Source organism: Deinococcus metalli (assembly GCF_014201805.1).
GTDB lineage: Bacteria > Deinococcota > Deinococci > Deinococcales > Deinococcaceae > Deinococcus > Deinococcus metalli.
The window spans coordinates 1-54,986 of record NZ_JACHFK010000003.1; the positions used below are offsets into that span (position 1 = coordinate 1).

At 70.5% G+C, this 54,986-nt stretch carries 56 protein-coding genes and 2 tRNA genes (1 of these 58 running past the window's edge); 28 read left to right on the forward strand and 30 right to left on the reverse strand.

Going from position 1 to position 54,986, the window contains the following annotated elements:
- The 3 genes from HNQ07_RS07000 to HNQ07_RS07010 form a co-directional block, all read left to right on the forward strand.
- Positions 1 to 489, forward strand: a 489-nt coding sequence (locus tag HNQ07_RS07000; RefSeq protein ID WP_446333882.1) for a Mu transposase domain-containing protein, incomplete at its 5' end; no start/stop codon positions are given.
- Complete coding sequence (gene istB / locus HNQ07_RS07005) at positions 486 to 1,286, forward strand: IS21-like element helper ATPase IstB (protein ID WP_184110254.1); 801 nt, start codon at positions 486 to 488, stop codon at positions 1,284 to 1,286. The genes HNQ07_RS07000 and istB, both read left to right, overlap by 4 nt.
- Before the next feature lie 5 nt (positions 1,287 to 1,291).
- Positions 1,292 to 1,403: transfer RNA gene (locus tag HNQ07_RS07010), tRNA-Phe, on the forward strand.
- A gap of 632 nt (positions 1,404 to 2,035) precedes the next feature.
- Here the strand turns inward: HNQ07_RS07010 and HNQ07_RS07015 are convergent.
- The 4 genes from HNQ07_RS07015 to lon form a co-directional block, all read right to left on the reverse strand.
- Positions 2,036 to 2,110: transfer RNA gene (locus HNQ07_RS07015), tRNA-Asn, on the reverse strand.
- Positions 2,111 to 2,201: 91 nt separating this feature from the next.
- Positions 2,202 to 2,729 (reverse strand): YqgE/AlgH family protein, encoded by a 528-nt coding sequence (locus HNQ07_RS07020; protein WP_184110255.1) that lies wholly within the window; start codon positions 2,727 to 2,729, stop codon positions 2,202 to 2,204.
- A 183-nt stretch (positions 2,730 to 2,912) separates the two neighbouring features.
- Positions 2,913 to 3,806, reverse strand: coding sequence for a hypothetical protein (locus tag HNQ07_RS07025; RefSeq protein ID WP_184110256.1), 894 nt, complete (start codon positions 3,804 to 3,806; stop codon positions 2,913 to 2,915).
- An 85-nt stretch (positions 3,807 to 3,891) separates the two neighbouring features.
- On the reverse strand, positions 3,892 to 6,345 hold the full coding sequence (lon, locus tag HNQ07_RS07030) for an endopeptidase La (RefSeq protein ID WP_184110257.1): 2,454 nt from the start codon (positions 6,343 to 6,345) through the stop codon (positions 3,892 to 3,894).
- Between the two features lie 256 nt (positions 6,346 to 6,601).
- Between lon and HNQ07_RS07035 the strand changes: the two genes are divergently transcribed.
- Positions 6,602 to 7,726 carry an alpha/beta hydrolase gene (locus HNQ07_RS07035; protein WP_184110258.1) on the forward strand — a complete coding sequence of 375 codons (1,125 nt, stop codon included), beginning with the start codon at positions 6,602 to 6,604 and terminating at the stop codon, positions 7,724 to 7,726.
- Here the strand turns inward: HNQ07_RS07035 and HNQ07_RS07040 are convergent.
- The gene (locus tag HNQ07_RS07040; RefSeq protein WP_229831907.1) at positions 7,671 to 8,900 is read right to left on the reverse strand and encodes a cytochrome P450; all 1,230 of its coding nucleotides are present in this window, start codon (positions 8,898 to 8,900) and stop codon (positions 7,671 to 7,673) included. The two genes, HNQ07_RS07035 and HNQ07_RS07040, sit on opposite strands and share 56 nt — an antisense overlap.
- A 61-nt stretch (positions 8,901 to 8,961) precedes the next feature.
- Between HNQ07_RS07040 and HNQ07_RS07045 the strand changes: the two genes are divergently transcribed.
- The gene (locus HNQ07_RS07045) at positions 8,962 to 9,609 is read left to right on the forward strand and encodes an ArsR/SmtB family transcription factor (protein WP_184110259.1); all 648 of its coding nucleotides are present in this window, start codon (positions 8,962 to 8,964) and stop codon (positions 9,607 to 9,609) included.
- 349 nt (positions 9,610 to 9,958) lie between these two features.
- On the opposite strand, the gene hemW is transcribed toward HNQ07_RS07045, so the two are convergent.
- The 7 genes from hemW to HNQ07_RS07080 all read right to left on the reverse strand — a co-directional run bounded on the left by hemW (position 9,959) and on the right by HNQ07_RS07080 (position 17,350).
- Complete coding sequence (gene hemW, locus HNQ07_RS07050; protein WP_184110260.1) at positions 9,959 to 11,119, reverse strand: radical SAM family heme chaperone HemW; 1,161 nt, start codon at positions 11,117 to 11,119, stop codon at positions 9,959 to 9,961.
- 63 nt (positions 11,120 to 11,182) lie between these two features.
- A complete protein-coding gene (locus HNQ07_RS07055) occupies positions 11,183 to 12,487 on the reverse strand; it encodes a thymidine phosphorylase (RefSeq protein WP_184110261.1) in 1,305 nt (434 codons plus the stop codon).
- A 49-nt stretch (positions 12,488 to 12,536) separates the two neighbouring features.
- The gene (locus HNQ07_RS07060; protein WP_184110262.1) at positions 12,537 to 13,067 is read right to left on the reverse strand and encodes an AAA family ATPase; all 531 of its coding nucleotides are present in this window, start codon (positions 13,065 to 13,067) and stop codon (positions 12,537 to 12,539) included.
- On the reverse strand, positions 13,060 to 13,539 hold the full coding sequence (locus HNQ07_RS07065) for a (4Fe-4S)-binding protein (RefSeq protein WP_184110263.1): 480 nt from the start codon (positions 13,537 to 13,539) through the stop codon (positions 13,060 to 13,062). Before HNQ07_RS07065 ends, HNQ07_RS07060 begins: the two co-directional genes overlap by 8 nt.
- 53 nt (positions 13,540 to 13,592) lie before the next feature.
- Positions 13,593 to 14,231, reverse strand: a complete 639-nt coding sequence (locus HNQ07_RS07070; protein ID WP_184110264.1) for a hypothetical protein — start codon at positions 14,229 to 14,231, stop codon at positions 13,593 to 13,595.
- A 5-nt stretch (positions 14,232 to 14,236) separates the two neighbouring features.
- On the reverse strand, positions 14,237 to 16,264 hold the full coding sequence (locus tag HNQ07_RS07075; protein WP_184110265.1) for an outer membrane protein assembly factor BamB family protein: 2,028 nt from the start codon (positions 16,262 to 16,264) through the stop codon (positions 14,237 to 14,239).
- Between the two features lie 108 nt (positions 16,265 to 16,372).
- The gene (locus HNQ07_RS07080) at positions 16,373 to 17,350 is read right to left on the reverse strand and encodes a helix-turn-helix transcriptional regulator (protein ID WP_184110266.1); all 978 of its coding nucleotides are present in this window, start codon (positions 17,348 to 17,350) and stop codon (positions 16,373 to 16,375) included.
- Positions 17,351 to 17,452: 102 nt separating this feature from the next.
- Between HNQ07_RS07080 and HNQ07_RS07085 the strand changes: the two genes are divergently transcribed.
- The 11 genes from HNQ07_RS07085 (at position 17,453) to zapE (ending at position 23,610) form a co-directional block, all read left to right on the forward strand.
- Positions 17,453 to 17,932 (forward strand): DinB family protein, encoded by a 480-nt coding sequence (locus HNQ07_RS07085; RefSeq protein ID WP_184110267.1) that lies wholly within the window; start codon positions 17,453 to 17,455, stop codon positions 17,930 to 17,932.
- A 5-nt stretch (positions 17,933 to 17,937) separates the two neighbouring features.
- Positions 17,938 to 18,411 carry a DinB family protein gene (locus HNQ07_RS07090; RefSeq protein ID WP_184110268.1) on the forward strand — a complete coding sequence of 158 codons (474 nt, stop codon included), beginning with the start codon at positions 17,938 to 17,940 and terminating at the stop codon, positions 18,409 to 18,411.
- Entirely contained in the window at positions 18,408 to 18,821 is a 414-nt protein-coding gene (locus HNQ07_RS07095; RefSeq protein WP_184110269.1) for a DUF6157 family protein, read from the forward strand. Before HNQ07_RS07090 ends, HNQ07_RS07095 begins: the two co-directional genes overlap by 4 nt.
- Positions 18,818 to 19,216, forward strand: coding sequence for a DUF3224 domain-containing protein (locus HNQ07_RS07100; RefSeq protein WP_184110270.1), 399 nt, complete (start codon positions 18,818 to 18,820; stop codon positions 19,214 to 19,216). Before HNQ07_RS07095 ends, HNQ07_RS07100 begins: the two co-directional genes overlap by 4 nt.
- On the forward strand, positions 19,213 to 19,722 hold the full coding sequence (locus HNQ07_RS07105; protein WP_184110271.1) for a DinB family protein: 510 nt from the start codon (positions 19,213 to 19,215) through the stop codon (positions 19,720 to 19,722). The genes HNQ07_RS07100 and HNQ07_RS07105 overlap by 4 nt, the downstream gene beginning before the upstream one ends.
- A gap of 31 nt (positions 19,723 to 19,753) precedes the next feature.
- Entirely contained in the window at positions 19,754 to 20,275 is a 522-nt protein-coding gene (locus HNQ07_RS07110; protein ID WP_184110272.1) for a DinB family protein, read from the forward strand.
- A gap of 151 nt (positions 20,276 to 20,426) precedes the next feature.
- Positions 20,427 to 20,825 carry a low affinity iron permease family protein gene (locus tag HNQ07_RS07115; RefSeq protein ID WP_184110273.1) on the forward strand — a complete coding sequence of 133 codons (399 nt, stop codon included), beginning with the start codon at positions 20,427 to 20,429 and terminating at the stop codon, positions 20,823 to 20,825.
- Positions 20,826 to 20,854: 29 nt separating this feature from the next.
- Positions 20,855 to 21,262, forward strand: coding sequence for an ACT domain-containing protein (locus HNQ07_RS07120; protein ID WP_184110274.1), 408 nt, complete (start codon positions 20,855 to 20,857; stop codon positions 21,260 to 21,262).
- Positions 21,259 to 21,855 carry a histidine phosphatase family protein gene (locus HNQ07_RS07125; protein WP_184110275.1) on the forward strand — a complete coding sequence of 199 codons (597 nt, stop codon included), beginning with the start codon at positions 21,259 to 21,261 and terminating at the stop codon, positions 21,853 to 21,855. Before HNQ07_RS07120 ends, HNQ07_RS07125 begins: the two co-directional genes overlap by 4 nt.
- A 40-nt stretch (positions 21,856 to 21,895) precedes the next feature.
- Entirely contained in the window at positions 21,896 to 22,594 is a 699-nt protein-coding gene (locus HNQ07_RS07130) for a S4 domain-containing protein (protein WP_184110276.1), read from the forward strand.
- An 8-nt stretch (positions 22,595 to 22,602) separates the two neighbouring features.
- A complete protein-coding gene (zapE, locus tag HNQ07_RS07135; protein ID WP_184110277.1) occupies positions 22,603 to 23,610 on the forward strand; it encodes a cell division protein ZapE in 1,008 nt (335 codons plus the stop codon).
- Positions 23,611 to 23,894: 284 nt separating this feature from the next.
- Here zapE and dnaG read toward each other — a convergent pair whose 3' ends face one another.
- Entirely contained in the window at positions 23,895 to 25,616 is a 1,722-nt protein-coding gene (gene dnaG / locus HNQ07_RS07140; RefSeq protein WP_229831911.1) for a DNA primase, read from the reverse strand.
- Between the two features lie 254 nt (positions 25,617 to 25,870).
- On the opposite strand from dnaG, the gene HNQ07_RS07145 reads away from it, so the two are divergent.
- A complete protein-coding gene (locus HNQ07_RS07145; RefSeq protein ID WP_184110278.1) occupies positions 25,871 to 26,302 on the forward strand; it encodes a hypothetical protein in 432 nt (143 codons plus the stop codon).
- Positions 26,303 to 26,333: 31 nt separating this feature from the next.
- Here HNQ07_RS07145 and HNQ07_RS07150 read toward each other — a convergent pair whose 3' ends face one another.
- Positions 26,334 to 26,657: a hypothetical protein gene (locus HNQ07_RS07150; RefSeq protein ID WP_184110279.1), complete on the reverse strand. Its 324-nt coding sequence runs from the start codon at positions 26,655 to 26,657 to the stop codon at positions 26,334 to 26,336.
- Between the two features lie 154 nt (positions 26,658 to 26,811).
- Between HNQ07_RS07150 and HNQ07_RS07155 the strand changes: the two genes are divergently transcribed.
- Positions 26,812 to 27,375, forward strand: coding sequence for a type 1 glutamine amidotransferase domain-containing protein (locus tag HNQ07_RS07155; protein ID WP_184110280.1), 564 nt, complete (start codon positions 26,812 to 26,814; stop codon positions 27,373 to 27,375).
- Positions 27,376 to 27,501: 126 nt separating this feature from the next.
- Positions 27,502 to 27,825: a cupin domain-containing protein gene (locus HNQ07_RS07160; protein ID WP_184110281.1), complete on the forward strand. Its 324-nt coding sequence runs from the start codon at positions 27,502 to 27,504 to the stop codon at positions 27,823 to 27,825.
- A gap of 58 nt (positions 27,826 to 27,883) precedes the next feature.
- Here the strand turns inward: HNQ07_RS07160 and HNQ07_RS07165 are convergent, their stop codons facing one another.
- The gene (locus HNQ07_RS07165; protein WP_184110282.1) at positions 27,884 to 28,261 is read right to left on the reverse strand and encodes a nuclear transport factor 2 family protein; all 378 of its coding nucleotides are present in this window, start codon (positions 28,259 to 28,261) and stop codon (positions 27,884 to 27,886) included.
- Between the two features lie 514 nt (positions 28,262 to 28,775).
- Here HNQ07_RS07165 and HNQ07_RS07170 point away from each other — a divergent pair.
- Positions 28,776 to 29,096, forward strand: coding sequence for a hypothetical protein (locus HNQ07_RS07170; RefSeq protein WP_184110283.1), 321 nt, complete (start codon positions 28,776 to 28,778; stop codon positions 29,094 to 29,096).
- Positions 29,097 to 29,532: 436 nt separating this feature from the next.
- Here HNQ07_RS07170 and gcvP read toward each other — a convergent pair whose 3' ends face one another.
- From gcvP to gcvT, 3 genes are all read right to left on the reverse strand, one after another.
- On the reverse strand, positions 29,533 to 32,412 hold the full coding sequence (gcvP, locus tag HNQ07_RS07175) for an aminomethyl-transferring glycine dehydrogenase (RefSeq protein WP_184110284.1): 2,880 nt from the start codon (positions 32,410 to 32,412) through the stop codon (positions 29,533 to 29,535).
- Between the two features lie 104 nt (positions 32,413 to 32,516).
- The gene (gene gcvH / locus HNQ07_RS07180; protein WP_184110285.1) at positions 32,517 to 32,876 is read right to left on the reverse strand and encodes a glycine cleavage system protein GcvH; all 360 of its coding nucleotides are present in this window, start codon (positions 32,874 to 32,876) and stop codon (positions 32,517 to 32,519) included.
- Between the two features lie 108 nt (positions 32,877 to 32,984).
- Positions 32,985 to 34,055, reverse strand: coding sequence for a glycine cleavage system aminomethyltransferase GcvT (gcvT, locus tag HNQ07_RS07185; protein WP_444542453.1), 1,071 nt, complete (start codon positions 34,053 to 34,055; stop codon positions 32,985 to 32,987).
- A 147-nt stretch (positions 34,056 to 34,202) separates the two neighbouring features.
- Between gcvT and HNQ07_RS07190 the strand changes: the two genes are divergently transcribed.
- The 3 genes from HNQ07_RS07190 (at position 34,203) to HNQ07_RS07200 (ending at position 36,396) form a co-directional block, all read left to right on the forward strand.
- Positions 34,203 to 34,739: a 2'-5' RNA ligase family protein gene (locus tag HNQ07_RS07190; RefSeq protein ID WP_184110286.1), complete on the forward strand. Its 537-nt coding sequence runs from the start codon at positions 34,203 to 34,205 to the stop codon at positions 34,737 to 34,739.
- Positions 34,740 to 34,749: 10 nt separating this feature from the next.
- The gene (locus HNQ07_RS07195; RefSeq protein ID WP_184110287.1) at positions 34,750 to 35,373 is read left to right on the forward strand and encodes an NUDIX hydrolase; all 624 of its coding nucleotides are present in this window, start codon (positions 34,750 to 34,752) and stop codon (positions 35,371 to 35,373) included.
- 390 nt (positions 35,374 to 35,763) lie between these two features.
- Complete coding sequence (locus HNQ07_RS07200) at positions 35,764 to 36,396, forward strand: SDR family NAD(P)-dependent oxidoreductase (protein ID WP_184110288.1); 633 nt, start codon at positions 35,764 to 35,766, stop codon at positions 36,394 to 36,396.
- Positions 36,397 to 36,400: 4 nt separating this feature from the next.
- Here the strand turns inward: HNQ07_RS07200 and HNQ07_RS07205 are convergent, their stop codons facing one another.
- On the reverse strand, positions 36,401 to 36,961 hold the full coding sequence (locus HNQ07_RS07205) for a 5-formyltetrahydrofolate cyclo-ligase (RefSeq protein ID WP_184110289.1): 561 nt from the start codon (positions 36,959 to 36,961) through the stop codon (positions 36,401 to 36,403).
- Between the two features lie 115 nt (positions 36,962 to 37,076).
- Between HNQ07_RS07205 and HNQ07_RS07210 the strand changes: the two genes are divergently transcribed.
- Positions 37,077 to 37,871, forward strand: coding sequence for an SDR family NAD(P)-dependent oxidoreductase (locus tag HNQ07_RS07210; RefSeq protein WP_184110290.1), 795 nt, complete (start codon positions 37,077 to 37,079; stop codon positions 37,869 to 37,871).
- Between the two features lie 47 nt (positions 37,872 to 37,918).
- On the opposite strand, the gene HNQ07_RS07215 is transcribed toward HNQ07_RS07210, so the two are convergent.
- The 10 genes from HNQ07_RS07215 to HNQ07_RS07260 all read right to left on the reverse strand — a co-directional run bounded on the left by HNQ07_RS07215 (position 37,919) and on the right by HNQ07_RS07260 (position 48,561).
- Complete coding sequence (locus HNQ07_RS07215) at positions 37,919 to 38,743, reverse strand: phosphodiesterase (RefSeq protein ID WP_184110291.1); 825 nt, start codon at positions 38,741 to 38,743, stop codon at positions 37,919 to 37,921.
- Positions 38,744 to 38,879: 136 nt separating this feature from the next.
- The gene (locus HNQ07_RS07220) at positions 38,880 to 39,749 is read right to left on the reverse strand and encodes a DUF4394 domain-containing protein (RefSeq protein ID WP_184110292.1); all 870 of its coding nucleotides are present in this window, start codon (positions 39,747 to 39,749) and stop codon (positions 38,880 to 38,882) included.
- Between the two features lie 259 nt (positions 39,750 to 40,008).
- Entirely contained in the window at positions 40,009 to 41,337 is a 1,329-nt protein-coding gene (gene hisD / locus HNQ07_RS07225) for a histidinol dehydrogenase (RefSeq protein WP_184110293.1), read from the reverse strand.
- A gap of 108 nt (positions 41,338 to 41,445) precedes the next feature.
- Positions 41,446 to 42,114, reverse strand: a complete 669-nt coding sequence (locus tag HNQ07_RS07230) for a DUF3108 domain-containing protein (RefSeq protein ID WP_184110294.1) — start codon at positions 42,112 to 42,114, stop codon at positions 41,446 to 41,448.
- Positions 42,111 to 43,289, reverse strand: coding sequence for a phosphopentomutase (locus tag HNQ07_RS07235; RefSeq protein ID WP_184110295.1), 1,179 nt, complete (start codon positions 43,287 to 43,289; stop codon positions 42,111 to 42,113). The genes HNQ07_RS07230 and HNQ07_RS07235 overlap by 4 nt, the downstream gene beginning before the upstream one ends.
- 96 nt (positions 43,290 to 43,385) lie before the next feature.
- Positions 43,386 to 44,000, reverse strand: coding sequence for a hypothetical protein (locus HNQ07_RS07240; protein WP_184110296.1), 615 nt, complete (start codon positions 43,998 to 44,000; stop codon positions 43,386 to 43,388).
- Between the two features lie 126 nt (positions 44,001 to 44,126).
- Entirely contained in the window at positions 44,127 to 44,483 is a 357-nt protein-coding gene (locus tag HNQ07_RS07245; protein WP_184110297.1) for a hypothetical protein, read from the reverse strand.
- A 108-nt stretch (positions 44,484 to 44,591) separates the two neighbouring features.
- Positions 44,592 to 45,485, reverse strand: a complete 894-nt coding sequence (gene pdxY, locus HNQ07_RS07250) for a pyridoxal kinase (RefSeq protein WP_184110298.1) — start codon at positions 45,483 to 45,485, stop codon at positions 44,592 to 44,594.
- Between the two features lie 57 nt (positions 45,486 to 45,542).
- Complete coding sequence (locus HNQ07_RS07255; protein ID WP_184110299.1) at positions 45,543 to 47,009, reverse strand: CHASE2 domain-containing protein; 1,467 nt, start codon at positions 47,007 to 47,009, stop codon at positions 45,543 to 45,545.
- Positions 46,993 to 48,561 carry a FecR domain-containing protein gene (locus tag HNQ07_RS07260; RefSeq protein WP_184110300.1) on the reverse strand — a complete coding sequence of 523 codons (1,569 nt, stop codon included), beginning with the start codon at positions 48,559 to 48,561 and terminating at the stop codon, positions 46,993 to 46,995. The genes HNQ07_RS07255 and HNQ07_RS07260 overlap by 17 nt, the downstream gene beginning before the upstream one ends.
- A 57-nt stretch (positions 48,562 to 48,618) precedes the next feature.
- Between HNQ07_RS07260 and abc-f the strand changes: the two genes are divergently transcribed.
- Entirely contained in the window at positions 48,619 to 50,502 is a 1,884-nt protein-coding gene (gene abc-f, locus HNQ07_RS07265; RefSeq protein WP_184110301.1) for a ribosomal protection-like ABC-F family protein, read from the forward strand.
- 50 nt (positions 50,503 to 50,552) lie between these two features.
- Here the strand turns inward: abc-f and HNQ07_RS07270 are convergent, their stop codons facing one another.
- Complete coding sequence (locus HNQ07_RS07270; protein ID WP_184110302.1) at positions 50,553 to 51,476, reverse strand: Ig-like domain-containing protein; 924 nt, start codon at positions 51,474 to 51,476, stop codon at positions 50,553 to 50,555.
- Between the two features lie 295 nt (positions 51,477 to 51,771).
- On the opposite strand from HNQ07_RS07270, the gene HNQ07_RS07275 reads away from it, so the two are divergent.
- The 3 genes in view from HNQ07_RS07275 to HNQ07_RS07285 are tightly spaced (at most 25 nt apart) and all read left to right on the forward strand, a layout consistent with a single transcriptional unit that may run on beyond the window.
- Entirely contained in the window at positions 51,772 to 53,937 is a 2,166-nt protein-coding gene (locus HNQ07_RS07275) for a heavy metal translocating P-type ATPase (RefSeq protein WP_184110303.1), read from the forward strand.
- Entirely contained in the window at positions 53,934 to 54,293 is a 360-nt protein-coding gene (locus HNQ07_RS07280; protein ID WP_184110304.1) for an ArsR/SmtB family transcription factor, read from the forward strand. The genes HNQ07_RS07275 and HNQ07_RS07280 overlap by 4 nt, the downstream gene beginning before the upstream one ends.
- Positions 54,294 to 54,318: 25 nt before the next feature.
- Positions 54,319 to 54,986: the 5' portion of a carbon-nitrogen hydrolase family protein gene (locus HNQ07_RS07285; RefSeq protein WP_184110305.1), read on the forward strand. Its footprint extends 172 nt past the window's final position; the window shows 668 of its 840 coding nt (coding positions 1-668); its start codon is at positions 54,319 to 54,321; the stop codon falls past the right edge of the window.

The following is a 54,986-nucleotide window of genomic DNA, read 5'->3' on the forward strand; positions in this document are numbered from 1 at the left end:
CGCGTTCACGGCACGACGCGTGAACGCCCGGTGGATCGACTGCACCAGGAACAGTCGGCCCTGACACCCATCCCACCGATCGACACCATCGCGGTGTTTCTGCGAGAACCCCGCAAGGTCAGCTGGGACAGCTTCGTGTCGTATGCCGGCAATTTCTATGGCGTGCCCTGGTCATATGCCGGTCAGGGCGTCGACGTGCAGGCTGATCAGGTCACGGTGCAGATCTTCAGCGGTGGATGTCGCATCGCCGTGCATTCCCGGTCGGCGCAGCGTGGCGCGCGATTCGTGGTGGATCGCCAGTACGACGGCATGCCGGCGGGTGGTGCGGCCGCCCGACGTGGCCCGCACCTGGCCTATCAGCAAGAAGCGCTGTCGGACGTGCAGGTCGAGCAGCGCCCCCTGGCGGAATACGCCGCGTTGGTGGCCATTCAGGACAGTGTCACGCTGGACGAGGTGCTGGCCGACGTGTTCCGGGAGGGGTCGGCATGATCTCGGTGGAGCGCTGCCGGGATGACCTGGAGCGACTGGGCTTGCCGCATGCGGCAAGCCTGCTGGACAGTCGACTGGACGCGGCCGCCAAGAAGGAACTCCCGTATGCGGAGTTCCTGGCGGATCTGCTGCGGATCGAGGTCAACGCCCGGGATGAACATGGCCGGGCCCGCCGGCTGAAACTCGCGAAACTGCCTTTTGACCGGCGGCTGGACAGCTTCGACTTCGCCTTTCAGCCGAGTGTGGACAAGCGGCTGATCAAGGAGCTGGGTACGCTGTCGTTCGCCGTTGACGGCCAGAACGTGATCCTACTGGGGCCGCCTGGAGTCGGAAAGACGCACCTGGCCGTCGGATTGTGTGTCAACGCCATCGAGCAGGGAGAGAGCGTGTTGTTCACGCGGGCCGGTCAGTTGATGGAGGACCTGCGCCGAGCGCAGGCCCTGAACCGGCTGGAGCAGCGGTTGCGCTTCTACCTGAAACCGAAGGTGCTGGTCGTCGACGAATTCGGCGTGTGGCCCTATGACCGCCTGGCGGCAAATGCCCTATTTGGGCTGGTCGCGGCGCGCTATGAGCGTGGGAGTGTGATCCTGACATCCAACAAAGGGTTCGGTGACTGGGGCGAGGTGCTGGGCGACCCGGTGGTGGCGAGCGCCATCCTGGATCGGCTGCTGCACCACAGCCACGTGTTGAACATCAAAGGCGAATCGTACCGGCTGCGGGAGAAGAAGAAATCTGGGTTGTTCCCGAGCACGTTGGTGGGGCTGAGCCCCACCAGTCAGGAGGTGAACCGGAAATGACAGCAGGCTGGGTGGTCAAATTTAACCCGCCGAAAGTGGTCAATTTTAAGTCGCCGTTGACAGAGCAAACGACTGAAAATCGTTGGGTCGCCGGTTCAAGTCCGGCCCTGGCCACCAAGAACAAGGAACCTCCGACTCAGTCGGAGGTTCTTGTTCGTTTTGAGCTCGGGTCTGCCCAAAGATCAGGGTGCATAAGTGACTGCATAGTGGTCGGATCGCACGCTCTCAGACAGGGCGAACACGGGAAACCCACGCTCGTCGGGCAACACGAGTCGGCTCCGACGGACGAGACTGTGCCATAGGGCCTGCCGGTCATCCGGCTGGACGAGCCCAGCCCTCCATATAAATGAGGCGGGGACCGCCCGCACGCCGTGCCAAACGGCCACCACGCCGTTCGGGTTGCAGGGTTGGCCGAGGAGGGCCAGGAACGCATGACAGCGCTCGCCGGTATGGGAGTCGCCTGCGAACGTAGCTCAGGTAACTCGCAGCGGCCAGTGGTAGGGCAGGGGAGGCCGCCCGCCTTGGGGGGGAGCGGTGGGCCGGAAGCAGGCCGAAGACTTGCGGCCAATCCGCCGATTTCTGGCTCAGTCTTCGACTATGTAGCCCTTCAGGCGCCGTGGCGCTGTCCTGGACCTCACAGGTTTGAAGGACACGCCCACAGTCGGAAGGACATCTGGGTACGCCGCGCAGGTGTACGGCGTGGAGGAGAAATGAAAAAACCCCATCCTTGCAGACGGGGTCTTGTCTACTGGCTCGGCAGGTTGGGGTCGAACCAACGACCGTCCGATTAACAGTCGGATGCTCTGCCACTGAGCTACTGCCGATCAGGGTGGCACGCCGTTTTCAGGCGCAGGAGGGAGAGTAGCATGCGGCCCGGACGCGCGCAAGACCCGCCCCTGAAGTCACGGTCGCTGCTCAGGCCTGGGCGCCGCCCGGCATGATCGTGCCCGGCGTGACGCCCAGGCGCCGCAGCGCCTCGGCCCACTGCTGCTCAGGCGGCACGTCCCACAGCAGGTCCGGCGTGTCCTGCTCCACCCACACCCACGCGCCCTCGCGTGCCTCCTCGGCCAGCTGCCCGGCGCTCCAGCCCGCGTAACCCAGCACCAGGCGGTAGGGCTGCCCCTGGGCCATCACGGTGCGCAGCACTTCCAGGCTGGAACTCACCATCAGGCCGTCCACCACATGCACCTCGCCGTCCAGGCCCACCGGGTCGCGGTACAGGCACCAGCCCAGCGTCGGGTCGACCGGGCCGCCCAGCCACCCGGGCTGCTCGTGCCCAGGCGCGTCGGCCATCAGCTCGGACACACTCTGCGGCAGGGGTGCGTTCACGATCAGACCCATGGCCCCACTCTTGTCGTGCTCCAGCAGCAGGATCACGGTGCCCTCGAACGTCTCGCCGTGCATGTGGGGACTGGCGACCAGAAAGGTGATGGGCCCGCTCATGCCGCCCAGGATAGACCGTGGGAGCAGGTGCAGAAAGCGGGGTCCGCGCCGATGTGGCACTTCATCCCGCGTGCAGACGAATCCAATCTGTGCTGTGGAAAGACCGGTGCGGATGTTCACCGGTTCGCTCGGTGTCTCGCACACTCGCTTCGCCCAGGGTCGCCGGCTCATCCCACGGCCGTGTCAGTAGGTGATGGTGCGGGTGATGGTCTCGAAGGGCCGATCCTGGACACGGCCCGTCTGCGTGATCCAGTTGCCGTGGTCGTCGTAGGTCCATGTCCAGCGTTCCTGCACGTCACCCAGGTCCGCGAACTGCAGGCTGGTCACCCGTCCGGCCGCGTCGGTGGTGTAGGTCTGCCGCACGACGAGCTGGTTGCCCTGCGTGGCCTCGCTCCCCGTCAGGTGACCGTCGCTGCCGTAGACATAGGTGGTCACGACTGGAGTGGTGTCTCCATTCGTTCCAGGCGCGGAACTGCTGGACTCGGTGGTCACGAGCCGGCCCTGCAGGTCCACGGTGGCCACGCGGGTGAAGCGGATGGTGCCCGCCAGCGTGACCCGTTCAGAGGTCTGCCGGCTGCGCGCGGAGTAGGTGCAGCTCACCTGGAGTTTGACGGCGGAGAGCGTGTCGTTCTCGAAGACGCCCGTGAGCGTGCTCAGGCGGCCGAGCGTGTCGAAGGTGGCGGTGATGGGACGTGCCGGGGTCAGAAGCACCTTGTCGATGGTCAGCTCGCTCTTGCCAGCCAGGAGCGCCGTCAGGGCGTCGGAGGCCCGCTGGTAGGTCCCGCGCACGGTGTTCTGCTGGAGCGCACCGAACCGCCACACGCTCTGGGTGGCCCCGCCCTGCACGCTGCGGTGCACCTGCACGGGCCGTCCCGCCTGGAAGGTGGAGGTGCGGGTGCTAAGGGCTGGCGGAGCGTCGGGCTGGCCCTGCATCCACCGGGTCGAGGTCTCCACGACCACCCGCGGCTGTCCGGCGAACGTCTGGAACACGGCGCGTTCCTCACCGGGAGCGTCGAAACAGAAGGCGGCCTGGGCACTGGAGGCCGCGCACAGGAGAACGCAGAGCACGGAGCGCATCGTTCGGCAGTCTAGGGGACGGGCGCAGGGAGCAGCACGCACAACCCCCACCGCAGAGGGTGGGGGTCGGTCGAGGAGATCGGGGTTATGCGCTGGCGCCGGCGCCGCGCCGCGACGTGCGGCGTTTGGTGGGGGGCACCACCGCCGCGCTGCCGTCACGCGGGGTTTCCAAGGCCTTTAGGCCGCCGACCAGGGCGACGCTGAGCACCTCGTCCACGGTCTCACAGGGGTGGAAGGTCATGCTGGCGCGCAGGTGCGCGGGAATGTCGCGGATGTCGCCCTCGTTCGCCTTGGGCAGGATGATGTGCTTGATGCCGGCGCGCCGGGCACCCAGCACCTTCTCCTTGAGGCCGCCGATGGGCAGGTAGCGGCCCGTGAGGGTCATCTCGCCGGTCATGGCGACGTCGTGCCGGGCGGGAATGCCCGAGAGCGCACTGATCAGGCTGGTGACCATCGCTCCGCCCGCGCTGGGGCCTTCCTTGGGAATCGCGCCGGCCGGGACATGCACGTGGATCTCACTGTCGTCCACGCGGGCCTTGTCGATGTGGAAGCGCTCGGCGTTCGCCTTGATGTACGTCAGCGCCGCTCTGGCCGATTCCTTCATCACGTCACCGAGCTGCCCGGTGAGCACCAGACCCTTGCCGGGGCTGATCGAGGTCTCGACGAACAGGATGTCCCCGCCGACTGGCGTGTAGAACATGCCGGTCGACACGCCGACCATGTCCTCCTTGTTCTCCGTTTCCGGGCTGTGGCGCGACTGGCCCAGGTAGCGGTCGAGCTCCTTGTCCGTGACCTTCACGCGCTTGACCTCGCCGGTGGCGATGCGGCGGGCGACCTTGCGGGCGACCGTGCCGACCTCGCGCTCCAGGTTGCGCACGCCGGCCTCGCGGGTGTAGTGCGAGATCAGCTTTTCCAGGCTGGCGTCCGTGAAGGTGATCTGGTTGGACTTCAGGCCGTTCGCAGTGAGCTGGCGGGGCAGCAGGTAACGCTTGGCGATCTCGAGCTTCTCCTGCTCGATGTAGGAGTTGAACTCGATGACTTCCATGCGGTCCATCAGGGCCGGGGGAATCTGCTCGGGGTAGTTCGCGGTGGCGATGAACATGACCTCACTGAGGTCGAAGGCCACGCCCAGGTAGTGGTCGGTGAAGTTCTGGTTCTGCGCCGGGTCGAGCACTTCCAGCAGCGCGGCCGAGGGATCGCCCTGGTAGCTGCTGCCCAGCTTGTCCACCTCGTCGAGCAGGATGACGGGGTTCTTGGTGCCGGCGGTGCGCAGGCCCTGCACCAGGCGGCCGGGCATCGCGCCGATGTAGGTGCGGCGGTGACCACGGATGTCGCTCTCGTCACGGGCGCCGCCCAGCGCGATGCGGACGTACTTGCGGCCCAGCGCCTTGGCGATGCTCTGCGCGATGGAGGTCTTGCCGACGCCGGGAGGGCCGGTGAACACCAGGATCGGCCCCTTGTTGACGTCCTCCGCGCTGAGTTCGCCGCGCTCTGCGCGTTCCTTACGCAGGCGCCGCACGGCCAGGAACTCCAGCACGCGGTCTTTGACCTTGTCCAGGCCATAGTGGTCGTCGTCGAGCACCTGCGCGGCCTCGGCCACGTCCAGGCGGTCTTCGCTGCGGGTGTTCCACGGCAGCTCGGTGATCCACGTGAGGTAGGTGCGGATCACGCTCGCCTCGGCCGCGTCGGGGTGCATGCGGGCCAGGCGGTTGACCTCGCGGTCCACTTCCTTCTTGATCTCGGGCTTGAGGTCCAGCGCCTCGATCTTGGCGCGGAAGGCCTCGGCCTCGTCGCCGTCCTCGCCGTCCTCACCGCCCTGGAGTTCCTTCTGGATGACCTTCATCTGCTCGCGCAGGTAGTACTCGCGCTGGTTCTTGTCGATCTCTTCCTTGACCTGCGCGCGGATCTTGGCCTGCACGGCCTGCACTTCCTGCTCGGTGTCGAGCAGCGTGAGCAGCTTGCGGATGCGGGCGGTGACGTTCGAGGCTTCCAGCAGCGCCTGCTTGTCCTCGAGCTTGAAATCGAGGTTGAAGGCGATGTGGTCGGCCATCTCGCCGATGTCGTCCTTGCCGTTGATGGTCTGCACGGCCTCGGCGTTGAGCTTGCCGCCCGAGACGATCAGCTCGAACTTCTCCTTGAGTTCACGGCTCAGCGCCTGGAGTTCCACGGCCTTGTCGGGCGCGGCGTCCAGCGGGGTGATGTCGGCACGCAGGTAGTCGCCGCGGGTGTAGCCGCTGGCCTTAACGCGGGCCACGGCGGACACCAGCATCTGCACGGTGCCGTCGGGGTTCTTGCGCACGCGCAGCACGTTGCACGCGGTGCCGATGTCGTACAGGTCGCTGCCCTGCGGGTCGTCCACGTCCTTGTCGCGCTGCGACACGATCAGGATGACCTTCTCGCCGGCAAGGGCCGCCTCGATGGCGTTGATGGACAGAGACCGGCTGGCGTCGATGTGCTGCACCATGGTCGGGTAGATCACGCTGCCACGCACCGGGCAGACAGGGACGTTTTTGGGGAGACTGACACTCTCGGTGGGCATTGCGGACTCCTTTCGCCCAGGTGGTGCTCTGGTCGGGTTGCCGGTTTGGAAAATGAAGCGCTTTACCGGCGAACTTGAGTGCGAGTATATCAAGTTTAGTGGAATGGAGCAAGCAACCCTGCCCCCTCCGCCAACCGGCCTACTTCCCGTGTCTCACGCTGAAAGTCTACGCCCGGGCACCTGACAGCAACCTCACGCAAGCTGACGAAGGGTTCACCGAGGCGAGGGCCGACCCCGCTCCGCGATACTGCGCGTCATGCCCCGCGTGCACTTCCGTATTTCCCACCGTTCGCCCGCTCGGCCCCCCGGCACCCTGTTCCTGACCGGCGACCACCGCGCGTGGAGCAGCGACCCCGCGGGCTGGACCTTCGGCCCGGACGGCACGCTGGACGCCGAACTGCCGGACGGCACCCTGCTGGGTGTCAAGGTGCGCTGCGTGGCCCCGGACGGCACCGTCACCGAGGAAGGCGACGCGTGGGGCGGCCGCGCCCCCGCCCACACCGTCGTCGTGCGCGGCGACACCGAGGTGCGGCTGGACGTGGCCGGGTGGCAGGACGGAGGAGAAGGACGCAGCCGCCCCGCCCGCAGCCTTCCACCCACCGCTGAGCTGATCCTGACCGCGCCGTGGGGTGAGCAGCCCGTGCGGTTGTGGGAGCCCTCGGGCGCGTCCGGAACGCTGCCGCTGCTGATCCTCCATGACGGCCAGAATGTGTTCGACGAGGGGCCAAGTTTCGCCGGCGAGAGCTGGGACGCCGCCGGGGCCGCGCAGGCCCTCGCGGACGCCGGGCACCCCCTGCGGATCGCCGCGTTGCCCGTGAACGAGGAGCGCAGCCGCCGCTACGTCCCGTTCCCCTTCGAGTTGAACGGCCACCGGCCCGGCGCGGACGAGTACTGCAACTGGATCCGGGATGTGCTGCGCCCCGCTCTGGCCGCCCGCTGGGGCGACACGCCACCCGCGCAGACCACGCTGGCCGGGTCCTCCTTCGGTGGCCTGATCACGCTGTATGCCGGACTGCGCGATCCGGACGCCTACGGCACGCTGGGTGTCTTCAGCCCCGCCGTGTGGCCCGCCGACTTCGAGCTGCTGCGCTGGATGGAGGGCCGCTCAGCTCCCCGCGCCCGCGTGTGGCTCGACATGGGCGACCACGAGGGCGGCAGCCTCCAGGGCGCGGCCGAGGTGGTGCAGCTCACCCATGACCTCGCCGCGCGGCTGCGGCCCCACGTGCAGGACGTGCGCGTCACCATCGGCGCGGGCCACTGGCACGACGAGGCCGCGTGGCGCGCGAGGTTCCCTGCCTTCCTGCGCTGGTGGCTGCGGGCGGACGCTACGCCAGCGTCACGTTCAGCCGCTGCACGCCGCGCAGCACCGGATTCGGCTTGAAGGGCGGGTCCGTGTCCGTCACCGTCAGGTCCGGAAAGCGTGTGGCCAGCGCAGCGAAGGTCTCCGAGATCTCCAGCCGCGCCAAGCTGGCCCCCAGACAGTAGTGCGGCCCCGCCGCGAAGGCCAGGTGTCGCCCCGCGTTCGGCCGCTCCCAGTCGATGCGGCCGGGATCCGGGAAGACCTCCGGGTCGCGGTTCGCGGCGCCCAGCATGAGCTGCGCGAAGCTGCCGGCCGCCAGCGTCACGTCGCCCACCGTAACCGGCCCGCCCAGGCCGCGCCCGTCGAACTGCACGGGGGAGACCACCCGCAGCAGCTCGTCCGCCACGCCGCCGTGCCGGGGCTGCTCGACCAGGGCGGCCCACGCCTCCGGCTGCCTCGACAGTTCCAGCAGGCCGCCGGGAATCAGGTTGCTGGTCGTCTCGTGCCCGGCTGTCAGGAGCAGCACCGCGTTCGACAGCAGCTCGTCGCCACTCAGCTTCTCGCCCCCGTCCTGGGCCGCCGCGAGGGCCGAGAGCAGGCCCGGCTGCGGGCGCGCGCGCAGGTCGTCCGCCAGGCCCGCGAAGAAGGCGCGCATCTCGCGGGCGTCCGCGTCGATCCGGGCCATCAGCTCGGGCGAGTTCTCCGACCCGGCCAGCAGGTCCGCCACGCTCTGCGACCAGCGCACGAAGCGCGCCTCGTCCTCGCCGCCCAGGCCCAGCATGCCCATGATCACCCGCGCCGGCAGCGGGTTGGACACGTCCGCCACGATATCCCCGCCGCCCCGCGCCGCCAGCTTCGTCAGCAGGTCGTCGAGCAGTGACCGCACCAGTTCCCGCTGCTCCTCGACCACGCGGGGCGTGAAGGCCGCGCTGACCAGCCCGCGCAGCCGCTGGTGAGACAGCCCGTTGTGGAACAGCATCATCGAGCGCAGGAGCTGCACTCCGTCCGACGCGGGCGCGTCCGGCCCCGGCATGCCCGAGCCGCTCAGCGCATGGGCCGAGCGCAGCACCGCCGAACACGACGCGTGCCCGCTCAGGAACACCCCCGGCCACTCCGGGAAGGCCCCCTCCAGCACGCCCTGCGTACTCAGCGCCCGCACGCGCTCGTAGCCGGGATACGGATCCGGCACGGCGTCCGGATGCCACAGGGCCTGGACGGCCGCCTGCACGTCGGTCATGGTCTCGGGGAGCGTCATGCCCCAGCGTGCGCCCCGCTCTACTCGACCGCCAAGTCCGTGCGTCGAGTAGAGTGCCCCCATGCCGGAAACGTGGCAGCGCGTGACCGACCCCGCCAGCGTGAAGCTGTTCCTGGACAGCGCCATGATGGGCACCCTCGAACACCTGATGCTGGGCGAGCACAGCGCCTCCAGCCTCGCCCGCACCCTGCACGCGCCGCTGAATGCCGTGCACCACCGCGTCCGCCGCCTCGTCGCCGCCGGCCTCGCCGCCGAAACCCGCACGGAGCCCCGGCGGGGCCGGCCGATCCGCTATTACCGCGCCACCTCCGACGCTTACCTCGTCCCGTACGACGCGACGCCCCTGACCTCCGTGGAAGACCTGGTGGGCCTGCACGAGACCGGCTTCGCCCGGCGCTTTCTGAGCGCCGTCGTGGCCGCCGGCCGCACCCTGGTCGTGAACGAGCGCGACATCGGCCTGCGCGTGTTCCGTGACGGCAGCACGGTCAGCGTGGACATCACGCCCCGCGCGGGCGAATTCACCCTGGACGAGTTTCTCGCGCCGGACTCGCCGGTGCTGCTGCTGAACTGGGGTGAGCTGCGGCTGACCCGCGAGGATGCCAAGGCCATGCAGCGGGAACTGCACACGCTGCACGCGCGGTATGCGGCGCGCAGCGGGCCGGAACGGTACCTGTTTCGGCTGGGGCTGACTCGGGATTTGCAGGAGTAGGTGGTGGGCGCCTGCGGAGGGCTTCCCCACCCCCCAGCCCCCTACCCCAGACTCGAAGAGCTGCGCAGCAGAGGGGCAGGGGGAGAGCGCTGCGCTGGGCATGTGGTCGCCACGTCGTTCAGGCTGGCCTGATATGGGGGTTCGTTGGCGTGGGGCCGCGTGCTTGCCTCGGGCGTTGTCGCCGTCAGCGCCCGCGCGCTGCGCGCACGATGGCTTTCGGTCAGGTGATCGGTGGGACGCTTCAGTTTTAAAGGCATCCATTCCTCTGCGAAGGACTTGTAGAGCGGCTTGCAGAGGCTGGGAATGGCGTCAACCTCTGTTTCCCAAGCCCGAAAAACTTGGTCCGTGGTCAGGGCGATTCTGCTTGTTCTGCGGGGCTCGCTTCCAGAAAGTCGGTGACCACGCGGTTGAGCAGCCACCAGCCCTGCGGGGTGGCGCGCAGGCGGTCGCCGTCGAGGGTCAGCAGGCCGCGGGCGACGTTCGCGTTGATGGGAGCGGCGTAGGCCGCGCGCACGTCCAAGCCGCTGCGGCGGGACAGGTCGGCCACGTCGAGGCCTTCGCGCAGCCTCAGACCCATGAACAGCGCGTCCGTGACGTACTCGTGCGCGTCGATAGGATCGTCCTCGCCCGCTGCGCCGGCCAGCCACTCGTGCAGGTGCGGATTCGTGCGCCGGGTGGTGAGGATGCGGCTGCCGCCGGCCGCCGGGTAGTGGCCCGCCGCGCCCGGTCCCAGGCCCAGGTACGTCCGGCCGTGCCAGTACGAGAGGTTGTGCTGGGACTGCTGTCCGGGACGGGCGTAGTTGCTGATCTCGTAGCGGGTGAAGCCGTGCTCGCCCAGCAGCGCCTCGGTGCGCTCGAAGCCGCGCCGCTCGTCGTCCTCGTCCACCGTCACGCCCCGGCGGGCGAACTCGGTGCCGGGCTCGATGGTCAGGGTGTACGCGCTGACATGGCCCACGCCCAGCTCGACCAAGCCGCGGATGTCGCCGTCCAGGGGCTGCCCCGGCACGGCGGTGATCAGGTCGCCGCTGACCCGGAAGGCGGTGTCCACCAGCGTCGTCACCGCGTCTCGGGCCTGGCGCGCGTCGTGCTGGCGGCCCAGGAAGCGCAGGGTGGCGTCGTCGAGGCTCTGCACGCCCACGCTGGCCCGGTCCAGGCCCAGGTCGCGCCACAGCGCCGCGCGGTCCGCGCTGACGGTGCCGGGGTTCACCTCCAGGGTGTTCTCCACGCGGCCCCAGCCCAGGTGCCGCCGCACGCTGCCCACCAGCGCCGACAGTTCCGCGTCCCGCAGGAAGCTGGGCGTGCCGCCGCCCAGGTACACGGTGTCCAGGGCGACGTCGTGGGTGTCGGCCAGCCGCGCGGCCTCCTCGTCCAGTTTCGCCAGGTACGCCTCGACCAGCCCGGCCCGGCGCGTCAGCACGTGGAAGTCGCAGTACGGGCAGATGCTCGGGCAGAAGGGCACGTGCACGTACAGGTGCCGCACCGTGGGGTCGAGGACAGGGGCCACGCTCACGCGCGGAAGTCTACGCGTCCCCGCCGCGCGCCGGGGCGAGGGACCTTCCTTTCCGGCGGGCGCTCAGTTCACGCGGTCCAGGATCAGCGCCTCGGGGGCGGGCGCGTCCGGGCCCACGCTCAGGCCCTCGGCCAGCAGGGCCAGCGCGGCGTCCAGGCCGCGGCCGCCCCGGTGATACACGCGCATCACGGCCTCGCCCACCGTGACGGCCTCACCGGGCTTCTTCAGCAGTTCCACGCCCACACCGTGGTCGATAGCCTCGCCCTTGCGTTCTCGGCCACCGCCCAGGGCCAGGACCGCCCGGCCCACCGACAGGGCGTCGATGCGCTGCACGTACCCGGCCGCAGGCGCGGGCACGTCCGCCCGGCCGGGCGCCACGTCGAACCGCGACGGATCGTCCACGTAGGTGGGGTCGCCGCCCTGCGCGGCCACGAACGCCCGGAACTTCGCCAGGGCCGAGCCGCCCCGCAGGGTCGCCCGCGCCCGCGTTTCCGCCTGCGCGCTGTCCTCGCCCTGCGCTGCCAGGGCCTCCACCGCCAGGGCCACGCACAGTTCGGTCAGGTCGTGGGGGCCGTGTCCACGCAGCGTGTCCAGGGCCTCGATCACCTCCACGCTGTTGCCGGCCATGTGGCCCAGCGGGGTGTCCATGTCAGTCAGCACGGCCCGCACCTGCCGCCCGGCGCGGGTGCCGATGTCCACCATCGCCCGCGCCAGGCCCCGGCCGTCCTCCAGCGTCCGCATGAATGCGCCCGCGCCCACCTTGACGTCCAGCACCACGGTGTGCGCGCCCGACGCGAGCTTCTTGCTCATGATGGAGCTGGCGATCAGCGGCAGGCAGTCCACGGTGGCCGTCACGTCCCGCAGGGCATACAGCTTGCCGTCCGCCGGCGCGAGGTCCTTGCTCTGCCCGACCAGGCTCAGGCCGATGCCCCGCGCCTGCGAGGTGAAGCGCTCCTCGCTCAGCTCGCTGGTCCACCCGGGAATGCTCTCCAGTTTGTCGATGGTGCCGCCGGTGTGCGCCAGCCCCCGCCCGCTCATCTTGGCGACCGTGAGCCCCAGCGCCGCCAGCATGGGCGTGAGGATCAGGCTGGTCTTGTCGCCCACCCCGCCGGTCGAGTGCTTGTCCACCGTGCGCGGCAGCTCTCCCAGGTCCATCAGGTCGCCGGACTCGGCCATCACCATCGTCAGGTCCGCCGTCTCCTGCGGCGTCATGCCGCGCAGGTACACGGCCATCAGCCACGCGCTGACCTGGTAGTCCGGCACGTCGCCGCGCGTGTAGCCCAGGATCAGCGCCTCCAGCTCGGCGCGTGGGTGCGCCTCGCCGTCACGCTTCTTGCGGATCAGGTCGGGAATGCTCGCAGGAGTCATGGCGCAGTGTAAGCGGGCGGCCGGCGGTCACGACACCCGGGCCACTGCGTCACGCCCCGTCCGGCACCCAGCCGGTCAGCCGGGCGAGCTGCGCGGCCAGCGCGTCCAGGGTGCGCCCGTCGGTCGGAACGCGGTGCACCCACGCGGGCGCCTCCTGCTCCAGCAGGGCGCGGCGCGGCCGGTTGCGCTCCAGATGTGCGGCCAGCGACGCGGCGGACTCGCGCTGCCGCAGGCGCTCCAGCATCGTGTCGTCACTCACGTCGAGCAGCACGGCGGTCACGTGCGGCGAGTCGCCCATCGCCGCCGCGAGCCTGTCCGTCTCCAGCACGCTCATCACGTTCGTGTAGATCACGCGCCGGTAGCCCAGCGCGCGGTAATTGGTCCACAGCGCCCGCAGGTTGGTCGCGGCCAGCCCATGCTCCCACGGGGGCGGCCACGCCAGATCCAGCGTGTCGCCCTCAATGACGGCGTGTTTGACCTGCCGGGCCGAGAGCAGCTCGTGCAGCGCCGACGCGACGCTGGTCTTGCCGCTGCCCGCCCGGCCGCCGAGGAACAGCACCTCGCTGCGGGGCTCAGTCACCCGTGGCGTCACCGGCCGCGGCCTCACCGCTCGTCCAGCCCCCCTTCTTGTGCGTGCCGTCGCAGTAGGGCTTGTTTCCGCTGTGGCCGCAGCGGCACAGCGCGGCGCGCACGTCCTTCTTCTCGCCGGCCGGCGTGTGGATCACGAGGTTCCCGGCGATCATCAGCGGGCCGTCGGGGCTGGGGGTGATGGTGGTGGGATCCTGCGGCACTTCGGCCTCCTGGGTGTCCAGCACGTAATGCAGCGCGCCCGTGGGGCACGTCCGGACGATGGCCGCGATCGCCTGCGCGCCGGCGTTCGCGGGCTGGATCCACGGGCGCCGGGCGGGATCGAAGACGTCCGGCAGGCCGCGCACGCAGTTGGCGACGTGCAGGCAGCGCCGGGCGTCGTAGTACACGGTGATGCCCTCGCCGGTGTAGGCCCGGCCCTGCGCCAGATCGTCGTTGCCGGGCCGGGAAGCGGGATGGGTCATACGGCAGTGTACGGCCGCCGCGTCGGGGGACCGCGGCGGCCGACGGCGCCGGCCTACCGGTATCTGCTGAGGTTGACCGGCATGCGGAAGGTCTTGCCGGTCGCGTCCGTGAAGCTCAGGGTGCCGCTCGCGGCCTCCAGTCCGGCGGGAATCACGTAGCGGGTGGTGACGGTGCCGATGTACCGCAGGCCGATCTCGCCGACCGTGCGCGGGTACTGCGACAGCGAGGTGTCCGACAGGTCGCGGCTGGCGGGACGCAGGGTGCGGCCACCCAGCGTGAACGTCAGGGCGCTGATGCCCTTCAGGAAATCCTGGTCGTCCGGCGACGAGCCGTGCGCGAACACAATGAATGCCACCTGGTGGTCCGGCAACTGCGCCTGCTCGCGTGCCTGCGCGGGCGTGATGGGATCGTCTCCGATCTTGTGCACGAACACCTGGTAGCGTGTGCGCTCGAAGGGCGTGGCAATGGTCACGGCGTCCACGTCGCCGTTGGCGGCCACTAGCCGCAGGTTGTCCTCGACGGCGTACAGGGTGTATGGCCGCACCGGGTAGCCGGAGTCCGCGCTCTGTGCCAGGCGCTGCGCCTGCGCGGCCGCCTCCTGGAGCTGCGCGCTGCTCAGGCTGGGCACGTAGGCCAGGGCGGGCGCGCCGCTCAGCACGGCCAGCAGGGCACTCAGGCGTCTGAGGCGCACCGGCGTCATTCCTTGGGCACGCCGAACACAAAGATGGTTGCGGCGCCCGTGGTGCTCCAGATGCTGCGCGACGCGTTTCCGGACGCCACGGCCACGTACTGCTGGCCACCCACGGCGTACGTGACGATCCCGCCGCCGATCGAGCCGCCGGTGCGGAAGCGGTACAGCGTGGCGCCGTCCTTGGCGTTCAGGGCGTAGAAGTCGCCGTTCTGGTCGCCGGTGAACACCACGCCGCCGGCCGTGGGCGTGATTCCGGAGATCATCGGGGTGGGCATCTTCTTCTGCCACGCGGGCTTGCCGGTCGCGGCGTTGTACGCGCGCACCCAGCCGCGGGCGTCCTTCACGGGGTCGAAGGTGCCGGTGCCGCCGAAGTAGAAGCTGCCGTCCACGTAGCGCGTTTCACCGATCTTGTAGGTCGCGCACCAGTCCACCGAGTTCACGTACAGCATGCCTGCCGTGGGGTCGAGCGCCGGGCCGTTCCACTCCACGCCGCCCAGCGTGCCGGGGCAGTCGCGCCTGCCCGTGAGGCTCACGGCCTTGTCGGCGTTCAGGTGGGTGGTGGTCTCCTCCTTGGCGAAGAGTTTTTTGGTGTCGCGGTCGTAGAAGTAGATCCAGCCGCCCTTGTTCGCCACGGTCATGATCTTCTTGCCGCCCGCCTCGTACAGCACCGGCGACGCGGCGGTGTCCCAGTCGTGCGTGTCGTGGGGAATCTGCTGGGCGTACCAGTCGAGCTTGCCGGTCTTGCCGTCCAGCACCACCACCGAGTCGGTGTACAGGTTCGCGCCGGGGCGCAGGCCGCCGTTCAGGTCCGGCGCCGGGTTGCCGATGCTCACGTACAGCTGGTTGCTGGCGGCGTCCAGCGTGAGGGTCGTCCACAGCGAGCCGCCGCCGTGCTCGGCCCCCTTTTGCCACGTCTCGGCGCCGGGTTCCTTGCCGGTGGGAATCACGTTGAAGGTCCACACGCGCTTGCCGGTCTTGGCATCGAAGGCGTAGATGTGGCCGTTGGCGCCCCAGTCGGCGCCGGCCTCGCCCATGTACACCAGACCGTTCGCGGCGGCGGGCGCGGCCGACAGGAAGTAGCCCTTGGCGCTGTCGGCCACCCAGGTGTCCCACAGGGTCGCGCCGGTCTTGGCGTCCAGCGCGAGCAGGTGCCCGTCGGTGGTGCCGCGGAACAGCATGCCGCCGTACAGCGCGACGCCGCGGTTGGTGTTGAAGGGCTCCGGGCCCTTGGGCGTGTACGTGGAGGTCCACAGCTTGGTGCAGGTGTCGGCGTTCAGGGCGATGGTCGCGTGCGCCGTGGTGATGTACATCTTGCCCTGGTACACGACCGGGCCGACCTGGAACGCGCCCACCTCGCCCACCTGGAACACGCACTTGACGCCCAGCTTGGAGGCGTTGTCGGCGGTGATGCCGCTCAGCGGGGAGTAGCGCTGACCGTCGAAGGTGCGGTTGTACATCGGCCAGTCGCCGTCGGCGGGGTTCAGGAGGTCCGCGTTCGTCGGGGCGCTCGTGCTGGCCGCCTTCACGGTCATCATGGCGCGCGGCAGGGTGCCAGCGGCGGGCGCGGCCGAGCCGGAACTGGAAGCGCCGGGCGTGGACGACCCGGTGGGCCGCGCCAGCGCCACCTTCAGGTCACTGGCCTTCAGGGCCGCACTGCCGGCCGCGTAGCCGTTCTTCGACAGGATGAACGCGGTCACGTCGAGGTACTGCTGGGCGCTCAGGCTGCCGGGTTTGTTGAGCGGCATCTGCTGCGAGATGATGGCATACAGGTCGGAAAGCTGGTGGCTGCCCCCGGTCCACTTGGTCAGGAAGGACGTACCGGACAGCGCTGGTCCTGCGCCCCCCTGGAGCTGAGCCCCGTGGCACGACGCGCAGTTGCCGGTGTAGACCTGCGCGCCGCTGCTGGCCTGCGCGGCCGTGAAGGGCGGGCCGCCCATCGGCGTGGCGGCCAGCGCGACCGAGATCGCGAGCAGCGCGCTGCCGCCGGCCAGGGTGTAGGGAAGTAGGGAGCGGCGATCCGGGGTGGCCTTCATGCTCTTCCTCCTCGTGCATGGGTGACGAGTCGTGGAACGCGCGCTGGGCGGCGTCCTGAAGGATGTGACGTCCCTGAGATACCACCGCGCTCTGTCGGATTCATCAAATTAAAGCGACCATGAATACGATTCGGCCGCTTGTCCCGACTGGATGGCCACGCAGCGGTTCTGGAGGTCCGCGAACTCCTGGAGCAGCGCCGGCGGGCCGTCCACCCGCACGCTGCACTCCAGGCCCAGCAGGAAGGCGGCGAACGAGCGCAGGTTGTCGCGCCGCGTGCGCAGCCGCGTGCCGCCCGCCTCCGGGGTCAGGTCGGTGTGCCACCCGGACACCGCGCCGCGCAGGGCCTCCGGCGGGGCCTCCAGCCACACGCTCACTTCGTGCGCGGCCGGCTCGGGCATCGCCTCGCGCAGGTACGCGACCGCGTCGAAGTCCGGCGGGGGCGTGAAGGTCTCGTCCAGCACCGCCACGTCCTGCATGCGGTCGAGCCGGAACGAGCGCAGCGCCGCGCGCAGGTGGCACCACCCGACCGCGTACCAGCGGCCGTCCACGTGCACCACGCGGTAGATGTCCGCGCGGCGGGTGGTGGCCCGCTCGGACCTGGCGGTGTACGTGAACTCCACGGCGCACGCGCCGCGCACCGCGCGCAGCAGATCCGCCAGCAGCGCCGCGTCGGTGCCTACCACCCACGGCGAGGCGTCCAGCTGCACGCTGAGTTCCAGCGCCTGCACGTCGGCGCGCAGCGCGTGCGGCAGGGTGCGCGCCAGCTTCGCCCCGGCCCCCTGCGCGGCGGGCGCCAGGGCGTGCAGGCCCAGGTGCGTCAGGGCGCGCAGGCCCAGCGCCAGGGCCAGCGCCTCCTCGCCCGTGAACATCAGGGGCGGCAGCTGGAAGCCGGGTCTCAGGCGGTACGCGCCGCCCACGCCCCGGCGGCCCTCGACCGGAATACCCAGGTCCTGCAGCCGCGCCACGTAGCGCTGCACGGTGCGCGGGCTGACCTCCAGGCGCCGCGCGAGTTCCGCGCCCGAGACCTCCTCGCGCGCCTGGAGCAGTTCCAGCACGGTCAGCACCCGCATGGAGGGGTCGTACATGCACCGAGTGTAGGCCGAATTGACGACATGTCCTGACGGGAATGCCGATTACGCTATGGGCAGATTCGAACCGGATCTGTTCATCCCACAGGAGGCACCCGCATGACGACCACGACCACTCCGTCCATCCTGACCCTCGACGCCCTGCTCACGCACTGGCAGGGCCACCGTGGCCTGACCCGCCGCGTGATCGAGGCCTTTCCCGAGGGTCAGCTGTTCACCTTCAGCGTGGGCGGCATGCGGCCCTTCGGGGAACTCGCGTGGGAGGTGTACGGCGTCACCGGCTACAACCTCCAGGGCCTGACCACCGACGACTGGAGCTGGAACCCGCCCGAGGCCGCGCCGCCCCACGACCGCGCCGCGCTGCTGGCCGCGTGGGACGCCCAGACCCCGCAGCTGGACGCCGCCGTGCCGGGCATTGACCCCGCGTGGTTCGTCGTGCCGCAGACGATGGCGTGGGGCACCATGGCGCCGCTGCACAGCGTCCTGTACGGCATCGACAACGAGATCCACCACCGCGCACAGGGCTACGTGTACCTGCGCGCCCTGGGCATCACGCCGCCCGCGTTCTACGAGCGCTGAGCGCCGTGTGTGCCCTGCGCGTGCCCGCCAGCGTGCTCGTTCCCCACTGGCTCGGTCACCGCCACGTGACCCGGCGCGTGATCGCCGCGTTCCCGGAGGATCAGCTGTTCACGTACCGCCCCACCGAGACCCTGCGCCCGTTCGGTGAGATGGCGTGGGAGCTGCACGGTCAGACCGCGTACACCCTGCGCGGCCTGCTGCACGGCGAGTGGAGCCGGCCCACGTGGCCCCCGCTGCCGGGCACCGACCGCGCGGCGCTGCTGAGCGCGTGGGACGAACAGACCCGCGTGATCGAGACCGGCGTGCCCGGCGTGCCGGAGGAGCGCTACGGCGAGACCGTGACGATCCCGTGGGGGGAGATGCTGACCTTCACCGCCGTGATCGGCGCGATTGATAACGAGATCCACCACCGGGGGCAGGGCATGGTCTATCTGCGCGAGATGGGCACGGCGCCCCCGGCCTTCTGGGAGCGCGCGTGAGCGCCCTCACCGGCTACCACGACACCCTGATCGCCACCGCGCCGGACAGCGCGGCGACGGGCGGCGTGGTGCCGGCGCGGGGCGTGGCGGCGTACCAGTACGCTCTGCTCTGCGCGCGGCCCTTCTCGCTGACGCAGGCGGACGTGCTGTTCCTCACCGCGCACCGGGACACGCCGGGCGACCCGGCCGACGTGCGCGCCGTCCGCTGGGACGCCTTCTTCGCCCAGCCCCGCGCGTGCCTGCGCGCGTCGCCGCTGCCCAAGACGCACGGCTGGGGCCTGCACTTCGACGCGCGGGGCCGGGTCGCGCTCGTGGACAGCGCCGCGCCGGAGTACCGTCGGCTCATGGACGATCCCCACACCCGCGTCGTGCCCGCCCTGCGTTCCGCCCGCCCCCGGAGCGAACCGTGAGCGCCCACGGCACCTTCTCCATCCGCATGACCCCGCACGCGCCGCAGGAGGCGTCCAGCCCGGACATCGGCCGGCTGCACTTCGACAAGGACTGGGCCGGCGACCTGGAGGGCCGCAGCCAGGGTGAGATGCTGTCCTTCGGGAACCCTGCTGGCGGCACCGCGTCGTACGTGGTGCTGGAGGTCTTCACCGGCTCGCTGCACGGCCGGGCCGGCGCCTTCGCGTTCCGGCAGGTGGGCGACATGCACGCCGGGGAGGTCACCCTGACCTACGAGGTCGTGCCGCACTCCGGCAGCGGTGACCTGCGCGGTCTGGGCGGCACCCTGACCCTGACCCGCGAGGGCGGCGCGCACGTGTACGTCCTCGACCACACCCTGCCGGAGGCGACCCCATGACCGACACGACCCTGCTGCTCGAATCCTTCCGCCGCAACGGTCGCGTGAACGCCCACCTGCTGGATGACCTGACCGACGCCGATCTCGCCCTCTCGGACGGCAGGGGCGGCATGACCGTGGCCCGGCTGCTCTCCCACATGGGCGTGTCCCGTGGCGGGTGGCTGGCCGAGATGTCCCCGGAACACGTGGCCTCCACCGTGGCGATCACCGGCACGACACCCATCTGGAACTGGCACGCGGATGACCTCGCCGCGATCCGCGCTCTGCTGGAGGCCGGGGACGAGGCCGCCATCCAGGCCGTGCAGGCGCATGCGGCCAGCGGCGAACCCTTTGCGGACCCGCACGGCGTGGGCACCTTCCCATCCAACCCCGCGCTGTTCCTGCTGTACATGATCGTCCACGATGCCAACCACCGCGGCCAGATCGTTGCCCTGCTGCGTCAGGCCGGAGCCTCGAAGGAACGCCTCGACCATCTGGAAGACGGGTGGAACCTGTGGCGCGCATGACCACGCCTGCACCCCATTCAACGGAGATCCCATGACCGACACGACCCTGCTGCTCGAATCCTTCCGCCGCAACGCCCGCGTGAACGCCGTCCTGCTGGAGGCCCTGCGTCCCGAGGACTACGACCTCAGCGACGGCCGGGGCGGGCAGACCGTCGCGCAGATCCTGCGGCACATGGCCGGCTTCCGGGTGGGCTGGCTGTGGAACATCTCGCGCGAGCACGCCATGCCGCTGCTCGACCCCACCCAGAAAGACGCCGAGGGCGACCCCATGTGGCGCTGGCAGGGCAAGGCCCCGAATGAACTCGCGGGCGCGTTCACCGAGGGCGACGCGGCCGCCGTGGTTGCCGTGCAGAGCGCCCTGGACGAGGGACGCACCTTTCCCGATCCCTGGAACGAGGGCACGTACCAGAGCAGTCCCGCGCACTTCCTGCAACACACCATCGTGCACGACAGCCACCACCGCGGGCAGATCATGACCCTGCTGCGGGAGGGCGGGCGTAGCGCGGAGGACATGGACGCCCTGGACGGACACTGGGCCATCTGGCGCGAGTGAGACCGGCTGCGCGGTGCTGAGGCTGCACGGCGCGCAGCCGGTGCCCTGCCCCGATTTCACCCGGAACTGTCGGAGGCGCGGCGCCTTTCATGCGGCGTCCATGTGCGCGGCGCACGGTGGCCTGGGCTGTCCGCGGCCCGGGAGGTGCGCCATGTCCCTGAACACGCTGAGAGTCGTCAAGTCCGCCCGCCGTTCCCCCACCCTCGAGGCCCGGTTCCAGCGCTTCTCCCGCGCCATCGCGGATTTCACCGGCACGTCCGCGTCCTTTGCCGCCGCCGTGCTGGTGCTGGTCGTGTGGGCGCTGACCGGCCCGGTGTTCCACTTCTCGGACGGGTGGCAGCTGGTCGTCAACACCGGCACCACCATCGTGACGTTCCTGATGGTGTTCCTGATCCAGAACGCGCAGAACGAGGACACCCGCGAGCTGCACGCCAAGCTGGACGCTGTGCTGGCCGAACTGCGCGTGGAGCGCGGCATGGTGCACGACCCGGAACTCCTGACCCTGAGCCCCGACGAGATCATCGAGGACGTGCGCGCCGGCGAGGACTGAGCACGGGCGGGGCGCTCTAGCATGGCGGCGTGCCCACCCTGACCCTGTCCCTGCTGCCGCAGACGTTCGCGGTCTGCCGCCTCGCGCCCGACGCGCCGCTGGGTGTGCCCGGCGGCGCCCTTTCCAGCGTCACCCGCACTGCCGACGAACTGTCCGTGGTGTGCGAGGAGCACCTCGCTCCGGCGGGCGCGCGCGCCGAGGGCGGGTGGGCGGCCCTGAAACTGCACGGGCCGTTCGCGTTCACCCTCACCGGCATCCTGGCCGCCGTACTGAACCCGTTAAGGGGCGCGGACGTGGGCATCTTCGCGATCAGCACCTTCGACACCGACTACGTGCTGGTCAAGCGCGAGAAGCTGGACGCGGCCCTGCGTGCCCTGCGCGCCGCCGGTCACACCATCCTGGGCGACGCCGTGGTGGACGCGGCGGAGCGGGAATGAAGCTGGTGCTCGCCCGGCACGGCGAGAGTGCCGGGAACGTCGCGCAGGTGTTCCGGGGGCCGGACAGCCAGCACGACGGCCTCACGGACGCCGGGCACGCGCAGGCCCGCGCGCTGGGACGGCACCTCGCCACGCTGGCGCTGCCCGGCCCGCGCGTGTACGCCAGCACGTACCGCCGTGCCCAGGACACCGCGCAGGCCGTCGCGGGCGCGCTCGGCACGGACGTGACGGTGCTGGACGGCGTGCACGAGGTCGACTGCGGCGCGTGGGTGGGCCGCGCCTACGCCGACATGCGCACCCACCGCGGCGAGGTGCTCGGCCCGGACGGCTGCCCCGCGTTTCCCGGCGGCGAGTCGGGACCGGGCGTCGCCGCGCGCTTCCGCGCCGCCCTCACGCCGCTGCTCGCGCCCGGACGCACGCCCATCGTCGTGTCGCACGGCTTCGCGCTGAGCGCCGCCTTGATCGACCTGCTCGGCGCCGACCCGGCCGCCGCGTGGGCCGACGACCGCTACCACCACGGCAACGCCGCGTACACGCTGCTGTCGCGTGAGAACGGCGCGTGGCACGTCGAAACCCTCGCGGCGCAGGGCTGAACACCCAGAGGGCTGCGCCCGCAGGCACTATCCTGCCCGCATGAAGCAGAAGCTCTCGACTCTGGTGGCGCAGGCGCGCGGCGGCCGGGTGATCCGCACCCCATTCATCGAGGCCGACGAGATCGACCGCCGTTTTCTGAACGACGAGGAGGTGCGCCACCGCATCGCCGGCGGTTTCCCCGACGCCCGGCGCGTGATCCTGACCCTGCACCCGGCCCACATTCCCGAGGTGGACGCCGGCGTCAGCGTGTACCGCATCCACCCCGAGGACGCCGCGCCGGCGTGGGACACCCAGGACTTCACCGTGCAGCTCCGGCGCCTGGAACTCGACGAGGAGCAGCTCGGGGACGTCCGCGAGGAGCGCGGCGCGTTCCTGGTCGCCGCGACCGGCAAGGCCGCACAGACCCTCGAATCGCTCACCGAACTCGGCGGCCGGCACGTGGACGTGGAGGAGATCGGCGAGAGCGCCGGCAAGGGCAGCAAGGTGCGCGAGGTCGTGGTGCCCAGCATGCGCGTGGACGTGGTGGGCGCCAAGGGCTTCGGCGTGAGCCGCGCGTACTTCCAGCAGGGCATCGACGGCGGCAAGGTCCGCCTGAACGGCGCTCCGGCGCGCGCCAGCAGCGAGATCCGCGAGGGCGACAGCCTGTCCGCCGAGGGGCTGGGGCGCATCGACTTCCGGCGCGTGCTGAACGAGACGCGGCGCGGCAACTACAAAGTCGAACTCGACGTGCACAAGTAGCGGGCACCGTGATCGACCTCACTGCCCGCCACCCACCCCCCGACCCGCAGGGCCTCCTCGCCGGCCTCACCCCCAGCGCCCGCTTCCAGAACGTCCGCTTCGACACATACCGGCCCAACCCGTCGTACGCCAGCCAGCAGGAGGCCCGCGCCAGCCTCCAGGCCTTCCTGAAGGGCGCGCAGGTGCGCCCCGGCGGCTTCCGGCTGTTCCGCCGCGCCAAGCCCGAGGGCCGCGGCCTGTACCTCGACGGCGGCTTCGGCGTCGGCAAGACCCACCTGCTCGCCAGCACGTACTTCGCCGCCGAGGGCGAACGGGCGCTGATGAGCTTCCAGGACCTGATGTACCTCATCGGCGCGCTCGGTATGACCGGCGCCGTCCAGGCGTTCCGGGGCCACGACCTGCTGCTGATCGACGAATTCGAACTCGACGACCCCGGCAACACCCACATGGCGAACACCTTCCTGGGCCAGTTGATGCCCGCCGGCACCAGCGTGGTCGCCACCAGCAACACCGAACCCGGCGCGCTGGGTCAGGGCCGCTTCAATGCCGCCGACTTCCAGCGGCAGATCCAGGGCATCGCTGACCGTTTCGACACCCACCGCATCGACGGCCCGGACTACCGGCAGCGCGGCACTGCCCCGGCCGATGTCCTGGCCCCCGCCGAATTCGCGGCGTGGCAGGCCCGGCAGGACGAGCGGACCCTCGCCGTCATCCCGCACCGTGACCTGAACCGGCACCTGCTGGCCGTGCATCCCAGCCGCTTTTCCCAGCTGCTGGAGGGCGTCGGGGCCGTCGGCATCACCGAGTTGGGGGCCATGCCCGATCAGAACGTCGCCCTGCGCTTCGTGCACTTCGTCGACAAGCTGTACGACCTCGGGCTGCCCGCCGCGTTCACCGGGGCGCCGCTGGGGAAGCTGTTCAGCGAGACGTACCGGCATGGGGCGTATGCGAAGAAGTACAGCCGGTGCCTGTCTCGGGTGTCGGAGATGGTGTGGGAGGCTCGGGGGGGCGGGTAGGCGTCGCGGCCGGCCCCACCCCCCAGCCCCCTACCCCAGACTCGGAGAGCTGCGCAGCAGAGGGGCAGGGGGAGCGGCGCTGCGCTAGGCAGGTGGTCGCCATCTCATTCGGATTGGCCTGACACGAGGTTTCGTTGGCGTGGGGCTTCGTCCTTGCCTCGTGCGTTGTCGCCGTCACCGCCCGCGCGCTTTGCGCACGATGGCTTTCGGTTAGGCGCACGGTGGGACGCTTCGGCTTTGGACTCCCTCTCTCCAGGGGAGAGGGCCGGGGTGAGGGGTTCCCTCTACGCGATGCCTCGGCGGCCGCGTTTTTCAGCTTCGATGGCGCGCTGGAGTTCCTGGATCTGTTTGAGCATGCCGAGCTGTTCGGCGGGGGCGGCGCTGCCGAGCTGGGTCTTGAGGAGGTTCACCTCGGCGCGCATCGAGTCGATGCTCATGGTGACCTGGATGTCGTCCACGGCGGTGGCGGCGTAAGCGCCGCGTTTCTGGTCGAACTGCTCGGTGCCCTGGCGGGAGATGGTGCCGGCGTCGCGGCCCTCGAACATCAGGCGGATCAGGAGCTGTTCCTCGGGCTGGCCGCGGAACACGTCCAGAATGTCGTCGGGGCCGCTGGCGCCTTGGAGGGCGAGCATCACCTTGCGCACGGATTCGTTGCGCCACGGCATGGTGCCGTCGAGCTTGGCGTGCAGGGTGGGATCGACCAGCAGTTGCCGCAGCAGCGCCAGCTCGCGGTCTTCCTCGCTGCGGGCGGTGCTCATGCCGGCGAGGTGCGTGTCGGTCAGCTGGCGGCGCTTGGCCTTGGAGCCGATCCATTCCAGCAGCGCCTCGGGCTTGATGCCCAGGGTCTCGCACGCGGCGGCGCGCACGCCCTCGGCGATCTCGTCCAGGGGGTCGAGGTTCTGCATGCGCGGCAGCAGTTCCATCAGGATGCGGCGTTTGCCCTCGGTGGTGGCCGTGCCGTGCTTCTCGATGGCCGCCTGCACGCGGTAGCGCACCTCGTCCAGCCCGCCGGACAGGGCGTCGCGCAGCGCGGCGTCGTCGCCGGCGAGCAGGGCGTCGGCGGGGTCCTTGCCGCTGGGGACGCTGGTGGCGCGCACCCGGAACTTGGCGCCGACCACCTGATCCAGCCCCGACAGGGTGGCTTTCAGGCCGGCCTCGTCCTGGTCGAACAGCAGGGTGACGTTGCGGGCGCCCAGGCGTTCGAGCAGCAGGGCGTGCTCGGCGGTCAGGGCGGTGCCCAGGGACGCCACCGCGCCGGTGAAGCCGTGCTGGTGCATGGTGATGACGTCCATGTACCCCTCCACCACGACCAGTTCGGCGCTGGCGTCCTTGAGGGTGCCGCGGGCCTTGTCCAGGCCGTACAGCAGCTCGCCTTTGCGGAAGGCCTCGGTCTCCGGGGTGTTCAGGTACTTGGGCTTGCTGTCGTCCAGCACGCGGCCGCCGAAACCCACCAGGCGGCCCAGGTGGTCGCGGATGGGGAACATCACGCGCGCGCGGAAGCGGTCGTAGATGCGGCCGTTCTCGGGGTTCTCGGTCAGCAGCCCGGCGTCCAGCAGCTGTTTCTCGGTCACGCCCTTGGTGCGGGCGTGCTTGAGCAGGCCGTCCCAGCCGTCCGGCGCGTAGCCGAGTTCAAAGGCGGCGATGGTCTCGTCGCTCAGGCCGCGGCGGCGCAGGTAGTCCAGGGCCGGGCCTGGCAGGTGCTCGCGGAAGTAGCCCAGCGCGAAGGCGTTCACGTCGTACAGGTCGCGGCTGCTCTTCTCGCCGTACTTCGCCTCGATCTGGATGCCGGCGCGGTCCGCGAGTTTTTTCAGCGCGTCCCCGAAGGACAGGTTCTCGGTGCGCTGCACGAACGAGAACACGTCTCCGCCGGCCTTGCAGCCGAAGCAGTAGAAGTAGCCCTGTTCGGTGTCCACCTGGAAGCTGGGGCTCTTCTCGTTGTGGAAGGGGCACAGGCCCTTCATACGACCCTTCCCGGCGGGGGTGAGGCGCACGTGCTCCCCGACGATGTCCGCAATGTTCAGCCGTGCCCGGACGTCCTCCTTGGTACCCACGTGCTTCCTCACCTCCCTTCCGCCGGCCGGCCCGGCTCCCCACGACGGGGCGCCCGGCACACTTCCGGTAGTCTCCCAGTCTACTCCTCCCCGGCCCCGCACACCAGGGCCACGCAACACCGTCTGGCACGCATTTTTTCATGAAGCCCCGAGTGGGTGGGCTGTCACTCAGTTCGTCCCCCCTGGCGGGTGCAAGCTGGAGGAGTTTCATGGCTTCTCTTGGTGATCCCCCGACCTACTCCACGCCCCGGACGCTGGGCCTCGCGCTGGTCAGCCTGCTGGCGGCGCTGGCCCACTTCGTGCTGGGCGCGCTGGACTACGGCGCGGTCAGCCGCTACCTGGGCCTGGGCACCATGCTGCTCGCGGGCCTGCTGCTGGTCTTCGGCAGCCTGACCCTGATCCGCTATGCGGAGGCGCGCGACGCGATGGGCGACCCCTACGCCCGCGCGCCCATGTACGCCACCCCACACGAGACCCTGACCGTCGTGGTCGGCGTGGGCCTGAACGTGGCGGGTGTGCTGGTGGCCGCGGCGTGGGCCGTGCACGGCGACTGGCCCGCGTGGCACCTGCTGGCCGCGCTGGTGAACGTGTGGGCGGCCGTGCTGGCGTGGCGCAGCCGACCGTCGCCGGACGTGGGTTAGGGCCGGTCCCAGTCGGAGCTTCAGTCGGGGCTCAGTCGAACAGGTTCACGGGGCGCGCGGCGTCCAGCCAGCCGTGGTCGCGCAGGAAGGCGCGGAACTCCATGAGCACCTCGCGCGCCTCGGGCTGCACGGCGGGCGGCAGGCCCCGGCACCACTGCTCGCCCGTGAGCGGCGTGTACGCCAGCAGCGGCGCCACGCCGCCCAGGAAGGTGTCGAAGGCGTCCAGCAGCACCTTGACCCGGCCGCGCCGGGGCGTGGACACGCCGTCCATGAACGCCTGGATCGCCAGACCCAGGCGCAGCGGCCCGCGCGGAGCGCCGGGAGCGGGCCAGGGAGTGGGGGGCATGGGCGACATGCCCGCCATGGTGCCCCCCGCCCGTCAGCAGAACTTCAGCAGCACGTCAGCCGCGCGTCAACCGCGCCCCATGAAGGGCCCGGCAAGTCCAGGTCAACGTCCCCTTGAGGGCGGCATCACGCCCGGTTCAGCCGCTCCGCGCACCCTGGGAGGCATGACACAGCAGCAACTCCAGGGCAAGAAAGTCGCCATCCTCGCCGCCGAGGGCTTCGAGCAGGTCGAACTCGACCAGCCACGCCGAGCGCTCCAGGACGCCGGGGCGACCACCGAGATCGTCAGCCTGAAGCCCGGCGAGATCCAGGGCCTGAACCACATCGACAAGGGCGACAAGGTGAAGGTGGACAGGACCGTGGACGATGTGAGCGCCAGCGACTACGACGCGCTGATGCTCCCCGGCGGCGCCGTGAACCCCGACACGCTGCGGATGAACAAGCAGGCCATGGCCCTGGTGCGCGCGTTCTACGACGCGGGCAAACCCATCGCCGCGATCTGCCACGCACCGTGGAGCCTGTCGGAGACCGGCATCGTGGACGGCCTGAAGATGACGAGCTGGCCCAGCCTGCAACACGAACTGAAGCAGGGCGGTGCCCAGTGGGTCGATCAGGAGGTCGTGGTGGACCGGGGCATCGTCACCAGCCGCAACCCGGACGATATTCCCGCCTTCAACGCGAAGATGATCGAGGAATTCGCGGAAGGCGACCACAGCAGCAAACGCTGAACTCCGCCTCCGCACGCGCCCCCGGACACCACCAGGGGCGCGTTGCTGTTTCCCGGCCGCCACACCTCAACAGCCCTGAAGGCCCCCCTCACCCCGGCCCGGCCGGCGCGGCGCACGCTGGAACGTATGACATCCACCTCCCGGTACAAGGTCAGCCAGAGTGACACCACGCACGGCCCCGATGGCGAACACCACCTCGTGCGCGGTGAGCACGCCAGCATGCGCCTGTGGCACCGCGAGGAACCCGGGGACGCCAAGCCCGAGACCATGAACGAGTACGAGACCCTGGGCTACGTCATTGCAGGCCGCGCTGTGCTCACGGTGGACGGCGAGACGCTGGCGCTGGAACCCGGCGACTCGTACTGCGTGCCCATGAACGTGCCGCACAGCTACCGCATCGTGGAGACCCTGACCGCCGTGGAAGTCACGACGCCCCCCACCGGCAAGTAGGCCCACAGGAGAGCGCCCGCCACCGGAACCACCGGGGCGGGCGCTCTTGATTCCCGCGTTACTGGGCCTCGACCGGTCCCACGAACGCTGCGCTGTCGTAGTACGAGCGGAAGGCGACCACCTTGCCGTCCGTGATCTCGATGATGCTCACGCCGCGGTACGAGATCTCGCGCCCGCCCTTCAGGTGCCCGGTGCCCACCCACTCCATCACGCCCATGCCGGCCGCCTCGTGGCTCTCCGTGAACTCCGAACGGATGTCCTCGAAGTTGCCCAGGTAGGCCTCCCAGAACTCGCGGGCGCCGTCGGTGCCCGACCACTCCTTGTCCGTCAGGTTCTGGAGGGTCACGTTGTCGGCGTGCAGGGCCAGCAGGCCCGACACATCACCCGAGGATTCCGCCGTGTTCAGCGCCGCCATGAAATCGTCCGTGATGGTCATGCCCCACTGCACCATGCCGCCGCGCGCCGAAGCGTGGGCACGCGCACCGTATGGGGGAGGGCTGAAGTGGGGGTGAAGCTGGAGGTGGCGACGGGCGTCCCCACCCCCCAGCCCCCTACCCCAGACTCGGAGCGCTGCGGAGCAGAGGGGCAGGGGGAGCAGCGCTGCGCTCGGCATGTGGTCGCCACGTTTTTCGGACTGGCCTGACACGAAGTCTCATCAGCGCGGGGCCGCGTCCCTGCCTTCTACACTCCCGCCACTACCGCCCGCGCGCTCCGCGCACGATGGCCTTCGGTCAGTCGCACGGTTGGACGCTTCGTTTCTTTGCGCCCGCTCCAGCCCTGGCGAGGGCAGGGAACATAGCCAGCCCCCGCCCTGTTCAACAGCTAGAGGCCAAAGCGGGAGCCGAGGAGGAGATTCGCAAATCCGGTTGCTTTTGGCATTTAATTTGGAATAATCAGTCAAGGGACACGAACCATGTGAAGGCCTAATGACTGAGTGAAAAGGAGCTTTGATGGCTGGTGGGAAGTTTAACCAATTCGAGCTGAAGGGTGCTGCCGGAAGTATCGCTAAAGGTGCTTGGTATGCATTTCTGATGATTCTATTTTCACGGCTTTTAATATTTGTTACATATAAAATTGAAACTATTTTTCCAATTCCAGGCCCCGATGATTACTATGAGGTTCTTAAAAAAGGGTTGTCATTCTTGGCAACGTGGAGTAGCCTTATTTGGTTCACCCTGTTCGCGTTGGAAGATTTTTTGCTCAGCTTGATTGTCGTGTTGTCAAGGGGAAGGGAGGTTGTAGATGCTATCCGAAACGCCCAAAGTAAATAAATTTGGTGTGGCTTTGCTAAATCTACTTTACCTTCCATTTGCATACTTCGTTTTCATGTTTGTGATTCTTGTCATATCAACCTTAATTGGGGGCACAAAGTCGATATCGGCAGCCTATGGTCTATTCTTTACTTTTACGATTATCCCTACGGCGTTGCTTGGGTTTTTAGTTGTATGGCTGATACAATCTACTCATAACCTGTTGGACGGTAAATCGATAAGTCGAGATAAAGATAGATTATCGGCTTCATATAAAGCAGCCATTCGTATAATGAGTGTCAACGTTCTGTATGCGATATCTGTTGGAATAGTATTTAGGATATTCTGTGGATGTATTGGGGGCTATATGTTGATTTTCTTGCTGCCCCTACTTTTACCTGTCTACTTGACCGTAAAAAGACCAATCAAAGAATTAATTACTTCTTAGTCAAGCTTATTATTGGCTTAACGCCCACTCCTCCACAGGCGGGCAGCTACAAACGAAATTCCGGTCGCCGTACACGTTGTCTACCCGGTTCACGCTGGGCCAGTATTTCCACTGCTTCTGCATGCTCGTAGGGTAGGCGGCGGTGGCCCGGCTGTACACCCTCGTCCACTCGTCGGCCATCAGGTCGTCCTGGGTGTGGGGCGCGTGCTTCAGCGGGCTGTCGGCGGCGGCGATCAGGTCGTCCTGCACGTCCTGAATCTCGCGGCGAATGCCCAGCATGGCGGCAATGAAGCGGTCGAGTTCCGCCCTGGGCTCGCTCTCGGTGGGCTCGATCATCAGTGTGCCGGGCACGGGGAAGCTCATGGTGGGGGCGTGGAAGCCGTAGTCCATCAGGCGCTTGGCGACGTCTTCTTCGGTGATACCCGTGGCGGCCTTGAGGGGCCGCAGGTCGATGATGCACTCGTGCGCCACGCGGCCACTGCGGCCGGTGTACAGCACCGGGTACGCGCCCTTCAGGTGGTGCGCGATGTAGTTGGCGTTCAGCAGCGCGACCTGCGTGGCCTTCTTCAGCCCGGCCGCCCCGAGCAGGCGGATGTACAGGTACGAGATGGGAAGGATGCTGGCGCTGCCATACGGCGCGGCGCTGACGGCCCCGGTGTCGCTATCGCTGGTCGGCCGCACCGTGTGGTTCGGCAGGTACGGCGCGAGGTGCGCCTTGACGCCAATCGGCCCCATGCCGGGGCCACCGCCGCCGTGCGGGATGGCGAAGGTCTTGTGCAGGTTCAGGTGGCTGACGTCGCTGCCGATCAGGCCGGGCTTGGTCAGGCCGACCTGGGCGTTCATGTTCGCGCCGTCCAGGTACACCTGCCCGCCGTGCTGGTGGATCACGTCGCAGGCGTCCTTCACGCGCTCCTCGTACACGCCGTGGGTGCTGGGGTACGTGATCATCAGCGCGCCCAGGGTGTCCGAGTACTTCTCGGCCTGCGCCGTCAGGTCGTCCATGTCGATGTTCCCGTCCGCGTCGGTCTTCACGACCACGACCTGCATACCCATCATGGCGGCGCTGGCGGGGTTGGTGCCGTGCGCGCTGGCGGGGATCAGGCACACGGTGCGGTGGCTCTCGCCGCGCGCCGCGTGGTACTTGCGGATGGTCAGCAGGCCCGCGTACTCGCCCTGCGCGCCGCTGTTCGGCTGGAGACTCACGGCGTCGTAACCGGTGATGTCGGCCAGCCACGCTTCCAGTTCCGCCAGCATGTCCGCGTAGCCTTCCGTCTGGTCGGCGGGCGCGAAGGGGTGGAGCTGCCCGAACTCGGGCCACGTCACCGGGATCATCTCGGTGGTGGCGTTCAGCTTCATGGTGCAGCTTCCCAGCGGGATCATGCCGTGCGTCAGGCTGTAGTCCTTGTTCTCCAGCCCCTTCAGGTAGCGCAGCATGCCGTGCTCGCTGTGGTGCGTGTTGAACACCGGGTGCGTCAGGTACTCGCTGGTGCGCTTCAGCGCGTCGGGGATACCGTCGGCATAAACGCCGTCCAGGTCGAGGTCGTCAGCGGGCCGCGTGCCGGTGATGGCGTGGATCAGGTCGAGCACGTCGGCGGGCGTGGTCGTCTCGTCCAGGCTGACCGTGACCCACACGCCGCCGGTGCCGTAGCGCAGGTTCATGCCCAGCGCCAGCGCCCGCTCGCGCACGGCCGCCACGTCGTCCGGCTTCACGGTCAGGGTGTCGAAGTACGTGTCCGATCCCAGCCGCACGCCCGCCTGCTCCAGCGCTCCGGCCAGGGCGCCCGTGAGGCGCTGCACGCGCTCGGCGATTGTCCGGATGCCCCTGGGCCCGTGGTACACGGCGTACGCGGCGGCCATGTTCGCCAGCAGCGCCTGCGCGGTGCAGATGTTGCTGGTGGCCTTCTCGCGGCGGATGTGCTGCTCGCGGGTCTGCATCGCCATCCGCAGGGCCGTCTTGCCGCGCACGTCCTTGCTCACGCCGATCACGCGGCCGGGCATCTGACGCTCAAAGGTCTTCTGGCATGCCAGGAACGCCGCGTGCGGCCCGCCGAAGCCCATCGGCACCCCGAAGCGCTGCGCGCTGCCGATGGCGATGTCGGTGCCCATCTCGCCCACGGGCTTCACCAGCGCAGATGCCAGCAGGTCGGTCGCCGCGACCAGCAGGCCGCCCTGCGCGTGCACCGCGTCGGCCACGGGCGAGAGGTCGTGCAGGTCGCCGTACGTGCCGGGCGTCTGCATCAGCACGCCGAAGCACTCGGGCAGCCCGCCGGCCACGTCCTGCGCCTTCATCTCCACGATCTCGAAGCCGAAGTATTCCGCGCGGGTGCGGATCACGTCCTTCGTCTGCGGGTGGACGTCGTGCGCGATCACGAAGGTGGTGCTCTTGCTCTTGCCGGCGCGTTTGGCGAGGGTCATCGCCTCGGCGGCGGCGGTCGCCTCGTCCAGCAGCGAGGCGTTGCACACCGGCAGGGCCGTCAGATCCATCACCGTCTGCTGGAAGTTCAGCAGCATCTCCAGCCGCCCCTGACTGATCTCGGCCTGGTACGGCGTGTACGCCGTGTACCACCCGGGGTTCTCCAGCATGTTCCGCAGGATCACGCCCGGCGTGTGCGTGCCGGAATATCCCATGCCGATGTAGCTGCGGAACACCTTGTTCTTCGCCGCCACGGCCTTCAGGTCGGCCAGCGCCTGCGCCTCCGTGACCGGGCCGCCGACCTGCAACTCGCCGTCAAAGCGGATGCTCTCAGGCAGCGTGGTGTCGCTCAGCTCGTCCAGGCTGGACACGCCCAGCTCGGCAAGCATCGCGGCCTGCTCCTGGGGCGTGGGGCCGATGTGGCGGTCGGTGAAGTCGGAGGTCTGGAGCAGGTCGGTCAGGGGGGTGCGGGTCATGGTGGGGACTCCTGGGGGTGGGGTCTGAGCTATGGGCTGTGGACAGAACGGATGACGGCCGCGGGCTCGGTGCTCACCGCCCACAGCTCAGACCTCATGGCGCGTCAGCTGTTCGCGCTGGTGTACGCGGCGGCGTCCATCAGGTCGCCTTCCCCGGTCACGTCCATCTTGAACAGCCAGCCGCCCTCGTAGGGGCCGCTGTTCACGAGTTCGGGGCTGCCGCTCAGTTCCTCGTTCACGGCGGTGATGGTGCCGCTCGCCGGGGCGTAGATGTCGCTGGCGGTCTTGACGCTCTCGACCACGGCCACCGTCTCGCCGGCCTCGACCTTCCGGCCCACCTCGGGCAGTTCGACGTACACCACGTCGCCGAGCTGATCCTGCGCGAAGTCGCTGATGCCGACGGTGCCATCCGGGGAAAGCCACTCGTGGCTGGCGGCGTATTTCAGTTCGCTGGGGGTGTTCATGGAATCTCCTTCGGAGGGGCCCTGAGCGCTGGGCCGTGAGCTCTGGTCAGGATACGGAGAGTGGGCGGGGGCATTTGAATCTTTTGCTCAAAGCCCGTAGCCCAGCGCTCACCGCCTGTAGAACGGCAGGTCCAGCCGCGTGGCCGGATGGTCCTTGCCGCGCACCTCGACCTCGAAGGCCGGGGCGTCGGCGTGGGCGCTGTCCACCAGCGCCATGGCGATGGGATGACCCAGGGTGGGGCTGCTGGTGCCACTGGTCACGTGCCCCACGACCTGCCCGCCGAGCTTGACGGGGTAGCCCTCGCGCACCGGCACCCGGTCGAGCTTCAGGCCGATCAGGCGGTGCTTGGGCTCCAGGGCGATGTGCTCCCGGCCCACGTGCGCCTTGTCCTTCACGACCCAGGTGTAGGTGCTGCTCAGCGGGTGGATGGTGTCGGAGAACTCGTGGCCATACAGCGGGAAGCCCGCCTCCAGCCGCAGCGTGTCGCGCGCCCCCAGCCCGGCAGGCGTGATGCCGACGGCGAGCAGCTTGTCCCACAGCACCTCGGCCTCGCTGGCGTCCACGAAGACCTCGAAGCCGTCCTCGCCGGTGTAGCCGGTGCGCGCCAGAAACACGTCGAAACCGAAGAGTGTGGCGGCAAAAAACGCGTTCTTCTTCTTCGCGCCCAGGTCGGTGTCCGCGTGCGGTTGCAGCATCGCCTCGGCCTGCGGTCCCTGCACCGCCAGCAGCGCCCAGCGCTCCGACTCGTCGGCCAGCGACACGTCGAAGCCGGCAGTGTGCTCCTGCAGGTGCGCCCAGTCCTTGGCGGTGTTGCTGGCATTCACGACCAGCAGGTACTCGCCGTCCGCGTGCTGGTAGATGTAGATGTCGTCCACCAGCCCGCCCGACACGCCCGGCAGCCAGTTGTACTGCGCGCGGCCGGGCCGCAGCTTGCTCACGTCGTTGGTGGTGACGTGTTGCAGGAAGCGCAGGGCGTCCACGCCTGTCACGCGGAACTCGCCCATGTGTGACACGTCGAACACGCCCGCACGGGTCCGCACGGCGTCGTGCTCGGCCTTCACGCCCGCGTACTGCACCGGCATGTCCCACCCGCCGAAGGGCACCATCCGGGCGCCCGCCCGCAGGTGTGCGGCGTGCAGCGGCGTGCGCTTCAGGGGCTCTGTGGGGAGCTGGTTCACACCAGAAACTGTACCGGAGCGGGGGAGGGGGCGTCCAGGCCAGCTGGACGGACTGCTCCGTCGGCTGGGTCTCGCCACACGGCGGCCAGTGCAGAAATTCAGTGTCCGACACGGTCAATTCTGTCCTCGGCTCTCTACACTCTTTCCATGCCCGCCGCCTTCCTCGTGGCCCTGCGGCCACCCCCTGAGCTGGCCGCACGGGTGCAGGCGTTCCGCGCGGCGCATGGCGTGACGGACGCGGCGGCCGAACCGCACGTGACCGTGAAGGCCCGCAGCGGCCTGGACGCCGACCTGACGTGGGTGCCCACCGCACGGGGAGTCGTCGCCGCGTTCGCGCCGGTCCACGTGACCATCGGCGGCCCGCGCGTGTTCGGGAACGGAAGTGCGCTGTACCTGCGGGTGCACAGTCCGGACGCCGTGCGCCTGCACGTGGCGCTGCTGGACGCACTCCAGCCCGCGTCGCGGTTCGGATACGAGGGGCCGCACCTGACGCCGCACCTCAGCGTGGCCGTCGCGCGGCGGGGCGTGGACCTGCCCACCCTGCTGGCGGACGCGCAGGCCACCTTCGCCGACCTGGAGCGCGACCCACTGCCCTTCAGCGCCCGCGAGGTCGTGCTGATGCGCAAACCCGGGCCGGGCGGCGCCTACGCGGCGGTCGAGGCGTGGCCGCTGGGCGCCGGGTAGAGTCGGCGGTATGCCCACCCTCGCGCAGCTCCGGGAACTCCAGTCCATTGCCCAGGCGGGTCTGACGTACACGAAAGACGACTACGACCGCGACCGCTACGTGCGGCTGCGCGACCTCACCGCCGAACTCCTGGCCGAGCAGACCGGCCAGGCCCCCGCCGAGGTCACCGGCCTGTTGCGGATCGAGGAAGGCTACCTGACCCCCAAGGTGGACGTGCGCGCCATCGTGCTGAACCCGGCCGGCGAGGTGCTGCTCACCCGCGAGCGCGCCGACGGCCGCTGGAGCCTGCCCGGCGGCTGGGCCGATCCCGGCGAGAGCCCCCGCGAGATCGCCGTGCGCGAGGTCCGCGAGGAAACCGGCCGCACCGTGCGCGCCGTGCGCCTGCTGGCCGTCCTCGACAAGGGCAAGCACCCGCATCCGGCCGACCTGTGGGCGGTGTACAAGCTCTTCATCCACTGCGACCTCGTGGGCAGCGAGGGCAGCGGGCACGTGGCGAACACCGAGACCACCGACAGCGGGTGGTTCCTCGTGGACGCCCTGCCGCCGCTGAGCCTGGGGCGGAACCTGCCGGAACAGGTGCAGCGGGCGGTGGAGCTGGCGCGGAATCCGGGGTTGGGCGTGGATGTGGACTGAGCGGCGTTGCCCCACCCCTGGCCTCCACATGGGCAGGCGGAGAGCGTTGCGCTGGGTAGGTGGTTCCCACGTCATTCGGACTGTCCTGACACGGGGTTTCGTCAGCGTGGGGCCGCGTCCTTGCCTCGTGCGTTCACGTTGTCAGCGCCTGCGCTCTTCGCGCCCATGAGCGAGTGAACATCCTTCATCTGAGCGACAGGAGCGAGGCGCCGCCCCCGAGCGGCTAAGGCCATGTGCGATGGCGTTCGGTCAGGGGCCGGATGGGACGCTTCGACTTTGAACACCCTCGTCTCGTGCAGGAGTTCGTAGAGCAGCAGGGAAGGCGCAGGAGCGGGCCTCTCCGTACCCCTGCCTACCGTCCCTGGCTCCCCTCTGCGGTTCACTGACTCCATGCACACGCTGATCATCGGGGCGACGGGCGGAATTGGCACGGCGACGGCGCGGGCCTTCGCGGCGCAGGGCGACACGCTGACGGTGTCCGGCCGGGACGGCGAGAAGCTGAGCGCGCTGGCCGCCGACCTGGGCGCAGCCGCCCGCGTGGCGGACGTGGGCTACGAGAGTCACGTCAGGGCGCTGCTGGAGGGCGTGGACGCGCTGGACACGGTGGTGTACGCGGCGGGCGTGGCGTTGCCGGAACCGCTGCACGACGCCGATCCTGCGAAGGTGCGCGCGGTGTGGAACGCGAACTACTTCGGGGCGCTGTGGGTGCTCAAGCACGGCCTGGGGCGGCTGAATGCGGGTGGGCGCGTGTACCTGCTGGGTGCCCGGCCGGACCTGGTGACCGCGCGGGGCTTTTCACAGTACGCGGCGAGCAAGGCGGCCCTGGCCCGCGCGGCCGAGATTGCCCGGCTGGAGGCGCGCGGGGCGGGGATCACGCTGGTGCTGCCGCCCGCGGTAAACACGCCCCTGTGGACGCAGGTGGGCCGCGTCCCGCGGGGGGCGCTCGCGCCGGACGTGGTCGCGCAGGCCATCGTGCAGGACAGGGCTGGAGCGGTGCAGAACGAAGTGCGCGTGGGCGACTGAACCCTTACGGGGAGTCGCCGCCCGCGCGCCGCAGGCCGTCTTCCGTCGCCACCCACGCCACCGGGCAGTCGTGCGCCTCGCCGGGCAGGTCCGGGACCAGCAGCGCGTGCTGGACGACGCCGACGGTTACGCCCCGGTAGGCCGGCAGCAGGCGGTCGTAGAACCCGCCCCCGTAGCCCAGGCGCCGTCCGTGCGTGTCATAGGCCAGCGCCGGCAGCAGGATCGCGTGGACGTCGTGCAGGGCGACTTGCGGGGCGTCCCGGGGCGGTTGCAGCGCGCCGAAGGCGCTGGGTTCGGTGGCGGTGTGCCACGGGTGCAGCGTCAGGCGCGGTTCGGGGCGAAAGCGCGCGCGGGTCGTGAGCAGCTCGAAGTCGTCTGCCAGCGCGCCTACGTCGGGCTCGCCGGGCAGCGCGCGGTACGCGAGGACACGCTGGAAGCCGTGGGCGTGCAGGAACGCGCGCAGGTGCGCGGTGACGGCGTCCGAGACGTCAGGCAGGGCGGCGCGGGCGGCCCGGGCCCACGCGCGCCACTCGCTCTTGGGGGCGGTGGGCGGGGGCGGGCGCATCCCCGGCATTGTGGCAGGGCCGCCGCCCCAGGCGGGCTACGATGCGGGCACCGAAACCGGCCGCGACCGCGGACTGCCCCGTGTGGGGCGGCGATCTGCGGCCCAAGGAGCGCACATGGATCTCGGACTGAGCGGCAAGGTGGCGGTGGTGACGGGCGGCAGCGTGGGCATCGGCTTGGCGGTGGCGCGGGGGCTGGCCGCCGAGGGCGTGCACGTGGCGATCTGCGCGCGCGACCACGCGCGGCTGACCGGCGTGGCCGACGCCATCCGTCAGGAGTTCGGCGTGCGGGTGCTGCCGGTCCAGGCGGACGTGGCGGTGGCCGGCGACATCGACACGCTGGTGGAGGCCGTGCGCGCGGAGTTCGGCGGCGCGGACATCCTGTTCAACAACGCCGGCACCGGCAGCGAGGAGACGATCCTGGGCGCCCCGGACGAGAAGTGGCAGCACTACTGGGAGCTGCACGTGATGGCCGCCGTGCGGCTGTCCCGCGCGCTCGCACCGCTGATGACGGCGCGCGGCGGGGGCGTGATCCTGAACAACGCGTCCATCTGCGCCACGCAGCCGCTGGGCTACGAGCCGATCTACAACGTCACCAAGGCCGCGCTGGTCATGTTCTCCAAGTGCCTGGCGACCGAGCTGATTCCGCACGGCATCCGAGTGAACACCCTGAACCCCGGTCTGGTGCGCACCCCCGACTGGGAGAAGACGGCCCGCCTCCTCACCGAGGGCAAGGCCCAGACGTGGGAGGAGTACCTCCAGGCCATCGCGGATGAGAACGCGCCCATCGGCCGCTTCGCCACGCCCGAGGAGATCGCGGACTTCGCGGTGTTCCTGTGCTCGCCCCGCGCGAGTTACGCGGTCGGCTCGACGTACTACGTGGACGGCGGCTGGCTGCGCGTCACGACCTGAGGGCGCGCGGAGTCAGGTCCGTCACGTGCGGACGTGCGGGCCTTCCCTCAGCGGAACGGCAGACCGGTGTCGGGTTCCGGCGGCGCCCACTGCCGGCCGTCGTGCAGGGTCAGCCACGGCCGGTCTTCCAGCAGGTGCGTGAAGCTGAGCAGCCCGGTGCGTTCGCTCCAGCGGTGCAGCAGCGCCACCGGCGGCTGGTATTGCAGCACCAGCCGCTCGGGCTGGGTGAGGTCCGGCTGGAAGGTGTGGTCGGTGCCAGGGCACGTCATCACGGTGCTGTGGTCGAAGCCCGCGGTCAGGGCCATGTGCACGTGCCCGGCCACCACGCGGCTCACGTGCGGGTGCGCGCGCACGAGGTCGCACAGCCGCTGGGTGCCGCGCAGCCCGATGGCGTCCATGACGTCCAGGCCGCTCGTCAGCGGCGGGTGGTGCATGAACAGGAGGGTGGGGCGATCCGGGGCTTCGGCCAGGCGGTCGGCCAGCCACGCCAGCCGGTCGTCGCACAGCTCGCCGCTGCCGGAGCCCGGCCGCTGGGTGTCCAGGCCGATCAGGCGCACCGGAAAGTCGTCCACCACATAGTGCAGGAAGCCGTCCAGGCGCTGCGTGCCGAGGTGACCATAGCGGGCCAGCATCGCGGCGCGGTCGTCGTGGTTGCCCGGCACCACGTACACCGGCATGTCCAGGGGTGCGGTCAGCGCCTCGAAGGTGTCGTACTCGTCGGCGCGGCCGTGCTCGGTGCAGTCCCCGGTGATCAGCACGGCGTCCGGCCGCATGGGCAGCGCGCGCAGGTGCGCCACCGCCCGCGCGAGGGCCTCGGCCTTGCCGGGACGCGTGACGTCGACGTGCGGGTCGCTGAGCTGGGCAATGAGCATGGCACACCTCGGTGGAGGAGGAGGGGTGGAAACGGTCTCCATTGTGCGCCCGCGCGCGCCCGGTTGCTGCCACGAATGAGCCCCCGGCGGGGGCCAGGGGCGCAGGTGCTGCTTGGGGGTGCGGGTGCCGGAAACGTTACTGCGGGGCGAGCTTCAGGGCCAGCGACGTCAGGGCAGTGCCGCTCAGGGTGCCCTTGCTGGTCGCGGCGCCGGTCGTCAGGTTGACGCTGTACAGCGTGGTGCTGCTGCCCGAGGCGCTGCTCAGGTACGCGCTGCTGGCGCCAGCGATGTCGAAACCGGTCGTGCCCGCGCTGACGTTCGTGCCCAGCGCGCCCACGACGGTCAGGCCGTTGAAGGTGCCGGCGGCGTCCGTGGCCCTCGTGGAGTGCTGGATCAGCGCGTCGCTGTCGGCGTCCACCGAGTACAGGGCGGTGGTGGTGCCCGCCGTGACGGCGCCCGTGGCGCTGTTGTCGAACGAGTTCGTGTAGGCCGCGCTGGCCAGGTTCGGGTTGACTGTGCCGCTCGTGAAGGCGAAGGTGCCGTCGGCCGTCACGGTGCCGGCCGCGGAGGTCGCGGGAACGGGCGCGCTGAACAGGGTCGCGCGGAAGTTCAGGTCACCCTGACCGATCACGCGCAGGCGGTTGGCGACCGGATTGAAGTCCGCCGCGACGACGCTGGCGCCCGTCACCGTGGCGCCGTCGGCGGTGGCGGCCCCGGTGGTGGTGTTGATCACGTAGACCTTGCCGGCGCTGGTCACGCCGTACAGCCGGTTGTCCGTGTTGCGCACGTCGATGTCCACCAGGGCCTCGCCGCTGGCCAGACCGCTCACGGCGACGCTGGTCAGGCTGGCACCGGGGTTGTCCATGCCGAAGGTGGCGATCTTGCCGCTGGTGGTCAGGCCATAGGCGACCTGTCCAGCCGGCGCCACCGGAACGGTCGTCGCAGGCTGGTTGCACGCAGCGAGGGCGAGGGTAGACAGCAGGGCCAGCAGGGCAGTGTTTTTCATGTGGCTATCCTTTGGGAGCAGGGGGCCACGCCGGGCTGGTGATTGCCAGCCCGCTCGGGCACGGTTGAGCTCCTGATGACCTGTATTTCATGTGGGCCTGAAGCAAAGATGTTAGGGCCTCAGCGCACCTTTGGGGTCAGTTCATGATCAGGGGAGGTCTCGCGGGTGGACGTGGCGAGTCCAGAAGGTTCTGCGGCCCGCGTGTGCCCTCACCTGCGGGGCCATGTGGACCCTGAACCGGGCACCAGGTGGCGGCGGCTCAGGGCTCCCGGGACGCGTCCGGCAGGCGGCTCTCGATGGCGCGGGCGTGCGCTTCGAGGCCCTCGGCGCGGGCCAGCGTCACGGCGGCCGGACCCACGCGGCGCAGCGTGTCCTCGCTCACGCCCACCACCGAGATGATGGTCTGGAAGTCGCGGACGTTCACCGGGCTCATGAAGCGCGCGGTGCCGCCGGTCGGCATCACGTGGCTGGGGCCGGCCACGTAGTCCCCCAGCGCCTCCATGGAGTGCTCCCCGACGAACACGCCCCCGGCGCGCGTCACGCGGCCCAGCAGGCTCCACGGATCGCGCGTGAGCAGGCACAGGTGCTCGGGCGCGTACACGTTCGACAGCTCCAGCGCCTCGTCGAGGTCCGCGGCCAGCACCACCTTCATGCGCGACAGCACCGAGTCGCGCGCCCAGCCCCGGTTGGGTTCCGGCAAGGCCTCGAGCTGCCCGCCGAGTTCGGCCTGCACGCGCACCAGCAACTCGCGGCTGGTCGACACCAGCACCGGTTCCGCGCCCAGGTGCTCGGCCTGCGCGAGCAGGTCCGCTGCCACGTAGCGCGCGTCGGCGCTGTCGTCGGCGATCACCAGAGTCTCGGTCGGGCCGGGCAGGCTCTCGATGCCGGTCATGCCGTACACCAGCCGCTTGGCGATCACCACGAACAGGTTGCCCGGTCCGGCCACCTTGTCCACCGCCGGAATGCTGGCTGTGCCGTACGCGAGCGCCCCGATGGCCTGCGCGCCGCCCACGCGGTACACCTGCGTGATGCCCAGTTCCCGCGCCGCCACCAGGATCGCGGGGTGGACGCGGCCCGACTTATCCGGCGGCGTGGTCACCACGATCTCGGGCACGCCCGCCACCTGCGCGGGCACGGCCGTGTGGATCAGGGTGCTGATCAGCGGCGCCAGCCCGCCCGGCACGTACACGCCCACCCGCCCGATCGGCCGCACGAGCTGCCCCAGCGCGCCCTCCGGCCCGTGGGTCAGGAAGCCGTGCGCGGGCTGCTGCGCGTAGAACGCCCGCACGCGCGTGATCGCGGTGCGGACCGCGGCGTGCAGGTCGTCCGGCACCGCGGCCGCCGCGATGTCGTCGGCGCTCACGGCCAGGGCGTCCGGGCGGGCGCCGTCGAGTTTTTCCGTCCACTCGCGCAGCGCGTCGTCGCCGCGGTCCCGCACGTCCGCGAGGATGCGCAGCACCACCTGCTCGGGGCTGAGCTGTTCCCCGAAGGTGGCCTCGATCCGTGCCAGAACGGCGTCCGGCACGGGAATCTCGTTGAAGGAGCGGGTCAGGGCGGCGCGGGCGGCAGGGCCTTCGAGAACTTGCATGAATACTCCGGGGGGCAGGCTAACGGTCGAATGGAAGCGGCACAGTCTGGCCTCGGTCCGGCCGTTCGACTGGCTGATGGTGAGGCGCGGCCCGCATACGCGAGCGGCCTAGTGGCGGCGGCGGCGGCGTTCGGGACGTTCCGGACGGCGTGTCCCACTGACCTGCGCGTCCAGATTCGCCTCGACCGGGCCGAAATCGGTCGGCTGGATCAGGCGCAGCAGGCGGTGCGGGGGCGCGGCCTGCACGTACACGTACGCGTTGCCGGGCCGCAGGAAGTACCCGATGGCCGGCTCGCCGCCCACCTCGGTCTCGGGCAGACGCTGGATCAGGACGCGCCCGCCGGTCAGGTGCGCGTGCGCGCGTTCGGGGCCGTCCGCGCCCTGGGCGCGCAGCCACAGCAGCAGGCTGACGGGGTCGTGGTACTCGGTGGTCAGGGGGAGGTTCGCCTCGTCACGGCCCTGGCGCAGCGTGACCAGGCCGCTGCGCCGGTCGAAGGTCGTCTCGAAGGTGGCCCGGCCGCCCCGGCCATCGCCCTCGGCGTAGCCCAGCGAGTGCAGGGTGCGGGGGTGCACGCGGCTGGTCTGCTGGCGGCGGATGTCCGGCAGCACCCCGCCGAAGTCCGTCTGCACGCGCGCGACCACGGCGCTGCGCTCGGGGGTCAGCGTCCAGTGCTGCTCGCCCGCGTAGCGCCCGCCCAGCGTGAGGGTCATGGAGAACGACTCGGGACCCGGCCGGACGCCGCTGCCCTCGCCGGCCGGGTCGGGCACCGGTGTCATGCGAGGCGTGTCCAGAAGCTCTCACCCGGCCCGGTCCACGCAGCGCCCAGCGCCTCGGCGGCGGTCGCGCCCACGTCCGCGAAGGTCTGCCGCTCGCCCAGGTCCACGCCCCGCGCGCCGCCCCGGCGCGTGGCGAGCAGCAGGCCGTACTCGCGCGTGTGGTCGGTGCCGTGCCACGTGGGGTCGTTGCCGTGGTCCGAGATGACCAGCAGCGCGCCGCCCTCCGGCAGGGCGTCCAGCAGTTCCGGCAGCGCCGCGTCGAAGCGCGCCACGCACGCCGAATAGCCCTGCGGATCGCGGCGGTGGCCGAACTTCGAGTCGAAGTCCACCAGGTTCGTGTAGATCAGGCCGTGCGTGCCGTCCTGCGCGGCCTGCCGGACGCGGGCCACCGTCTTGGCGATGCCGTCGGCGTTGTCGTCGGTGTGGATCTCCTCGGTAAAGCCCTGGTGCGCGTAGATGTCCGGGATCTTGCCGATGCCCACCACCGCGCAGCCGGCGGCCTTCAGCGCGTCCAGCACGGTGGGCGGCGGCGTCAGGCTGAAGTCGCGGCGGTGCTCGTTCGCCCGCTCGAAGGGGAACTCGCCCCGGAAGGGCCGGGCGATCACGCGCGCCACGGCGTCCGGGCCCTGCAACAGGTCGCGGGCCACCTGGCACCACGCGTACAGCGTGTCCAGCGGCACGACGTCCTCGTGCCCGGCGATCTGGAACACGCTGTCGGCGCTGGTGTACACGATGGGACAGCCCGTGGCCATGTGCTCCGGCCCGAAGTCGCGGATCACGTCCGTGCCGGAGTACGGCCGGTTGCACAGGTGCCCGCGGCCGGTCGCGGCGTCGAAGGCGTCCATGATCCGCGCCGGGAAGCCCTCGGGGAAGACCTGGAAGGCGTGCTGGAGCTGCACGCCCATGAACTCCCAGTGGCCGGTGCTGGTGTCCTTGCCGGGGCTGACCTCGCGCAGGCGCCCGTAGGCCCCCTCGGCAGGGACGTCCAGCACGGTGTCCGGCGACGTCTGCACGGTCGGGATGTGCCCCAGGCCCAGCCGGGACAGGTTCGGGAGGGCCTCGGGCGCGGCCGCCAGCGTGTGGTTCAGGGTGTGCGCGCCCTGGTCGCCGAACGCGGCGGCGTCCGGCAGTTCGCCGACCCCCACAGAATCCAGCACGACGATGCTCAGTAGCATGCGTCCAGTCTAGGGCAGGCGTCCGGCCGTCGTCGCCCGCGCCGCACCACGCCGGCGCCCCCGGCGCGGAGTCGGCCGGGGGCGCGGTGGGAAAGGTCAGCGGGTGCCGGAGGCGGTGTCGATGCCACGGTCCAGCCGTGACACGCTGTCCGAGGCGTCCACGACCTCGCCACCGTGCCGGGTCGCCGCGGCCATCACGTCCGCCGGCACCGGGTCCTGCACCGCCACGACGCGCCCGCCGCCGCTCACGGTGGAGTCCATGCGGTCGTAGTGGTCGTCGCTGGCCGAGTAGTAGTCCGTGCCAGTGTCGGCCGTGCGGCCGTCGGCGTTCTCGTCGATGCCCATGGCACCGCCGGTGGCGCCCACCGCCGCGCCCACGCCGGAACCCAGCGCGGCGAAGCCCAGGATCACGGGTACGGCGAGACCGCCCGTGGCGACGCCGGCCGCAACGGCGCCGGCTGTGCCCAGGAAGCCGGCCGCGGCGCCCACCACGGCGCCCACGCCCGTGCCCTTCACGGCGCCTGCCCCGGCGTCCTCGGCGCCGGCCTCGGCGTCACCGGCGACCGCGCCGCGGTCGAGCGTGCTGTCCGTCACCGTGCGGTCGCTGCCGCGGCGGGTGTAGGTGGCGCTGCCCAGGGTGGCGCCCATGGACTGGACATCGGCCAGGAAGGCGTCGGCAGCCGCAGCGGTCGGGAACATGATGTGTTTCATAGGTCACACTCTGCGGCGGCAGCTCAACTGCCCCGTGAGAGGCCCTGAAAGTGGCCTTTGACTGACCCTGATACGCCCAAGACCGTCTCCTCATGGGAGGGAGGTGAGGCGCGGTCCGGCTGGCGCTCAGGGAAGCAGGGAAGGTTCCACGAAGGTCAGGCCGCCGCAGATCAGGCCCGCCAGCACGCACACGACGATCCTCTCCCACGGCAGCGGTTCGATCGGCACCCTGCCGGCCCCGCTGCTGAGCACCACCGGGTCGATGGGACTGAGCCGGATCTGCCCGGCCCCGAACATCCCCGACAGTCCGAACAGGGCGAAGCTGGCCCAGTTGAGGCCGTCGAAGGCCGCCCGCAGCGTGTGTCCACCGAGGACGAAGCCCAGCCCCAGGCCCGCTCCCGCTGCGATCAGCGCCAGCAGTACGCCGCGCGTCAGGAGGCGCCGGAGGATCAGCCGCCGCGCGGTCCAGCGTTCAGTGGACATGCGCCGAGCGTAGGGCACCCGCCCTGTGCCACATGCGGCAGGTGCGGCAGGGTCCGGCGTGTCGTGGGTCAGGGCCGCGCTGAATGTGCCAGGAACCGCGGAGGTTCTTCAGGCCAGCGGCTCGGCCGGAAACACGCGTGTGGGCTGCGCCAGCTCGTCCTGGGCGGCGATCAGCTGGATCTCGCGGGTGCCGGCCGCGTGCGTGCGCTCCAGCACCGCGTACAGCGCGCTCATGGCGAGCGACAGGGCCTCGTCGGCGCGGCCGGTGCGCAGGTACTGCCCGAAGAACAGGGCGGCGATGGCGTCGCCCGTGCCGTTGCGCGGCGGGTCCAGCGGCAGCAGCGGCGTGCGGCACACCCACGCGCCCTCGCCGGTCAGTGCCAGGGTCTCGATGGTGTCCTCGGGCGCGTCCGGGCGGGTCAGGCTGGTGACCAGCACGATGCGGGGGCCGTCCGGGTGGAGCCGCTCGCGCAGCGCCCGCGCCGCGTCCAGCGCCTGCGGCAGCGACGCCACCGCGTGCCCCGTCAGGAGTTCCAGCTCGAACTGGTTCGGCGTGACGATGTCCGCCGCCGGGACCGCCTGCGCGGCGATCACGGCGGGCAGGTCCGGGTGCACGAACACGCCCCGGCCCACGTCGCCCATCACGGGGTCGCAGCAGTACAGCGCCGCCGGGTTCGCGGCCCGCACCCGCCGCACCGCGCCCACGACGGCCGCCACCGTGCCGGCCGAGCCCATATAGCCGCTCAGCACGCCGTCACAGCTGCCCAGCACGCCGCGCGCCTCGATGCCGTCCAGCAGCTCGGCCACGCCGTCCGGCGCGTATACCTGCCCGGTCCACGCGCCGTAGCCGGTGTGGTTCGAGAACTGCACGGTGTGCACGCCCCACACCTCGAAGCCCAGGCGTTGCAGCGGAAACATCGCCGCGGCGTTCCCCACGTGGCCGTAGGACACCCACGACTGGATGCTGAGCAGGTTGCGCGGCAGATCGGACGCGGTGGTCATGGCCCGGAGCATACGCCGGGACACGCGCCGGCTCCCACCCCGGGGCCGGGCGCAGGCTCAGCCGCGTTGCAGGCGCTGGTACTTCACGCGGTAGCGGCTGCGGCTGGCCGCCTCGACCAGCTCGGTGGGCGAGCCGATCTCCGGGCCGGTGCGGGCCGCGCCGACCGACGCGCGCAGGGGCACGTCGCGGAAACTCAGCTCGTCCAGCGACGCCTGGATGCGCTGCGTGATGGACGCCAGCTCCTGCGGTCCGGCGTTGTCCAGCAGCACCGCGAACTCGTCGGGCCCCCAGCGGAACAGCAGATCGCCGCGGCGCCGGTGCTGCCCGATGCGGGCGGACAGGTCGCGCAGCAGGTCGTCGCCCGCCGCGCGCCCGTAGGCGTCGTTCACCTTGCGAAAGCCGCTGAGGTCCACCAGCACCAGCCCCAGCGGGCGGTCCTGCCGGCCCTGCCAGCGCTGCTCGACGGCCCGCGTGAAGGCCACGCGGTTGCCGAACCCGGTCAGGGGATCGCGCATGCCCAGGTTCCGCAGGTTCCACCAGCGTTCCGCCATGACCAGCGCCGTGCCCACGATCGCGCACAGCGACAGCGTGGTGCCGGGCAGCAGCACGTTCTCCAGCCACAGCGGCACCGCCAGGGCCAGGGGCAGCGCCGCCAGCGCGAAGCCCCACAGGCCGCGCGCCAGCACCGCGCCCACGGCGCACGCCACGCCCAGCAGCAGCAGCACGCTCCAGTGCAGCTGCACGAAGGGCGCGTCCAGCAGGCTGCTCACCGCGCGCGCCTGCATCTGCACGGCCGGCACGTCCTGCCCGGAGATGTCGCGCACGGCCGGGCCGCCCAGGCCGTCGGCGGTCAGGCCCAGGATCACCACCTTGCCCTGCAGGTCGCCGTAGCGGACGTTGCCGTTCACCACGTCCCGGAAGGACATCGCGGGCAGGTGCTGCGGGTCCGGCGAGCGGTAGCGCAGCAGCCGGGGCGTGTCGTCCAGCGGCACGCTGCGCCCCGCCGCGACCGCCACCTGCCGGGCGAAGCTGGGCACCAGGCCAGCGTCCTGGGCGGGGTACGCGGTCTGGAAATGGCGCACCACGCCGTCCGAGCTGATGTTCAGGGCGCTCACGCCGGTCGGGGATGTCCACCCCGGCCGGGGCGGCAGGTCCGGGTCGCCCGGAGCGGTCGCCAGGACCACGTTGGGCCGGCTGAACACCGCGCGCAGGCGGTCGTCGCCCACCGCCGGGTCGCTCAGCAGCACGTTCACGCCGATGGCGCTCACGCCGGCCTCGTTCAGCGTGCGCAGCGCCTGCGAGTACAGGTCACGCGGCCACGACCCGATCCGCCCGTAATCCCGCAGGGACGCCGCGTCGATGCCCACCACCACGACCCGCGGATCGGCCGGCGCGGGCAGCGTGCGGTTCAGGGAATCCCACAGCCGGTCGTTCTGCGGCGCGGCCAGTGCCAGGGCAGCCGCCAGCACGGCGGCGCCGGGCACGGTGAACGCGGCCAGCGACCGCTCAGGGGACCAGCGCACGGTCCTCGTTTCCGGCGGCGTCCCGGGCGGTCAGCGTGACGGGACCGGCCGCGCCGCCCGCCGGCAGCAGCCAGCGGAACGCGCCGGCCGCGCCGTCCACGAAGTGCCGCACCGTGCGCGTGCCGGCGGTCACCGTGACGGTCACGCGGGCCGGGCTGGCGTCCTGCACCCGGCCGCTCACGATCAGGAGTTCGCCCGCGCGCTGCACGGTTACGCCGCTCAGCACGGGCGGCGTGCGGTCGATGTAGACCGTCTGCGTGCGCGTCAGCGTCTGCCCGGCGCGGCGGGCGGTCACGCGCACGCGGTACAGCCCCTCGGGCAGGCGGTCTTCCAGCTGCGCGAGGCGGTACTCGCTGTCCTGGGCGCTCAGCGGCAGCGTGCGGCCGGCGACCGTGACGCTCAGGCCGGCGCCCGGCTGGCTGCGGGCCTGCACCGCGAGGTCCGGCAGGCTCACGGCGCGCGGCCCGACGTCCAGCGTGAGCGGCGCGCCGCGCTGCGCGTCCAGCGCCCGGTTGAACTCGTCCACGGCGTCCAGCGTCAGGGGCGAGACCCCGCCGGCCGGCGGGCGCTGCTGCCCCGCCGCGACGGGCGCGTCCCCCTGACTGGGCAGCGCGACCTGCCCGTCGAAGACCTTGACCAGGCCCGCGGCGTCTACCCGGAAGACCGTGCCGCGCACCGCCGTGCTCACGACCGGCGTGTCGATGCGGTAGCCGCCCTGCCCGCGCTGCACCACGTTCCATGCCGTGCCGCGCGCCAGGCGCAGCAGCACCTCGCGGCCCCGGCTGGTGCGGTCCACGCTCAGGACGTTCAGTTCGCTCTGCTCGTTCAGGCGCAGGTAGCCGCCGCCCGTGAACCCGATCTCCGCCCATGCCGCCGCCCCGGTGTTCAGCGTGTCGCCGGCGCGCAGCACGTCGCCCACCACGGCCGCCTGCGTGGGCCGCGTGCCGCCCAGCCGCACCGCGCCGCGCGTCGCCTCGACCACGGCGTCGCCCTCGCCGCGGAACTGCGCGTCGTACCACGGATCGCTCTCCTGGAACGCCGTGACCTCGCCGTCACGGAGGGCGACCTGCTGCCCCGCCCGCACCTCCACCAGCCCCCCGCTCAGGTCGAGCCGCACCGCGCCCTGCAGCACCGCCACCCGCCGCGTCGCGCCCGACAGGTCCACCCGCACCCGCCCCGGCCCGTCCATGACCAGATGCTGCCCCTGCACGTGCACCGCCACCGGTCCACGCAGCAGGAACTGGCCCCGCAGCAGGTCCGCCTCGTCCCGGAAGCGCCGCAGCTGCGACGCGCTGCCCATCACGATCTGCCCGGCCGCGCCCACACGCAGCGTGGCCCGCCCGGCGCCGCTGCGCAGGGCCGTGCTGACCAGGGCCGGTCCGGCCTGCGGGTTCCAGCTGCCGCCCGCCTGCTGGAGTTCCAGCCCTCCCTGGGCCTGCACCAGCGCCAGCGGCGTGTCCGCGCCCTGAGCGGCAGCCGGGGCCAGCAGGCCCGCGCCGACCACCGCCACGTGCAGCACACGGCGGATGGGCAGAGCGGCGCGGGCACTCATCACCGCAGTTTACGAGAAAAATCTGACACTCGGGGTGGGCACCGTATAATCGGGGGCGTGCTTGTTGCCGTGCAGGACGCCAATAAAGAGTACGGGCCGCTCAGCGTGCTCCGGGACGTGACTTTCGCCGTGCAGCCCGGCGACCGCGTGGGCCTGGTGGGCCGCAACGGCGCCGGCAAGACCACGCTGTTCCGCTTGCTGACCGGCAGCCTCGTGCCCGACGGGGGCACCGTCCGGCGCTCGCCGGGGGTACGTGTGCGGGCTCTGCAGCAGGACCCGACCTTTCCCGCCGGCGCGACCGTGGACTCGGTGCTGGACGCGGCCTTCCACGACCTCGACCAGCTCGAGGCCGAACTCGCGGCCGCCGCCGAGGCCATGCACAGCGGTACGCCCGAGAGCATCCTGCACCACGAGTCCGTGCTGGAGCACTACCAGCGCCGCGGCGGCTTCGAGCGCCGCAGCCGCAAGGACGCCGTGACCTTGGCGTTCGGCTTCCGGGGCCGCGAGCAGACCGGGGTCGCCAGCCTCTCGGGCGGGGAACGCACCCGCCTGGGGCTCGCCGCGCTGCTCGTCGAGAACCCCGACGTGCTGCTGCTCGACGAACCCACCAACCACCTCGACATCGTGATGGTCGAGTGGCTGGAGGGCTTCCTGAGCCGCTACCCCGGCGCGGTGCTGCTGATCAGCCACGACCGCGCGTTCCTTGACGCCGTCACGAACGAGACCGCGTACCTGCGGGGCGGCGGCGTGCGCGTCTACACCGGCAACTACACCACCTTCCGCGAGACCCTGACCGCGGAGTTGGAACAGCAGGCCGCGCGGCACGCCATCGAGGCCCGGCAGGTCGCGTCCCTGCAGGCCAGCGCCGACCGCATGAAGATCTGGGGCCTGGGCATGAGCAAACTCGCCCGCCGCGCCAAGGCGATGCAGGCCCGCGTGGACCGCATGCAGGCGCGCGCGACCGCCGCCCCGCCCCCCGAGCAGCGCACCACCCGCATCGTCTTTCACGCGCCCGAGAGCGGCGAGGTGGTGCTGGACGCCCGGCACATCACCCGCCGCATCGGGGGCCGCACGCTGTTCGAGGACGTCAGCGTGCAGGTGCGCCAGGGCGACCGCGTCGCCATCATCGGGCGCAACGGCGCCGGCAAGACCACCCTGCTGCGCGCCCTGCTCGGCATGGACGCCAGCGACGATCCGCGCGGCCGGGTCCTGACCGGCGCGCGCGTCACGGTCGGGTACTACGACCAGGCACTGCGCGGCGTGGAGCCGGACCAGACGCTCTACGACGTCGCCCGCAGCTATGTGCAGAAAGACCCGCACGCGCACGATCTGCTCGGCACCTTCATGTTCCCCTACGACCAGCACGACAAACCCGCCCGCATCCTGTCCGGCGGCGAACGCGCGCGGCTGGCCCTGCTGAAGCTCGCCCAGGAGGACCACAACCTGCTCGTCCTCGACGAGCCCACCAACCACCTCGACATGGAGATGGTCGAGAGTCTCGAGGCTGCCCTGGACGACTTCTCCGGCACCCTGATGATGGTCAGCCACGACCGCGCCTTCATCGAGGGTCTCGCGGACCGCATCTGGCTGATCGAGGACGGCCAGTTCTACGAATACCCCGGCTGGGAGGACTACAAGGCCAAGCACCGCACGGCCGCGGAGCGGAACGCCGAAGCCGCCGTGCCCCGCTCCCAGACCGTGCCGGCGACGCCGAAGGGCAAGGGCCTGTGGCACCTGAAACGCGAGGTCGAGGCCCTGGAAGCCGATATCGCCGCCCTGGAAGCCGAACTGGACGCCGCCCACGCGGCCCTGAGCGCTGCCGGTGCGGACGCCGACTACGCCGCGCTGGGCCGGGCCGCCCACTACCTTGAGGCCCGGCTGGAACTCAAGATGCACGCGTGGAGCGACAAACAGGCCGAGGTCGAAGCGAAAGGCGGGTAAAGGTATAACGAAAACAGCGCCCCAGGTAGGGGCGCTGTGAGAACCAGAGGTTACTGAACGGCGGAGGGAGTCACCTTGATGTAGTTGATCTTGGTGTTTGTGCCGCCGATGGAGTCTACGGTCAGGAAGCCGTCGTTCACCTGAATAGAAGTCTTGGTGGCCGACACAATCTGGCCTGCGGTGGGGGCGACAGGGCCGAGCACCTTGACGCCTTCAACATTGATCACGTAATTGCTGTCGGTGTTGCGCTTGTCGGCGTCGCCAACACTGACCTCCACATCGTACTTGCCGGGGTTGACCTTGTATTCCCAGGCGGCAGGACCAGCTTCAGTGCTGCTCGAGCAGGTGGTGCAGTGCAGCAGGACGAGACCGTACTTCTCGGTAGCAAGACCCTGAACGATGTTTGCTGTGTCTGAGGGGTCGCGGTAGCGGGTGGCGGAGGCCATGGGCAGGGCCGTCGGAGTCGCGCTGTTGGCGGTTGCTTCCGTGACCCAACCGCTGGTGCCGTTGAATGCTGCGCCCCTATCAGCTGTGAAGTTGGCCGCAACAGGCGCGCCAGCAGCTGTGAATTGCACGTTGAACGCGGCAGTGGGGCCAGTGCTCGTGGCTGCCGACACGGTCACTTTGACGCTGCCACACTTGGTGGTGAAGCCGCTAACCGTGGAGCACGCAGAGATGTTCGCGGTGCCGGCGGTCTTGGCGGTGATCAGGCCCGTCGAGGCGTTGACCGAGGCGACCGCGGCGTTGTCAGAGGTCCACGTGACGGTCTTGGCGGCGCTGCCAGTCACGGTCACGGTGGCAGTGGCCTGCGTGGTCTCGCCGATCGCCAGCGTGGTCTTGGCAGCGGTGGCGCTGACGGCGGTCACGCTGTTCGTAGCCGGGGGAGTGGTCTTGTTACAGGCCATCATGCCGATGGAGAGGGTGGCGGCGACTACGGCGAGGGCGGAGCGGCGGAGCGTGTTGGAATGCAGCATGGGATACCGAACCTTTCTGAGAGAGGGCGGAAATGGCCGATGAATGGTGATCGGATTGACCGTCCCTACTGTGTGCCGATGACCGTTACCGGAACGTGAAAGGCGGCGCCACGGTTCGTTTAGTTTCGGTGGGCACCTGCCAGAGGCGTTGACAGGGCGCCTGATGCCCACTGGGACACGATAAATCCCGGTAGTGTCCGGCTGCACTGCATCCTCACAATGAGAAGCGCTAAAGGTGGCTGACTCGAACCTAAAGGCCACTGTTATCTGAGTAACAGCTCAGGTATTCTGGGGCATGCCTGCTTCCCCGTCTCCCACAGCGCCGCTGACCTACTTCGTGGACGGCATGGACTGCGCGAGTTGCGTGCGCAAGGTCGAGGCGATGGTGGAGCGCCTGCCCGGCACGGGCGACGTGCAGACCAGCTTCACGCAGCAGACCCTGCGCGTGGCCCTGGACGAGTCGCGCACGTCCCGCGCGACTCTGGAGGGCAACCTGCGCGCCCTGGGGTACGTGCCCACCCTGCGGGGGCAGCCGGACGTGGCGGCGCTGCCCCTGCCGGGTGGAGTGCCGGCGCCCGGGCGTCCGGAGGCGGCCCCGGCGCGTGCGTGGTTCGCCACGCCGGCGGGGCGGCTGGTCGTGTTCTCCGGGGCGCTGCTGGTGCTCGCGTGGCTGCTGGGCTTCGTCCACCCGGCGCTGTCCACCGCCGCGTTCGTCGTGGCGACGCTGGTGGGCGTTTTTCCCCTGGCGCGGCGGGCGTACGCGGGCGCGCGGCTGGGCGAACCCTTCGGCATCAACACGCTGGTGACGCTCGCGGCGGTCGGCGCGGTACTGATCGGGCAGGCGGCCGAGGGCTCGGTGGTCGTGTTCCTGTTCACGGTGGGCGAACTGCTGGAGGGCGTCGCCGCGGGCCGGGCGCGCGACGGCATCCGGGCACTGACGGCCCTCACGCCGCGCACGGCGCTGCTCGTGCACGGCGTGCATACCCACGAGGTCGGCGCCGACTCGCTCCAGATCGGTCAGGTGGTGCAGGTGAATCCCGGCGCGCGGGTGCCGGCCGACGGGCGCATCGTGCAGGGAACGTCCAGTGTGGACGACAGCCCCGTGACCGGTGAGAGCGTGCCCGTCGTGAAGTCCGTGGGAGACGCCGTGTACGCCGGCAGCATCAACGCCGACGGCGTGCTGCGCGTGCAGGTCGAGCGGGCGGCCGCCGACAACACCATCGCCCGGATCATCCACATGGTCGAGGAGGCCGAGGGGAGCCGGGCACCCACGGCGCGGTTCATCGACCGCTTCAGCCGCGTGTACACGCCAGCCGTGGTGCTCGTCTCCGCGCTGGTTGCGGTGGCGCCGCCCCTGCTGCTGGGACAGCCGTGGCACGAATGGCTGTACAAGGGGCTCGCGCTGCTGCTGATCGGGTGTCCGTGCGCGCTGGTGCTGAGCGTGCCGGCCGCCGTGACCAGCGCGGTCAGCGCGGGCACCCGCCGGGGCCTGCTGGTGAAGGGCGGAGCGGCGCTGGAGGCCATCGGGAGCGTCCGCACCGTCGCCTTCGACAAGACCGGCACCCTGACCGCCGGCACCCCCACGGTGACGCGGGTGCGTGGCCTGGAGATGCCGGAGACCGAGGTGCTGCGCCTGGCCGCCGCCGTCGAGAGCGGCAGCAGCCACCCGCTGGCCGCCGCGGTCGTGGCGGCCGCCCGCGCCGCCACCCTGACGGTGCCCACCGCCACGGACGCCCGCGCGCTGCCCGGCCGGGGCGTGAGCGCCACTGTGGAGGGGCGCGTGCTGAGCGTCAGCGCGCCCGCGCACGCCGCGACCCTCGTGCCGCTGGCCGGGCTGGACGCCGACATCCGTGCCCTGGAGGAGCACGGGCACACGGCCGTTGTCCTGCACGACGAAACGCGCGCGCTGGGGCTGCTGGCCCTGCGGGACGAACTGCGCGACGACGCCGCGTCCGCCGTGGCCGCCCTGCGCGCCCTGGGCATCGGGGCGGTGCTGCTCACCGGCGACAACGAGCGCACCGCCCGGGCGGTCGCTGCCCCCCTGACGCTCGACGTGCGCGCCGGCCTGCTGCCGGAGGACAAGCTGCGGCTCGTCGGGGAGCTGCCAGGCCCGGTGGCGATGGTCGGGGACGGCATCAACGACGCGCCCGCCCTGGCCCGTGCGGACGTGGGCATCGCCATGGGCGGCGGCACGGACGTCGCGCTGGAGACCGCCGACGCCGCGCTGCTGCGCCCGCGCGTGCAGGGCGTGGTCGACCTCGTGCACCTGTCGCGCGCCACCATGGGGAACATCCGCCAGAACATCGCCTTCGCGCTGGGACTCAAGGCGATCTTCCTGGTCACCACGCTGCTGGGCTACACCAACCTGTGGATGGCGATCCTGGCGGACACCGGCGCCACGGCCATCGTCACCGCGAACGCGCTGCGGCTGCTGCGCTGGGCTCCGCGGAGCCGCGCATGACGGTGGCCGACGACCTCGCGTGCGAGGTGACGTGCACCCATCCGGAGGCCGTCGCCGCCGCCCGCGCCGCGCTGCCGGACCCGGCCACCGTGGACGCCGCCACCGCCCTGCTGAAGGTCGTGGCCGACCCCACCCGCTTCCGGCTGCTGGGCGCGCTGCACACCGGCGAGCTGTGCGTGTGCGACCTGGCGGTGGTCGCGGGCATCAGTGAGAGCGCCACCAGCCACCAGCTCCGGCTGCTGCGTGGGCACCGCGTGGTCGCGTCCCGCAAGGTGGGCCGCACGGTGTACTACCGCCTGCTCGACGCGCACGTCACCGCTCTGATCGAGAGCGCCCTCGACCACGTCCGCGAGTAGGGCCGGGCCGCCTACAGTGGAGGCCATGACGTCCCCCCGCACCCTTCGCCTCGCCACCGCGCAACTGCCGGTCAGCGGGGACGCCCGCATCAACGGCCACAACGTCCGCGCGGCCATGCGCCATGCCGCCGCCGGGGGCGCGCGGCTGATCCACTTTCCGGAGGGCGTGCTGTCCGGCTACGCGAAGAACCCGATCCAGGACTGGGCCGAGGTGGACTGGGCCGTGGTGCGGGGGGAACTGGACGCGGTGACCGCCCTCGCCCGCGACCTGGGCCTGTGGGTGGCGCTGGGCTCGGCGCATTCCCTGACGCCGCCGCGCTGGCCGCACAACAGCGTGTACGTGATCTCGGATGGGGGCGAGATCGTGACCCGCTACGACAAGCGGCGCTGCTCCTACACCGAGGTGACGCGCTTCTACACCCCCGGCCACGCACCCACCGTGTTCGAGGTGGACGGCTGGCGCTTTGGCTGCGTGATCTGCGTGGAGATCAACTTCCCTCTGCTGTTCATCGAGTACGACCGCCTGGGCGTGGACGCCGTGCTGCTCAGCACCTACCCCGTGGACTCGATCTTCCTGGTCAAGGCGCGGGCGTACGCCGCCATCCACAACGTCTGGATCAGCGTGTCCAGCGTGACCGAGACCGACCACCTGTTTCGTTCCGGCGTGATCGACCCGCGCGGCGAGATCGTGGC

Coding starts and splice junctions, on each gene's coding strand:
- istB (WP_184110254.1), top strand. CDS start 486: ATGATCTCGGTGGAGCGCTGCCGGGATGACCTGGAGCGACTGGGCTTG.
- HNQ07_RS07020 (WP_184110255.1), bottom strand. CDS start 2,729: ATGAGCGGGCCCATCACCTTTCTGGTCGCCAGTCCCCACATGCACGGC.
- HNQ07_RS07025 (WP_184110256.1), bottom strand. CDS start 3,806: ATGCGCTCCGTGCTCTGCGTTCTCCTGTGCGCGGCCTCCAGTGCCCAG.
- lon (WP_184110257.1), bottom strand. CDS start 6,345: ATGCCCACCGAGAGTGTCAGTCTCCCCAAAAACGTCCCTGTCTGCCCG.
- HNQ07_RS07035 (WP_184110258.1), top strand. CDS start 6,602: ATGCCCCGCGTGCACTTCCGTATTTCCCACCGTTCGCCCGCTCGGCCC.
- HNQ07_RS07040 (WP_229831907.1), bottom strand. CDS start 8,900: ATGACGCTCCCCGAGACCATGACCGACGTGCAGGCGGCCGTCCAGGCC.
- HNQ07_RS07045 (WP_184110259.1), top strand. CDS start 8,962: ATGCCGGAAACGTGGCAGCGCGTGACCGACCCCGCCAGCGTGAAGCTG.
- HNQ07_RS07055 (WP_184110261.1), bottom strand. CDS start 12,487: ATGACTCCTGCGAGCATTCCCGACCTGATCCGCAAGAAGCGTGACGGC.
- HNQ07_RS07065 (WP_184110263.1), bottom strand. CDS start 13,539: ATGACCCATCCCGCTTCCCGGCCCGGCAACGACGATCTGGCGCAGGGC.
- HNQ07_RS07075 (WP_184110265.1), bottom strand. CDS start 16,264: ATGAAGGCCACCCCGGATCGCCGCTCCCTACTTCCCTACACCCTGGCC.
- HNQ07_RS07080 (WP_184110266.1), bottom strand. CDS start 17,350: ATGTACGACCCCTCCATGCGGGTGCTGACCGTGCTGGAACTGCTCCAG.
- HNQ07_RS07085 (WP_184110267.1), top strand. CDS start 17,453: ATGACGACCACGACCACTCCGTCCATCCTGACCCTCGACGCCCTGCTC.
- HNQ07_RS07105 (WP_184110271.1), top strand. CDS start 19,213: ATGACCGACACGACCCTGCTGCTCGAATCCTTCCGCCGCAACGGTCGC.
- HNQ07_RS07110 (WP_184110272.1), top strand. CDS start 19,754: ATGACCGACACGACCCTGCTGCTCGAATCCTTCCGCCGCAACGCCCGC.
- HNQ07_RS07115 (WP_184110273.1), top strand. CDS start 20,427: ATGTCCCTGAACACGCTGAGAGTCGTCAAGTCCGCCCGCCGTTCCCCC.
- HNQ07_RS07125 (WP_184110275.1), top strand. CDS start 21,259: ATGAAGCTGGTGCTCGCCCGGCACGGCGAGAGTGCCGGGAACGTCGCG.
- HNQ07_RS07130 (WP_184110276.1), top strand. CDS start 21,896: ATGAAGCAGAAGCTCTCGACTCTGGTGGCGCAGGCGCGCGGCGGCCGG.
- HNQ07_RS07145 (WP_184110278.1), top strand. CDS start 25,871: ATGGCTTCTCTTGGTGATCCCCCGACCTACTCCACGCCCCGGACGCTG.
- HNQ07_RS07150 (WP_184110279.1), bottom strand. CDS start 26,657: ATGTCGCCCATGCCCCCCACTCCCTGGCCCGCTCCCGGCGCTCCGCGC.
- HNQ07_RS07155 (WP_184110280.1), top strand. CDS start 26,812: ATGACACAGCAGCAACTCCAGGGCAAGAAAGTCGCCATCCTCGCCGCC.
- HNQ07_RS07160 (WP_184110281.1), top strand. CDS start 27,502: ATGACATCCACCTCCCGGTACAAGGTCAGCCAGAGTGACACCACGCAC.
- HNQ07_RS07165 (WP_184110282.1), bottom strand. CDS start 28,261: ATGACCATCACGGACGATTTCATGGCGGCGCTGAACACGGCGGAATCC.
- HNQ07_RS07170 (WP_184110283.1), top strand. CDS start 28,776: ATGGCTGGTGGGAAGTTTAACCAATTCGAGCTGAAGGGTGCTGCCGGA.
- gcvP (WP_184110284.1), bottom strand. CDS start 32,412: ATGACCCGCACCCCCCTGACCGACCTGCTCCAGACCTCCGACTTCACC.
- gcvH (WP_184110285.1), bottom strand. CDS start 32,876: ATGAACACCCCCAGCGAACTGAAATACGCCGCCAGCCACGAGTGGCTT.
- HNQ07_RS07190 (WP_184110286.1), top strand. CDS start 34,203: ATGCCCGCCGCCTTCCTCGTGGCCCTGCGGCCACCCCCTGAGCTGGCC.
- HNQ07_RS07195 (WP_184110287.1), top strand. CDS start 34,750: ATGCCCACCCTCGCGCAGCTCCGGGAACTCCAGTCCATTGCCCAGGCG.
- HNQ07_RS07200 (WP_184110288.1), top strand. CDS start 35,764: ATGCACACGCTGATCATCGGGGCGACGGGCGGAATTGGCACGGCGACG.
- HNQ07_RS07205 (WP_184110289.1), bottom strand. CDS start 36,961: ATGCGCCCGCCCCCGCCCACCGCCCCCAAGAGCGAGTGGCGCGCGTGG.
- HNQ07_RS07210 (WP_184110290.1), top strand. CDS start 37,077: ATGGATCTCGGACTGAGCGGCAAGGTGGCGGTGGTGACGGGCGGCAGC.
- HNQ07_RS07215 (WP_184110291.1), bottom strand. CDS start 38,743: ATGCTCATTGCCCAGCTCAGCGACCCGCACGTCGACGTCACGCGTCCC.
- HNQ07_RS07220 (WP_184110292.1), bottom strand. CDS start 39,749: ATGAAAAACACTGCCCTGCTGGCCCTGCTGTCTACCCTCGCCCTCGCT.
- hisD (WP_184110293.1), bottom strand. CDS start 41,337: ATGCAAGTTCTCGAAGGCCCTGCCGCCCGCGCCGCCCTGACCCGCTCC.
- HNQ07_RS07230 (WP_184110294.1), bottom strand. CDS start 42,114: ATGACACCGGTGCCCGACCCGGCCGGCGAGGGCAGCGGCGTCCGGCCG.
- HNQ07_RS07235 (WP_184110295.1), bottom strand. CDS start 43,289: ATGCTACTGAGCATCGTCGTGCTGGATTCTGTGGGGGTCGGCGAACTG.
- HNQ07_RS07240 (WP_184110296.1), bottom strand. CDS start 44,000: ATGAAACACATCATGTTCCCGACCGCTGCGGCTGCCGACGCCTTCCTG.
- HNQ07_RS07245 (WP_184110297.1), bottom strand. CDS start 44,483: ATGTCCACTGAACGCTGGACCGCGCGGCGGCTGATCCTCCGGCGCCTC.
- pdxY (WP_184110298.1), bottom strand. CDS start 45,485: ATGACCACCGCGTCCGATCTGCCGCGCAACCTGCTCAGCATCCAGTCG.
- HNQ07_RS07260 (WP_184110300.1), bottom strand. CDS start 48,561: ATGAGTGCCCGCGCCGCTCTGCCCATCCGCCGTGTGCTGCACGTGGCG.
- HNQ07_RS07270 (WP_184110302.1), bottom strand. CDS start 51,476: ATGCTGCATTCCAACACGCTCCGCCGCTCCGCCCTCGCCGTAGTCGCC.
- HNQ07_RS07275 (WP_184110303.1), top strand. CDS start 51,772: ATGCCTGCTTCCCCGTCTCCCACAGCGCCGCTGACCTACTTCGTGGAC.
- HNQ07_RS07280 (WP_184110304.1), top strand. CDS start 53,934: ATGACGGTGGCCGACGACCTCGCGTGCGAGGTGACGTGCACCCATCCG.